Origin of the sequence: Streptococcus sp. 79 (assembly GCF_013277425.1) — a bacterium.
In the GTDB taxonomy this organism is placed as follows: domain Bacteria; phylum Bacillota; class Bacilli; order Lactobacillales; family Streptococcaceae; genus Streptococcus; species Streptococcus pseudopneumoniae.
In genome coordinates this window covers 113,972-157,452 of the sequence record NZ_VMMW01000003.1, presented here as the reverse complement: position 1 = coordinate 157,452, position 43,481 = coordinate 113,972, and the positions used below count along the sequence as shown (strand labels likewise).

The 43,481-nt window shown below is 40.4% G+C and carries 41 protein-coding genes (1 of these 41 cut by a window edge); 8 read left to right on the top strand and 33 right to left on the bottom strand.

The genetic code is table 11. From position 1 onward, the window contains the following. The first annotated feature begins 293 nt into the window (after window positions 1–293). Window positions 294–4,415, top strand: a complete 4,122-nt coding sequence (locus HT729_RS01955) for a pullulanase (RefSeq protein WP_240164409.1) — start codon at window positions 294–296, stop codon at window positions 4,413–4,415. 281 nt (window positions 4,416–4,696) lie between these two features. On the opposite strand, the gene HT729_RS01940 is transcribed toward HT729_RS01955, so the two are convergent. After that, window positions 4,697–5,746, bottom strand: coding sequence for an LLM class flavin-dependent oxidoreductase (locus HT729_RS01940; protein WP_000229791.1), 1,050 nt, complete (start codon window positions 5,744–5,746; stop codon window positions 4,697–4,699). 55 nt (window positions 5,747–5,801) lie between these two features. Here HT729_RS01940 and HT729_RS01935 point away from each other — a divergent pair, with 55 nt between their 5' ends. Continuing rightward, a complete protein-coding gene (locus HT729_RS01935) occupies window positions 5,802–5,924 on the top strand; it encodes a chlorohydrolase (protein WP_153300023.1) in 123 nt (40 codons plus the stop codon). 28 nt (window positions 5,925–5,952) lie between these two features. Here HT729_RS01935 and HT729_RS01930 read toward each other — a convergent pair whose 3' ends face one another. The 12 genes from HT729_RS01930 to ruvB all read right to left on the bottom strand — a co-directional run bounded on the left by HT729_RS01930 (window position 5,953) and on the right by ruvB (window position 21,760). Further along, window positions 5,953–7,089: a mannitol-1-phosphate 5-dehydrogenase gene (locus HT729_RS01930; protein WP_172931598.1), complete on the bottom strand. Its 1,137-nt coding sequence runs from the start codon at window positions 7,087–7,089 to the stop codon at window positions 5,953–5,955. Between the two features lie 61 nt (window positions 7,090–7,150). Continuing rightward, window positions 7,151–7,588, bottom strand: a complete 438-nt coding sequence (locus HT729_RS01925; RefSeq protein WP_000764149.1) for a PTS sugar transporter subunit IIA — start codon at window positions 7,586–7,588, stop codon at window positions 7,151–7,153. Window position 7,589: 1 nt separating this feature from the next. Then, entirely contained in the window at window positions 7,590–9,545 is a 1,956-nt protein-coding gene (locus tag HT729_RS01920) for a transcription antiterminator (RefSeq protein ID WP_001864364.1), read from the bottom strand. 23 nt (window positions 9,546–9,568) lie between these two features. Continuing rightward, a complete protein-coding gene (locus tag HT729_RS01915; RefSeq protein WP_050261316.1) occupies window positions 9,569–11,338 on the bottom strand; it encodes a PTS mannitol-specific transporter subunit IIBC in 1,770 nt (589 codons plus the stop codon). A gap of 444 nt (window positions 11,339–11,782) precedes the next feature. Then, window positions 11,783–13,591 carry a glutamine--fructose-6-phosphate transaminase (isomerizing) gene (gene glmS / locus HT729_RS01910; protein WP_172931597.1) on the bottom strand — a complete coding sequence of 603 codons (1,809 nt, stop codon included), beginning with the start codon at window positions 13,589–13,591 and terminating at the stop codon, window positions 11,783–11,785. A 191-nt stretch (window positions 13,592–13,782) separates the two neighbouring features. Further along, a complete protein-coding gene (gene bglA / locus HT729_RS01905; RefSeq protein ID WP_023939649.1) occupies window positions 13,783–15,162 on the bottom strand; it encodes a 6-phospho-beta-glucosidase in 1,380 nt (459 codons plus the stop codon). A 98-nt stretch (window positions 15,163–15,260) separates the two neighbouring features. Beyond that, the gene (locus tag HT729_RS01900; RefSeq protein ID WP_172931596.1) at window positions 15,261–17,114 is read right to left on the bottom strand and encodes a proline--tRNA ligase; all 1,854 of its coding nucleotides are present in this window, start codon (window positions 17,112–17,114) and stop codon (window positions 15,261–15,263) included. A 12-nt stretch (window positions 17,115–17,126) separates the two neighbouring features. Beyond that, a complete protein-coding gene (gene rseP, locus HT729_RS01895) occupies window positions 17,127–18,386 on the bottom strand; it encodes an RIP metalloprotease RseP (protein ID WP_000900660.1) in 1,260 nt (419 codons plus the stop codon). Window positions 18,387–18,407: 21 nt separating this feature from the next. Next, window positions 18,408–19,211, bottom strand: a complete 804-nt coding sequence (locus HT729_RS01890; RefSeq protein WP_000189857.1) for a phosphatidate cytidylyltransferase — start codon at window positions 19,209–19,211, stop codon at window positions 18,408–18,410. 8 nt (window positions 19,212–19,219) lie between these two features. Continuing rightward, window positions 19,220–19,978 carry an isoprenyl transferase gene (locus HT729_RS01885; RefSeq protein WP_000466720.1) on the bottom strand — a complete coding sequence of 253 codons (759 nt, stop codon included), beginning with the start codon at window positions 19,976–19,978 and terminating at the stop codon, window positions 19,220–19,222. A 230-nt stretch (window positions 19,979–20,208) separates the two neighbouring features. Beyond that, the gene (locus HT729_RS01880) at window positions 20,209–20,781 is read right to left on the bottom strand and encodes a nucleotidyltransferase family protein (protein ID WP_172931595.1); all 573 of its coding nucleotides are present in this window, start codon (window positions 20,779–20,781) and stop codon (window positions 20,209–20,211) included. Then, on the bottom strand, window positions 20,762–21,760 hold the full coding sequence (ruvB, locus tag HT729_RS01875) for a Holliday junction branch migration DNA helicase RuvB (RefSeq protein ID WP_080982500.1): 999 nt from the start codon (window positions 21,758–21,760) through the stop codon (window positions 20,762–20,764). Before ruvB ends, HT729_RS01880 begins: the two co-directional genes overlap by 20 nt. Before the next feature lie 131 nt (window positions 21,761–21,891). Between ruvB and HT729_RS01870 the strand changes: the two genes are divergently transcribed. Continuing rightward, complete coding sequence (locus tag HT729_RS01870; RefSeq protein WP_078352627.1) at window positions 21,892–21,984, top strand: type I toxin-antitoxin system Fst family toxin; 93 nt, start codon at window positions 21,892–21,894, stop codon at window positions 21,982–21,984. Window positions 21,985–22,375: 391 nt separating this feature from the next. On the opposite strand, the gene HT729_RS01865 is transcribed toward HT729_RS01870, so the two are convergent. The 4 genes from HT729_RS01865 to leuS are packed head-to-tail and all read right to left on the bottom strand — an operon-like array spanning window position 22,376 to window position 26,940. Further along, window positions 22,376–22,792, bottom strand: a complete 417-nt coding sequence (locus tag HT729_RS01865) for a GNAT family N-acetyltransferase (protein WP_023939659.1) — start codon at window positions 22,790–22,792, stop codon at window positions 22,376–22,378. A gap of 11 nt (window positions 22,793–22,803) precedes the next feature. Next, a complete protein-coding gene (locus HT729_RS01860; RefSeq protein WP_001144904.1) occupies window positions 22,804–23,499 on the bottom strand; it encodes a GNAT family protein in 696 nt (231 codons plus the stop codon). Between the two features lie 55 nt (window positions 23,500–23,554). Beyond that, entirely contained in the window at window positions 23,555–24,397 is an 843-nt protein-coding gene (locus HT729_RS01855) for a hypothetical protein (protein WP_001081167.1), read from the bottom strand. A gap of 41 nt (window positions 24,398–24,438) precedes the next feature. Then, the gene (gene leuS / locus HT729_RS01850) at window positions 24,439–26,940 is read right to left on the bottom strand and encodes a leucine--tRNA ligase (RefSeq protein WP_172931594.1); all 2,502 of its coding nucleotides are present in this window, start codon (window positions 26,938–26,940) and stop codon (window positions 24,439–24,441) included. A 147-nt stretch (window positions 26,941–27,087) separates the two neighbouring features. Here leuS and HT729_RS01845 point away from each other — a divergent pair, with 147 nt between their 5' ends. The 5 genes from HT729_RS01845 (at window position 27,088) to HT729_RS01825 (ending at window position 33,413) form a co-directional block, all read left to right on the top strand. Further along, window positions 27,088–28,737: a histidine kinase gene (locus tag HT729_RS01845; protein WP_172931593.1), complete on the top strand. Its 1,650-nt coding sequence runs from the start codon at window positions 27,088–27,090 to the stop codon at window positions 28,735–28,737. Further along, entirely contained in the window at window positions 28,730–29,503 is a 774-nt protein-coding gene (locus tag HT729_RS01840) for a response regulator (RefSeq protein WP_172931592.1), read from the top strand. Before HT729_RS01845 ends, HT729_RS01840 begins: the two co-directional genes overlap by 8 nt. A 111-nt stretch (window positions 29,504–29,614) precedes the next feature. Further along, a complete protein-coding gene (locus HT729_RS01835; RefSeq protein WP_172931591.1) occupies window positions 29,615–30,661 on the top strand; it encodes an ABC transporter substrate-binding protein in 1,047 nt (348 codons plus the stop codon). A gap of 12 nt (window positions 30,662–30,673) precedes the next feature. Further along, entirely contained in the window at window positions 30,674–31,765 is a 1,092-nt protein-coding gene (locus HT729_RS01830) for an ABC transporter ATP-binding protein (RefSeq protein WP_172931590.1), read from the top strand. After that, window positions 31,755–33,413 (top strand): iron ABC transporter permease, encoded by a 1,659-nt coding sequence (locus HT729_RS01825; protein WP_172931589.1) that lies wholly within the window; start codon window positions 31,755–31,757, stop codon window positions 33,411–33,413. Before HT729_RS01830 ends, HT729_RS01825 begins: the two co-directional genes overlap by 11 nt. Before the next feature lie 299 nt (window positions 33,414–33,712). Here HT729_RS01825 and HT729_RS01820 read toward each other — a convergent pair whose 3' ends face one another. The 16 genes from HT729_RS01820 to rplF form a co-directional block, all read right to left on the bottom strand. Then, entirely contained in the window at window positions 33,713–34,405 is a 693-nt protein-coding gene (locus tag HT729_RS01820; RefSeq protein WP_000241548.1) for a histidine phosphatase family protein, read from the bottom strand. A gap of 244 nt (window positions 34,406–34,649) precedes the next feature. Continuing rightward, a complete protein-coding gene (locus HT729_RS01815; RefSeq protein ID WP_119941692.1) occupies window positions 34,650–35,987 on the bottom strand; it encodes a PFL family protein in 1,338 nt (445 codons plus the stop codon). A 9-nt stretch (window positions 35,988–35,996) separates the two neighbouring features. Then, window positions 35,997–36,263, bottom strand: a complete 267-nt coding sequence (locus HT729_RS01810; RefSeq protein ID WP_119941690.1) for an ACT domain-containing protein — start codon at window positions 36,261–36,263, stop codon at window positions 35,997–35,999. Between the two features lie 264 nt (window positions 36,264–36,527). After that, entirely contained in the window at window positions 36,528–36,914 is a 387-nt protein-coding gene (gene rplQ / locus HT729_RS01805; protein ID WP_000331493.1) for a 50S ribosomal protein L17, read from the bottom strand. 11 nt (window positions 36,915–36,925) lie between these two features. After that, entirely contained in the window at window positions 36,926–37,861 is a 936-nt protein-coding gene (locus HT729_RS01800) for a DNA-directed RNA polymerase subunit alpha (RefSeq protein WP_000568988.1), read from the bottom strand. Between the two features lie 42 nt (window positions 37,862–37,903). Then, a complete protein-coding gene (rpsK, locus tag HT729_RS01795) occupies window positions 37,904–38,287 on the bottom strand; it encodes a 30S ribosomal protein S11 (protein WP_001118385.1) in 384 nt (127 codons plus the stop codon). Window positions 38,288–38,304: 17 nt separating this feature from the next. After that, the gene (rpsM, locus tag HT729_RS01790; RefSeq protein ID WP_000090781.1) at window positions 38,305–38,670 is read right to left on the bottom strand and encodes a 30S ribosomal protein S13; all 366 of its coding nucleotides are present in this window, start codon (window positions 38,668–38,670) and stop codon (window positions 38,305–38,307) included. A gap of 17 nt (window positions 38,671–38,687) precedes the next feature. After that, window positions 38,688–38,804: a 50S ribosomal protein L36 gene (rpmJ, locus tag HT729_RS01785; RefSeq protein ID WP_001808836.1), complete on the bottom strand. Its 117-nt coding sequence runs from the start codon at window positions 38,802–38,804 to the stop codon at window positions 38,688–38,690. A 24-nt stretch (window positions 38,805–38,828) separates the two neighbouring features. Beyond that, complete coding sequence (gene infA, locus HT729_RS01780; RefSeq protein WP_001029883.1) at window positions 38,829–39,047, bottom strand: translation initiation factor IF-1; 219 nt, start codon at window positions 39,045–39,047, stop codon at window positions 38,829–38,831. A gap of 116 nt (window positions 39,048–39,163) precedes the next feature. Further along, window positions 39,164–39,802, bottom strand: coding sequence for an adenylate kinase (locus tag HT729_RS01775; protein WP_049552540.1), 639 nt, complete (start codon window positions 39,800–39,802; stop codon window positions 39,164–39,166). A 264-nt stretch (window positions 39,803–40,066) separates the two neighbouring features. Then, complete coding sequence (secY, locus tag HT729_RS01770) at window positions 40,067–41,377, bottom strand: preprotein translocase subunit SecY (RefSeq protein ID WP_000465393.1); 1,311 nt, start codon at window positions 41,375–41,377, stop codon at window positions 40,067–40,069. Window positions 41,378–41,389: 12 nt separating this feature from the next. Further along, window positions 41,390–41,830 (bottom strand): 50S ribosomal protein L15, encoded by a 441-nt coding sequence (rplO, locus tag HT729_RS01765; protein WP_000766086.1) that lies wholly within the window; start codon window positions 41,828–41,830, stop codon window positions 41,390–41,392. Window positions 41,831–41,974: 144 nt separating this feature from the next. After that, window positions 41,975–42,157, bottom strand: coding sequence for a 50S ribosomal protein L30 (rpmD, locus tag HT729_RS01760; RefSeq protein ID WP_000057241.1), 183 nt, complete (start codon window positions 42,155–42,157; stop codon window positions 41,975–41,977). A gap of 13 nt (window positions 42,158–42,170) precedes the next feature. Next, on the bottom strand, window positions 42,171–42,665 hold the full coding sequence (gene rpsE / locus HT729_RS01755; protein ID WP_000874202.1) for a 30S ribosomal protein S5: 495 nt from the start codon (window positions 42,663–42,665) through the stop codon (window positions 42,171–42,173). A 17-nt stretch (window positions 42,666–42,682) separates the two neighbouring features. Next, window positions 42,683–43,039 carry a 50S ribosomal protein L18 gene (rplR, locus tag HT729_RS01750; protein ID WP_000624044.1) on the bottom strand — a complete coding sequence of 119 codons (357 nt, stop codon included), beginning with the start codon at window positions 43,037–43,039 and terminating at the stop codon, window positions 42,683–42,685. 83 nt (window positions 43,040–43,122) lie between these two features. Continuing rightward, on the bottom strand, window positions 43,123–43,481 hold the 3' portion of the coding sequence (gene rplF, locus HT729_RS01745) for a 50S ribosomal protein L6 (protein WP_000086622.1). Its footprint extends 178 nt past the window's final position; only the last 359 of its 537 coding nucleotides appear in the window; the start codon falls outside the window, past its right edge; its stop codon occupies window positions 43,123–43,125.

Here is a 43,481-nt window from a genome sequence, read left to right as displayed (position 1 = left end):
GGCTTGAAGCCATAATAATACGTCTTGTCTTATGTGACATTTTTATACTCTTCGAAAATCTCTTCAAACCACGTCAACGTCGCCTTGCCGTACTCAAGTACAGCCTGCGGCTAGTTTCCTAGTTTGCTCTTTGATTTTCATTGAGTATTATTTCCATTATTTATACTGATATATAAAATAATACGGAAAACTTCTCAAAAGTAAGAATTTCTTTGACAAACCAAAGAAAACGCTTGCATATTGTTTTACTACATGCTATACTGGTATAGAAATTTATTGATTGGAGAATCATCATGAGAAAAACACCAGCTCAAACTGAGAAAAAAATGGTCTACAGCATCCGTTCCCTCAAAAATGGAACTGGTTCTGTCCTTATCGGCGCAAGCCTTGTCTTGCTTGCCATGGCTACACCAACTATCTCAGCAGACGAAAGTACACCAACCACTAACGCAAATAATAGTGAAACTACTACTGCCCTTGCCCAGCCTCTTACTGATACAGCAACTAGCACTGGTAAGAAAGAAAGCGATTTTTCTTCACCTAATAATGCAAGCGCTTCCCTAGAGAAAGAAGAAAAACCTGCAACAGAGGCGACCACTCCTGTTGCAAGCCCAGCCGATCCAGCACCACAAACTGGACAAGATCGTTCAAGTGAGACAACTACTTCCACTAGTCCAGTAACGACTGAAACTAAGGCAGAAGAGCCCATCGAAGATAACTACTTCCGTATCCATGTCAAAAAACTTCCTGAAGAAAACAAGGATGCTCAAGGACTATGGACTTGGGACGATGTTGAAAAACCATCTGAAAATTGGCCAAACGGAGCCTTGTCCTTCAAGGATGCCAAAAAAGATGACTACGGCTATTACCTAGATGTCAAATTAAAGGGAGAAGAAGCCAAGAAAATTAGCTTCCTCATCAACAATACAGCTGGAAAAAATCTAACCGGCGATAAATCTATAGAAAAACTAGTTCCAAAAATGAACGAGGCTTGGTTAGACCAAGATTACAAGGTTTTCTCTTACGAGCCACAGCCTGCAGGAACTGTTCGCGTCAACTACTACCGCACAGATGGCAACTATGACAAGAAATCTCTCTGGTACTGGGGAGATGTGAAAAATCCAAGTAGCGCTCAATGGCCTGACGGAACAGACTTTACGGCTACAGGCAAATATGGCCGCTATATCGACATTCCTCTTAATGAAGCCGCAAGAGAATTTGGATTTTTATTACTAGACAGAAACAAACAAGGAGACGACGTGAAAATCCGTAAAGAAGATTATAAGTTCACAGATTTGAAAAATCATAGCCAAATTTTCCTAAAAGACGATGATGAATCGATTTACACAAATCCATACTATGTCCATGATATCCGTATGACAGGAGCCCAACACGTAGGCACTTCTAGCATTGAAAGTAGCTTTTCAACACTTGTCGGTGCTAAAAAAGAAGATATCCTCAAACACTCCAACATCACTAATCACCTAGGAAACAAGGTAACTATTACCGATGTTGCAATCGATGAAGCTGGTAAGAAAGTGACCTACAGCGGAGATTTCTCTGACACAAAACATCCTTATACTGTTAGCTACAATTCCGACCAATTCACTACCAAAACAAGCTGGCGCCTGAAAGATGAGACATACAGCTATGATGGCAAACTGGGAGCTGACCTAAAAGAAGAAGGAAAACAAGTTGATTTGACCCTTTGGTCACCAAGTGCTGATAAGGTTTCTGTTGTTGTCTACGACAAGAATGACCCTGACAAAGTAGTTGGAACTGTCGCTCTCGAAAAAGGGGAAAGAGGAACTTGGAAACAAACTCTAGACAGCACAAACAAACTCGGAATCACAGATTTCACTGGCTACTATTATCAATACCAAATCGAGCGTCAAGGTAAAACTGTTCTTGCACTCGATCCTTACGCTAAATCTCTTGCTGCTTGGAATAGCGACGATGCCAAGATTGACGATGCCCATAAAGTGGCTAAAGCCGCCTTTGTAGATCCAGCTAAACTCGGACCTCAAGACTTGACTTATGGTAAGATTCACAATTTCAAGACTCGTGAAGACGCCGTTATCTACGAAGCTCATGTGCGTGACTTCACTTCAGATCCTGCCATTGCAAAAGACTTGACCAAACCATTTGGGACTTTTGAAGCCTTCATTGAAAAACTAGACTATCTCAAAGACTTGGGTGTAACCCATATCCAGCTCCTTCCAGTCTTGTCTTACTACTTTGTCAATGAATTGAAAAACCATGAACGATTGTCTGACTACGCTTCAAGCAACAGCAACTACAACTGGGGATATGACCCTCAAAACTACTTCTCCTTGACTGGTATGTACTCAAGCGATCCTAAGAATCCAGAAAAACGAATCGCAGAATTTAAAAACCTCATCAACGAAATCCACAAACGTGGTATGGGAGCTATCCTAGATGTCGTTTATAACCACACAGCCAAAGTCGATCTCTTTGAAGATTTGGAACCAAACTACTACCACTTTATGGATGCCGATGGCACACCTCGAACTAGCTTTGGTGGTGGACGTTTGGGGACAACCCACCATATGACCAAACGGCTCCTAGTTGACTCTATCAAATATCTAGTTGATACCTACAAAGTGGATGGCTTCCGCTTCGATATGATGGGAGACCATGATGCGGCTTCTATCGAAGAAGCTTACAAGGCTGCACGCGCCCTCAATCCAAACCTCATCATGCTGGGTGAAGGTTGGAGAACCTATGCTGGTGATGAAAATATGCCTACTAAGGCTGCTGACCAAGATTGGATGAAACATACCGATACTGTTGCTGTCTTCTCAGATGACATCCGTAACAACCTCAAGTCTGGTTATCCAAACGAAGGTCAACCTGCCTTTATCACAGGTGGCAAGCGTGATGTCAACACTATCTTCAAAAATCTGATTGCTCAACCAACCAACTTTGAAGCAGACAGTCCTGGAGATGTCATCCAATACATCGCAGCCCATGATAACTTGACCCTCTTTGACATCATCGCTCAGTCTATCAAAAAAGACCCAAGCAAGGCTGAGAACTATGCTGAAATCCATCGTCGTTTGCGACTTGGAAATCTCATGGTCTTGACAGCTCAAGGAACTCCATTTATCCACTCCGGTCAGGAATATGGACGTACTAAACAATTCCGTGCCCCAGCCTACAAGACTCCAGTAGCGGAGGATAAGGTTCCAAACAAATCTCACTTGTTGCGTGATAAGGACGGCAACCCATTTGACTATCCTTACTTCATCCATGACTCTTACGATTCTAGCGATGCAGTCAACAAGTTTGACTGGACTAAGGCTACAGATGGCAAAGCTTATCCTGAAAATGTTAAGAGCCGTGACTATATGAAAGGGTTGATTGCCCTTCGTCAATCTACAGATGCCTTCCGACTTAAGAGTCTCCAAGATATCAAAGACCGTGTCCACCTCATCACTGTCCCAGGTCAAAATGGTGTAGAAAAAGAGGATGTAGTAATTGGCTACCAAATCACTGCTCCAAACGGTGATATCTACGCAGTCTTTGTCAATGCGGATGAAAAAGCTCGCGAATTTAACTTGGGAACTGCCTTCGCCCACCTCAGAAATGCTGAAGTTTTAGCAGATGAAAACCAAGCAGGACCAGTAGGAATTGCCAACCCTCAAGGACTTGAGTGGACTGAAAAAGGCTTGAAATTAAATGCCCTTACAGCTACTGTTCTTCGAGTCTCTCAAAATGGAACTAGCCATGAGTCATCTGCAGAAGAGAAACCAGACTCAAGCCCTTCCAAACCTGAACATCAAAATGAAGCTTCTCACCCTGCACATCAAGATCCAGCTCCACAAGCTAAACCTGATTCTACTAAACCATCTGCAACAGTAGCTGATGCAGAAAACAAACCTAGCCAAGCTACAACTGATTCACAAGCTTCACAACCACATAAGGACAATAATACTCAATCACTTCCATCTACTTCTACACAAGCTATTGTAACTTCCTACACCCCAGCTTATACAAATAAGAAACCGGAAACTCCAAATCAGACAACTAAAGCTAGTTGGAAACAAGAAAATGGCATCTGGTATTTCCATAAAGCAGACGGTTCTCTAGCTACTGGTTGGATAAAAGATGGAGATACTTGGTATTACCTAAAAGATGATGGCTCTATGGTTACTGGTTGGGTAAAAGATGGCAATGTTTGGTACTTCCTAAATAGTAACGGTTCTATGTCAACCGGTTGGGTTAAGGATGGAGATACTTGGTACTATCTTGAGCCATCAGGAGCTATGAAAGAAAATCAATGGTTTGAAGTTTCTGGCAAATGGTACTATGTTGATTCATCAGGTAAACTTGCAGTTAATACAAGAGTTGAAGGCTATTTGGTCAATGAAAACGGTGAATGGATTAGCTAAAACTGCTACTGTATAACCTTTGCATAGCTAGATATAGCTAGATATAACTAGATATAGCTAGATATAACTAGATATAACTAGATATAACTAAGCACAACGATAACAAACTCCTGTTTGCAGGAATTAGTCTCCTTGCCCTTCTAGGTCTCGGCTTCTTGCTAAAAAACAAAAAAGAGAACTAAACTAGCCCTCCTATAGAAAAATCCCCCAAGCATTATAGCTCGGGGGATTGATTTTTGTACAATATTTGTTGTCCTAATAAACTTGATTAGTATTTTTTATTAAGCCTCTTTCATGGCAAAGTAAGCCCGGACTTTGGGTGCTACTTGTGTTCCGAATAGTTCAATAGCTCTCAGAACCTGATCATGAGGCATAGAACCAAGAGGTAGGTGCAACATGAAGCGGTCCAAATCTAAATCCTCTATCATGCGAATCAATTTTTCGGCCACCTGATCTGGATTGCCCACAAACATGGCGCCATTTGATCCTACCTGCTCCAAATATTGCTTATAACGCAATTCTTGCCAGTGTGGACGGTCTTTGGAAATAGCATCCACTACTTGCTTGGTCGGATGGAAATAATCTTTCACAGCCTGCTCGCCATCTTCAGCAATCCAACCCCAAGAATGGACCCCAACCTTTAGTTCATGACTGGCATGGTCTGCTTCGCTCCCAATCTCACGATAAGCCTGAATCAACTTTTTAAAATAACGAGGGTTACCACCAATAATGGCATAGACAATCGGTAGGCCTGCCTGAGCAATCTTTACTGTTGATTCGACATGACCACCTGTCGCTATCCACAAGGGTAATTTGTCCTGAACTGGACGAGGATAAACTTCTTTACCAGCAATCGTTTGGGTCAATCGACCTTTCCAGTCTAGCTTTGTCTTTTCATTGACTAACTGGAGCAAGTCTAATTTCTCATCAAAAAGGGCTTCGTAGTCTTTCAAATCATAGCCAAACAGAGGAAATGATTCCGTGAAAGAACCCCTTCCAGCCATAATCTCCGCACGTCCATTTGACAAAGCATCGATAGTGGCATATTGTTGGAATAAGCGAATCGGATCCATGCTCGAGAGAATGCTGACTGCACTGGTCAAACGGATTTTCTTGGTATTGACTGCCCCAGCTGCCAGGACAATCTCTGGGGCTGATACTGCAAAATCCTCTCGATGGTGCTCACCAATCCCATACACATCCAAACCAACCTTGTCAGCCAGTTCAACCTCTGCTAGCAACTGGCGAATGCGTTCGTCATGACTGTAAGTTTGCCCAATCCCTTCAAGCTCCGTTGTTTCCCCAAATGTTGAAATTCCCAATTCTACCATTGTGATTCTCCCTATCTACTCTGTCCTTCAATTTGAAAAATTATTCTAATACTCAATGAAAATCAAAGAGCAAACTAGAAAGCTAGCCGCAGGCTGCTCAAAGCACTGCTTTGAGGTGGTAGATAGAACTGATGAAGTCAGCTCAAAATACTGTTTTGAGGTTGCAGATGGATGCTAACCTGATTTGAAGAGATTTTCGAAAAAGATTAAATATACTCTACAATTTGCTCAATCAATTCTGGGTCGTCTAAACCTGTAACTTGTATAACAACATCTTTGACTGATTGTTTAGCCAACAATTCACCTAATCGAATACTTTCTTCATCATTTACATCGCGATAGTCAAAGGCATAGCCAACTGTTTTAAGTAGGTTTTTATATGGCAAACTGAGTTCTTTCAATTCACGTATCGGCCGGATGAATCGTTCATTATAGCCTAATTTTCGGATTGGAGTACGAGCTACGCGACTAACCTCGTCCACTATGAAAGGATTTTCAAACCGTTCTATAATGACTTTGTGATAATTCTCCAATTCTTTTTTATCAAAGTTCCATTTGGCAATCAAGAGACTCCGAATTTCAGTTAATACAGATTCAATCCGAGATTTGATATTAGGATTTTGAAGAGCTTCCAAAATTGTCTTGGCACCATAATGCGCACCAATGTAAGCTGAAGTTGCATGTCCAGAATTGACTGAAAAAAGTTTTCGCTCAATAAAGGGTTCTAAATCTTCTTCATAATGCACATCTTTTAGACGTAAATCTGGATTTTTAAGACGCTTGGTTTCCACGACCCATTCATTAAAGGGTTCGACCACAACAAAAAGGGAATCTTCGTGACTTTGTGCTGGAACAATCCTGTCTACTGCAGCATTTGGAAAACCTATGTAGTTATCAGCAAATGTCAAACCTTCCGGACTTAAATATTTCTTGACTTCTTGATAAAGAAATTGAGACCCGCCAATCATATTTTCACAGGCCATAACATCCAATGCCTGTGTATTTCCTGCAACTCGGCGAGCTTCGATTCCTTTGGCTAGAAGTTCAGCGATAAAAGGGAGTATATTAGGTCCGATTGCAGTAGTAATAATATCCGTCTTTTGAATCGCTTCAATGACTTGCTCAGGATGTTCTTTGCTATTAATGCCAGCCACATTAGTTACTTCTATACGAGACTGTCCTTTCTGTGCAATTTCAATTTCATACTTGCCCTTTTCATTTAGAGCATGAATTATCTGATTATTGACATCCACAAAATCAATATGGAAACCATTTTTAAATAGAATTTCACCTATAAAACCACGACCGATATTACCGGCACCAAAATGAACAGAATGTTTCATTCAATTTCTCCTTTTCCTATTTGAGGGACATATATACTAGATGACAAATGACGAAATTCAATTATTCAACAGCATCAAATAAGCGCAATACTTCCTCTTTTGACTGAGCATCTGCTAGTTTAAGAACATTATCTACATCTGCACAGAAGATAGAAATTTTCTGAATAATTTCTAAGTGTTCATTACCAATACCAGCAATACCAAAAAGAACCGTTGCCACTTGAGGGTTAGATACATTCCCAAAATCAACCCCTCTAGGGACTTGAACGACTGTAATACCAGACTTGAGGACATCATTTTTTGCTGCATCTGTTCCATGCGGTATGGCGATAAAGTTACCCATGTAAACAGATAGCTCTTTATCTCGCTCAATCATGGCTTCAATATAGTCTTCATTAACATATCCACCCTCATAAAGAACTTGCCCACAATAACAGATAGCTTCCTCCTTGTTAGAAAATTGTTTATTAAGCTTAATCAAATGTTTTTCAAGTTTCATATTAGTTCTCCAATTTCTTAATTTTTTCGTTAAAAATAGTATTTAGCATCTGATAAATAATGGATTGATTTCCCGTCTTGTAAATCTCTGTATAAAGATGATTTTCAATAATCGACTGACTAATAGCTGTCATTAAATCTCTCGCTTCCTCGCTAGCTTCTTTAGACATTAGCATTAGCAGACACCTTTTGACCTCTTCTTCCTCTCGTTTCATTGACAATGCGGAGATAGGTAGTTTGAGTTCAAACATAGTAAAACTATTTGTTGTTACTTTGCTAGACTGACTATGTAAAAGCACCAGACCAGTATTAGGAATAGCCATAGGACTATTCTGGAAGTGAGATAACAATTTTCTTGTTAGGTAATCTCTGTCACTCACATTCTTCTGATATTGGATGATTTGTTCTACCGTGTGCTCAAATGATTGATTATTCTCCAATTGAACCAACTCGAATTGACTCAAAAGCTGACTACTAGATATTAAATAATCTTGCAAGTCATAACTTTTCTCTGGAGCGATAGCATCACGCGCGACAATTGTACGATGTGCCTGTACATACTGAAGTCGTTCCTGTAATTCAAGCAGTTCTTTGACGGTTGGAAAACTAGAAATTACATCGATTTCCTGATTAGTCAGCGGCTTGGTAGATAAAATATAATCATACTGACTGAGATCAATACTGTGGTAATCTACTAGAGACTGAATATCTATCAACTCTACAAAAGGAGCAACACTCTTAATTTTACTGACTAATAAATCTCTAGTGACCCGACGTTCATCCGTTAAAAGCAAAACACGGACTGGATAAATCTCTGGACTACGGCCTAAGCTAGAGATAAAATGTAGGGCAATCATGCCATACTCATACTCTGTATGAAGATATTTCGGAAAAATATCATTTACTAAAAGACTGATGACTGTATAAAGAAATTTATTCCTTTCAACTAAAATCTGGACAGATTCTGGCAAATTTTCACCCTGAAAAAGGATAGGGACGCCTAAACTGAGCCGAATATGATGGAAAAGAAAATTGAATAAAACCTTGTCCTTAAAAAAGTCAATCTTGGTATACATGGAAACCGTATCAATCAGATTTGAAATATTGTAGAAAAATTCACCATCAAATTTCTCCGTAAAGAGCGGATTGTCCTGACGTTTAATGATTAATTCATCCAAGATGCTCGCAAAATAGATAATTTCCTGAATACTATAAAATTGTGCAGTCTGCTTAGAGTAAGCTTGAAAAATTTTTTGAGAAATTTCCAAAGCCTGCTTACTAGTATTAGGTGAATTTTCAATGTTTTGCTCCTGACCTATAAGAGATAACAAGATCGCAAAAAACATCTTCATCCTAGCATCCATATCTGGAAAACCTGACAGTTGCTTATTAACAATCTGACTGGCCAGCCTAGTTCTATCTGCTTCTAAAATATCAAAGCTCCCAAAATTACCGGTTGAAAAATCTGCTACTGAGATACAGTTTGTCAGTAAAATAGCCAAAAATCTTCTCTTACCAACTGAATCACCAGAAATACGATAACCTTTTTGTCGTTCAATTTTCAGATCAAAGTCTAAAAGACGCTTATCAATATCTGAAATATCCTGAATAATAGTTACATTACTGACTTTCATGCATTCTTGCAATGCTTCATTGGTGACAAAACCACTCTCAGTCAGAAGGCGATAGGTAATCAACTCTTGTCTTTCTTGGGGACTATACTCAACTAACACTTCAAGTTCTGTCGGCAAATCATCCAACTCTCCAGTCAAAATATAGTATTTCCCATGCTTCGTTATTTCGATTCCATATTGCTCCATGCTATCTGTCAAATCTGATAAAGTTCGATAAATTGTTCTAGATGAAACCTGTAAGATTTCAGTCATGTCTTGCATTGAAAGCTTCCCTACATGTAGGAAAGCCTTCAATAATTGTTCTTCTCGTTTGGTTAATAGCATTCGTAATTTAGAAACCTCTAGTTCTATTTGTACATTCTAACAGCCATTTTGTCATATTCTGGTGTTGTTACTAAACTATCCACAATAAGAAATTGAGAATTCGGTGCTGTTTGCTGCACTTCTGCCTGTAAAGAAATAGTTGTTACAATCATTATGTTTTTAGAATTAAATTCACCTAATTCTGAAATTTTGGCAGTAGAAACTGGAATACGAATATTCTTGTTTCTAAAGATAGCCCGAATCGTTTCACAGCCCATAGTTGCAGATCCCTGTGCTTTACCATAAGCAACTACTACAGCATCAATATGGTTAAGGTCAATTTCCTGACTATCTACTGATGCTGAAGTTGATATATCTCCTTCAATTTCTGCTATTGGAGAAGCTCCTGTTAATGAAGCTACAATTTCATCATAACGAGGGGACGCTAAGAAATTATCAACAGAAACATGAATAGCACTTGGACTCTTGTCTTTAGCTCTTGGTGTCAGTTCTTCCTGAGTAACAATTAATGTTTTTGGTGTATCAAGCAAATTTGAGATTGCCTGATTAGATACTGGAATCTCTAGACCTGCTTTTTTAACCTTATCTCGAAGAATACTAGCTCCCATAGCAGAGCTTCCCATACCAGCATCGCAGGCGAAAATGATTTTTTCCACTGAGTCTGTCGAAACAACTGCATCAACAGAAGTTGATACTAACTGACCTTTAGACTGAGCCTTAGCTGCTTGGGTAGCCGCCTGAGCAGCTTCGAGCGAATCCTCAGTTGACTTGTCTGCATGAAGAATAAGGGCTGCTACAAGGAAAGAAACAACTGCTGCCACTAAAACACCTAGAAGAACATTTAGATGGGGCCAAACGCCTTTTGGCGCCGTAGCCATAATCGCAATAATAGAACCTGGTGAAGCTGGAGATTTAAGACCAGCGTCTAAGAGTTGAAAAGTAAAAGTTCCAGAGATACCTCCTGCCATAGCAGCTAAAAATAGAGTAGGCTTCATCATAACATAAGGAAAGTAAATTTCATGAATCCCTCCGAAGAAATGAATAACCATTGCCCCCCAAGAAGAAGATTTAGCAGAACCTTTACCGAATACAGCATAAGCTAATAGAATTCCCAGGCCTGGTCCAGGATTAGCTTCCAATAGGAAGAGAATTGACTTACCAGCTTGAGCTACCTGTTCTACTCCCAGAGGAGTAAAAATGCCATGATTGAGGGCATTATTGAGGAAAAGGACTTTAGCCGGTTCGATGATAATATTAGCCATAGGAAGGAGGCGAGCATTGACAATAGCCTCAACACCATTCCCAACAGCTCCAGTAAGAGTCGATACGACTGGACCGATTGCGTAGAAAGCTAAAAGCAATAATGCAAAACCAACGAGACCAGCTGAGAAGTTATTAACTAACATTTCAAATCCGGGACGAATTTTTTCCTGGAACTTCTCATCAAATTTCTTGATAGTCCATCCTCCCAGTGGGCCCATTACCATAGCTCCGATAAACATAGGAACACTAGAACCTGTGATTGCACCAACAGTAGCAATAGCTCCTACAACGGCACCACGTTGACCATGGATCATATATCCACCTGTGTAACCAATCAGGATTGGCAATAAATACGTTAACATAGGACCAACAACAGTAGCTAACTGTTCATTTGGCAGATAGCCATCAGCGATAAAGAGGGCAGTCAACACTCCCCAAGCAATAAATGCTCCAATATTGGGCATAACCATATTTGAAAGCGATGTCCCTAGTTTTTGAACTCTGACTTTCAATGATACTTTTTCTTCCATTAGGATCATCCTCCTTTTCTTAAAACTAGTATATACAAAGTTAAAAACCTTTAAAACTAAAGTTTTGTCACAGATTTTGTGCCAAAACTTTACTTTTGACGAGGCTGGGCAAAAAGGCTTAAAAATGATAAAACGCATCATATCAGGTGTACAAAACCTTAATATGATGCGTTTTATCATGGAAAGATTTACTGAATTTTCTCTTCAAATTGAGTTTTTGCCCAGCTTCCTCTTTTTATAGTAGTTTGAAATAAGATACGAACAAATCAATTGGAAAATTCAAATTAATTTCTAGAAATATTTTAGTATTCCTGTGTACTGTTCTAAATTCAATCTGCTATAATTATTGAAAAGTAAACCCTTATCATCATTTGTAACATAAAAAATAGGCTGTAAAACCTTATAGGATAAACCTATGGCTTTACGCCCGTATATTCATAGATTCTATTCTACCGTTACTGACTTGGCAAGGTTACGTGGTTTGTCCACATCGAGGCCACGGTGGAGGGTTGCAAAGTAAGCGACCAATTGTGTTGGTACGACCATTGAAATTGGTGAGAGGTAAGGGTGTACAGTCGTAAGGACGATATCGTCTGTCTCTTTAGCAACATTTTCTTCTGCGATAGTGAGGACTTTTGCACCACGGGCTGCCACCTCTTGGATATTTCCACGAGTGTGGTTGGCAAGGACTGGATCTGACAAGAGGGCCAAAACAGGTGTTCCTTCTTCAATCAAGGCAATAGTTCCGTGCTTAAGTTCTCCTGCCGCAAAGCCTTCACACTGGATGTAAGAAATCTCTTTAAGTTTGAGACTTGCTTCCATGGCTACGTAGTAATCTTGACCACGTCCGATGTAAAAGGCGTTACGAGTTGTTTCAAGTAGCTCACGAACCTTGACTTCAATGGTTTCTTTCTCTGAAAGAGTTGATTCGATAGACTGAGCTACGATTGACAACTCATGAACTAAATCAAAGGCTTGCGCTTTGGCATTGCCATTTGCTTCTCCGACTGCTTTTGCAAGGAAGGCAAGGGCTGCAATTTGCGCTGTATAGGCCTTGGTTGAGGCTACGGCAATTTCAGGACCTGCGTGAAGGAGCATGGTATGGTTAGCTTCACGTGAAAGGGTTGAACCTGGGACATTTGTCACTGTCAAGCTTGGGATTCCCATTTCATTAGCCTTGACCAAAACCTGACGGCTATCCGCTGTTTCACCAGACTGGCTGATAAAGATGAAAAGTGGTTTCTTGCTGAGAAGTGGCATACCGTAGCCCCACTCAGATGAGATTCCAAGTTCAACTGGCGTATCTGTCAATTCTTCCAACATTTTCTTAGAAGCAAATCCTGCGTGGTAAGATGTTCCAGCTGCAAGGATGTAGATACGGTCTGCGTCTTGAACAGCCTTGATAATAGCTGGGGCTACGACAACTTGACCAGCCTCATCTGTGTAGGCTTGGATAAGTTTCCGCATAACCGTTGGTTGCTCGTCAATTTCCTTGAGCATGTAGTAAGGATAAGTTCCCTTACCGATATCAGACAAGTCAAGTTCAGCAGTGTAGCTAGCACGCTCACGACTGTTGCCATCATAGTCTTGAACTTCCACACTATCCGCCTTGACGATTACCAACTCTTGGTCATGAATTTCCATGTATTGGTTGGTTTCACGAATCATAGCCATAGCATCTGAGCAGACCATGTTATAGCCTTCCCCAAGCCCAATCAAAAGTGGAGATTTGTTTTTCGCTACATAGATGACTTCAGGATCTTGTGAGTCAACCAAGGCAAAGGCATAAGAACCACGGATGATGTGAAGAGCTTTTTTGAAGGCTTCAAGAACTGACAAGCCATCTTCTTCCGCAAATTTTCCAATCAAGTGAACGGCTATTTCCGTATCTGTTTGCCCCTTAAAGTGGTGACCTGCAAGGTATTCTTCCTTGATTTCAAGGTAGTTCTCAATCACCCCATTGTGCACCAAGACAAAACGTTCAGTCTCAGAGCGGTGTGGATGAGCATTGTCTTCCATTGGTTTCCCGTGAGTAGCCCAACGAGTATGTCCGATCCCAGTTGTTCCCTCAACACCAGCTGTCTTGGCAGACAATTCTGCAATACGACCTACAGCCTTGACTAGATGGCTTTCAGCACCACCTAGGACAAAAATCCCCGCAGAATCATAGCCACGGTATTCGAGCTTTTCAAGCCCTTGAATCAAAATATCAGTTGCATTTGTGTTTCCAACAACACCAACAATTCCACACATAGTATATACGACACAGACCAGCTGTGCTTTCTCCTTAAAATTGGTATAGTCTAATTCCTCTTTTATAGAATCAGCAAAAACAGTATATACTTGTTTCTTTCACTTGTCAAGAGTAAAAATTGGTATAGTTCAAATTAAACTCCTATAAGTAAAAAACTCTGACCAATTTGGATAATCAGTCAGAGTCCTTTTTAAAATCCATTATTATCGCTTAATTCCTTGAACCAGTACCCTGATTTTTTCAGACGACGTTCTTGCGTTTCCAAGTCTAATTCGACCAAACCATAGCGATTTTTATAGCTGTTAAGCCATGACCAACAATCGATAAAGGTCCAAATTAAGTAGCCCTTACAATTGGCTCCGTCTTCAATGGCACGGTGAAGTTCACGAAGATGAGCTTTTACAAAGTCAATACGGTAATCATCTTGAATCATTCCATTCTCACGGAATTTTTCCTCTCCTTCAACACCCATACCATTCTCTGTCAACATCCACTCAATATTGCCATAATTTTCCTTGATATTTTGGGCGATGTCATAAATCCCTTGCTCATAAATCTCCCAGCCACGATGAGGATTGATTTTACGTCCAGGCATTACATAAGGCTCATAAAAATGTTCTGGCAAAAGAGGACTCTCTGGATGCTTAGCAAATCGAGGTGCCATAACACGCAAAGGTTGATAGTAGTTGACACCAAGGAAGTCTACCGTATTGTCACGAATGACTTCCAACTCCTCCTCTGTAGCATCAGGCAAGAGACCGTATTCATGTAAGATTTCTACCAACTCCTGTGGATAAGTCCCCAAAACAGACGGATCTAAGAAAGATTGGGCCTGAAAAAGGTCCGCAATACGAGCTGCCTTGACATCAGCAGGATGCTGGCTACGTGGATAAGCCGGTGTCAAGTTGAGGACAATCCCAATCTTGGAATCTGGCAAAAGTTCATGACAAGCCTTAACCGCCCGACTGCTGGCCAATTGTGTATGATATGCTACTTTAACGGCTGCCTCTGCATCCACCTTATGTGGATAATGGGCATCGTAAAAATAGCCAAATTCTACTGGAACGATGGGCTCGTTAAAGGTAATCCATTGATCCACTAGATCTCCATAAGTCTCAAAACAAAAACGAGCATAGTTTTCATAGGCTGAGACAGTCGCCTTATTTTCCCAACCATCACCAGCTTCTTGAAGAGCAAAAGGTAAATCAAAGTGGTAGAGATTGACTAAAAGACGAATCCCCTTAGCCTTAATAGCCTCAAAAACCTTACGATAGAAATCCACACCTTGAGGATTGACTTTTCCACATCCTTGTGGAAAAATCCGTGACCACTGAATAGAAATCCGAAAGGCCGTGTGACCAGTTTCTAACAGTAGCTCAATATCCTGTTCCCAGTTTTCATAAAAGCTTGATGTTTTATCTGGACCAATTCCATTATAGTAGCGATTTGGCTCCACTTGGAACCAGTAATCCCAGAGATTATCTCCCTTACCGTCACCAGCTATACGTCCTTCTGTCTGCGGCCCAGAAGTAGAGGATCCCCAGACAAAATCCTTTGGAAATCTTAGCATACATTTACCTCTTTATCTAGTCATTTTTCCCATTATACAGAAAAAACAAGGTAAAAACTAGTTACATTTTTTCCTTGTTTTTCTTCTGATTATAGTTTTTATTTCTTGCTGAGGATTTCAAGCGTTTCGAGCACGTTATCTGCATGAACTTCGATAGTGTCACCAGTCGCTTTAATCTTCACTTCTACGATGCCATCGGCCGCTTTCTTCCCAACAGTGATACGGATTGGCAACCCAATCAAGTCGCTGTCGCTAAATTTAACTCCGACACGTTCATTACGGTCGTCTGTCAAGACTTCGTAACCAGCTCCCATCAAGCTTGCTTCAAGCTTTTCTGTCAAGACTTGCGCTTCTTCGTCCTTGACATTGACAGTGATCAAGTGCACATCAAATGGGGCCAATTCTTTAGGGAAATTGATTCCCCAGGCGTAACGGTATTCACCTTTTGGTGTTTTGTTAACAAAGAGGCGAGCGTGTTGCTCCATCACTGCTGAAAGGAGACGGCTGACACCGATACCGTAACATCCCATGATGATTGGCACAGCACGACCATTTTCATCCAAAACATCTGCTCCCATGCTTGCTGAATAGCGAGTGCCAAGTTTAAAGATGTGACCAATTTCGATACCACGCGCAAAGTTAAGGACTCCTTGCCCGTCTGGTGAAATTTCACCCTCACGAACTTCACGGATATCCACATATTCTGCAGTAAAATCACGACCTGGGTTCACACCAGTCAAGTGGTAGCCATCTTCGTTAGCACCGACAACTGCATTGCGAACATCTTGCACCTTACGATCCGCAATAATTTTAATATTCTCTGGCAAACCAACTGGTCCAAGTGAACCAAATCCTGCTTGAACAACATTCGCCACTTCTTCTTCGCTAGCAACGTCAAAGAAATCTGCTCCCAAGTGGTTTTTCAACTTGACTTCGTTGAGTTGGTCATTTCCAACTAGAAGGGCTGCAACAAGCTCACCATCTGCAATGTAGAAGAGGGTTTTAATCGTTTGTTCTTCTGGAACATTGAGGAAAGCTGCAACTTCATCAATTGATTTAACATCTGGCGTTGCAACGCGAGTAACTTCTTCTTCAGCGACAACACGGTTGCTTGGTTTGTACTCGTTTGTTGCCATTTCTAAGTTAGCTGCATAGCTAGACTCACTTGAGTAAGCAATGGTATCTTCACCAGAGACTATCCATTTGAGCAATTCTGCCTTGATTTCTTCTTGCACTTCTGCAGGAATTTCGTCAAATGAGGCAACTGACTTGTCCAAGACAACCCAGCGGTCAAGGTCTGTACGAGCAGATGTAATGGCCATAAATTCTTGGCTATCCTTACCACCCATGGCTCCACCGTCACCAATAATAGCCTTGAAGTCTAAACCACTACGAGTGAAAATACGCTCATAGGCTGCTTTGTACTCATCATAAACACTATCCAAACTATCATAGTTAGCGTGGAAACTATAAGCATCCTTCATGATAAACTCACGTGTACGAAGAAGTCCATTACGTGGGCGTTTTTCATCACGATACTTGGGCTGAATTTGATAAAGGTTGAGTGGCAATTGCTTGTAAGATTTAACAGAATCACGGACAATAGCTGTAAAGGTTTCTTCGTGAGTTGGACCTAAAATAAAGTCTGATTTTTCACGGTTTTTTAGTTTGTAAAGGTCTTCACCATAGGTTTCGTAACGACCTGATTCACGCCACAATTCTGCACTAAGAAGGGCTGGAGCCAGCATCTCAACAGCACCAATCTTTTCGAATTCTTGGCGCATGATGTTTTTAGCTTTTTCAATCACACGATTGGCAAGTGGTAGATAAGAATAAACACCTGCTGAAACTTGGCGAACATAACCAGCACGCAACATAAGAGCATGGCTGATAACTTGAGCATCGCTTGGCATTTCGCGAAGCGTTGGGATAGGCATTTTACTTTGTTTCATAATATTCCTCGATTATCTAAAAAAGAGTCGCATAATGTCATTCCAAGTCACAGCAATCATCAAGACAACCATGATGACCACTCCGGCCAAGGTGACATAAGTTTCAATTTCTTGTTTCAATGGTTTGCGGCGGATGGCTTCTAGGATATTGAGCACAATCTTACCACCATCCAAGGCTGGAATCGGAATAAGATTAAAAATCCCAATATTGATGGAAATCATTGCCAAGAAGTACAAGATATTTTCAATTCCATTTTTAGCAGCATCACTACTTGCCTTAAAGATAGCAACAGGTCCACCCAACTTGTTCAAATCTGGTTGGAAAATCAGATTTTTCAGAGCTGAGAGAATTCGGAGAGCTGAGTCAGCAGCAGTTGTAAAACCACCTACAAACATGGATAGAAAATCTGACTTAACCCCCGGTTGAACACCTAGAAGGTAACGACCTTGACTATCTTCGGGTGTAACAGTGACTTGTTTGTCACTCCCCTTTTCAGAAATAGTCACATCCAAAGTCGGTGCCGTCTTATCTTTGGTTTCTGTTTCCACAGCTTGGATCAAGCTTTCCCAGTTGCTAACCTCATGTGAGCCAATCTTGGTAATTTGTGCCGTTTCTGGTACTCCTACCTTGGCCAAGGCACCTTGGGGCATGATATGGAACTGATTGGTATCAACATCTCTGACACCACCCTGCATAAAGATTAAAACCCAAAAAACAACGACACCTAAGATAAAATTGTTCATAGGACCTGCAAAATTGGTAATCAGTTTGCCCCAGATAGTCGCATTTTGATATTGAACATCTAAAGGTGCAATCCGAACCTCAGTACCATCTGCTTCCACAACCGTTGCATCGTGATCCACTGCAAATGTTTTTTCTTCTTCCAGAACCAATCCTTTGATAAAGAGCTTGTCTTCAAAATCAAACTGGGTCACCTGCATAGGGAGGGCTGTTTGATCCAATTTTTTACCTGAGAGATTGATGCGTTTAACCTTACCATCATCAGCAAGTGTCAAACTAACAGGCGTTCCTGTCTTGATTTCAGTTGTATCATCACCCCAACCGGCCATGCGGACATAGCCACCCAGAGGCAAGATTCGAATGGTATAGGCCGTTCCATCCTTGCCAATGTGAGCAAAAATTTTAGGTCCCATACCGATGGCAAATTCACGTACTAAAATCCCTGATTTCTTGGCAAAGTAGAAGTGCCCGAACTCGTGCACCACTACAATAATCCCGAAAACCAGAATAAAGGTTAAAATTCCGAGCATAGCGTTTCCTCCGTCTTTTGATTAAAAGAGTCCAAATAAGTGCATGATTGGAAATACAAGCAACATACTATCGAAACGATCCAAAACACCACCATGTCCAGGGATAAATTTCCCAGAATCCTTAACACCAAAATGACGTTTGATCGAACTTTCTAGTAAATCACCAAATTGTCCAGCAATGCTAAAGAAAATAGCAAAGACTGACATCTTGTAAATTCCATATGGAAGAGCAACTGTACTGTCAACTATCATAAAGATAATGGTTACTAAAATTGCTCCTAAAATACCACCCAAGGCACCCTCAAGGGTTTTATTAGGCGATACCCTTGGTGCTAACTTTCGTTTCCCATAGTTCATCCCAACAAGATAGGCACCACTGTCTGTCGCCCAGACGATACACAAGGCTAAGAGAGCCTTGTCCAAACCTGCAACACGAGCATCTAGTAAAGCATTAAATCCAAAGCCCACGTAGAAGCTCATAGCAAGAGGGAAAACCGCATCCTCAATCGTATAAGACTTGCTAAAAACGGTCGTTCCTAACATGATTGAAATCAAAACACTATAGGCAACCACATTCCCATCAACTGGCAAAAAAGTCAGGTAATTCTCCAAGGGAATGGTCAATGCAAAGGTTGCAAAGAGGGTCAAGAGGCCCTCCATCGTCATGGTCTCTAGACCTCTCATCTTCAAAAGTTCATGCATGGCTAGCATGGCTATGATTCCGATTGCTATCTGAAGCAAGAGGCCCCCAATCATTAAAATTGGTAGGAAAATAGCCAGGGCAATCCCTGCAAACAAGGTTCTTTTCTGTAAATCCTGGGTCATATTTCCTCCTAAACTCCTCCAAATCGGCGATGACGACGATTATAGGCAAGAATAGCTTCCTGCAAGGCCACTTCGTCAAAATCAGGCCATAAGGTGTCCGTAAAATAAAGCTCACTATAGGCTCCCTGCCATGGAAGGAAATTGCTCAAACGTAATTCTCCACTAGTACGGATAATCAAGTCTGGGTCTCGTAAGTCCTTAGGCAAATGCTGGGTAAAGAGATAGTTGCCAATCAATTCCTCTGTGATGTCACCTGGGTTGATTTTGGCATCTAAAACATCCTGGGAAATCAACTTAAGCGCCTGTGTAATCTCAGCACGTCCACCATAGTTAAGAGCAAAATTAAGAATCAATCCTGTGTTGTTCTTAGTCAATTCCTCAGCCTTGGTTAAAGCTTCAAAGGTTTGCTTAGGCAGGCGGTCTGTCTCCCCAATCATTTGAATCTTAACATTATTCGCATGTAGTTCCGGAACATAATTATCATAAAACTCTACTGGTAAGTTCATGATAAACTTGACTTCCTGATCTGGACGGGTCCAGTTTTCCGTAGAAAAAGCATAGACCGTAATAACCTTGACGCCCAGTTTGTTGGCTGCCTTGGTCACGGTTTGCAATGCTTCCATGCCCGCCTTATGTCCAAAAACTCGCGGTTGCATACGTTTTTTAGCCCAACGGCCATTGCCATCCATGATGATGCCGATATGAGCAGGAACCTGTGTCGGAACCTCTACTTCCACAGCCTTATCTTTCTTAAAAAATCCAAACATGATCTTATTCCTATTCAAAAATCTATCGTTTCATTATACCATATTTCCCCATTTTCTTCTATCACTAAGCTATTTATTCTCAGGCACCAAGCCCATTTTTCAAAAAAATAAGCCGCCTGATTGGGCGACTTTATTTTTATAGGGAGATTATTATGAAAAAGTTTTAGGAGTTTAAGTTAAGGTCTTCTTAACTTATGAACTTAGTGTACACTCCCTAGCTTAAAGTTTCCTTAAGTATTTTTAAAAATCAAATTTTTCCATTTCTCCTGCCAATTTTTCTTGGATAAACGTGTTTGATAGAGTTCCATTCGTTCTTGATTCTCTAAAAAATGAGGAGTTGGACGAACTTGAAAATTCAAAATATCCTCCAGACCGTATGGAGTAAAGAGTTCCAAAGCAGATTCTTCATTCAAGCGCAGTCCAACAGCCGTACATCGTTCTGGATACTTACTCATAGCATCACGGGAACTGGTATAGGGAGCAGTATGAGGGCTGTGCTGGTGCATATAGACTTGATTTTTCAATTCCCACTGGTACTGAGGAAAGTCCTCTCGCAGTTTTTTCTCCAGTAATAAGGTTTCCTCATAAGAAATATCCGGATCAAAGAAAATCACATCTACATCTGTTTCAAAGTCAAAAAGTGATTTGTCTGACAAGAGATTCCAGATGAAATTTCTGACAGAACCTGCTGCCAACCAGGAATCTGTCAACTCCAGGTTTTGGATGATAGTCAGAATAGCCATCATATCTGGATTTTTTCTAAAAGCCTCTAGAATTTCTTGCTTATTTTTCATTGTACTCATACCCCAAATGCTCATATGCCTTAGCAGTCGCCATCCGTCCAGACCGTGTCCGCATGATAAAACCTTTTTGAATCAAGTAAGGCTCATACATGTCTTCTACAGTCTCACGCTCCTCGGCAATATTGACAGAAAGAGTTCCTAATCCGACAGGGCCACCACCGTACATCTCAATCATGGTGCGAAGGATTTTTTGATCCACATAGTCCAAACCTTCGTGGTCAACATCCAGCATAGTCAAAGCCTTATCGGTAATAAGATCATCGATAACCCCATTCCCCATTATCTGGGCAAAATCGCGCACGCGCTTGAGGAGACGATTGGCAATACGAGGGGTCCCACGACTACGTAGGGCCAACTCAGATGCTGCCTCATGAGTGATTTCCATCTCAAAAATATCTGCCGTCCGCTCGACAATTTCTGTCAAGTCAGCATGGGCATAATACTCCATATGGCCTGTAATCCCAAAACGTGCCCGTAGTGGATTTGAGAGCATACCAGCCCGAGTCGTCGCACCAATCAAGGTAAAAGGTGGTAACTCCAAATGAACACTACGACTACCCTCACCAGCCCCAATCATAATATCTATGTAGAAGTCCTCCATAGCACTATAAAGCACCTCTTCCACTGACATTGGCAAGCGATGAATCTCATCAATAAAAAGGACATCCCCAGGCTCTAAATCATTCAAAATTGCTACCAGATCACCGGCTTTTTCAATGACAGGCCCAGACGTTTGCTTGAGATTGACACCTAGTTCGTTGGCAATAACAAAAGCCATGGTCGTTTTTCCCAAGCCTGGAGGGCCAAATAAGAGCACATGATCCAGCGCTTCATCCCGCATTTTGGCAGCTTCGATAAAGATTTGGAGCTGGTCCTTGACCTTATCCTGTCCGATATATTCACGTAAATACTGAGGACGGAGCGTGCGTTCTACTAACTCCTCATCCCCCATTATCTCATTATCTAAAATTCTACTCATGGCTCTATTATATCAAAAAACCAAGCCACAAACAAAAAAGCCACTGGATTGTGACTCCCGAGTCTAGCACTTATGTGGTATAATATTGTTCGGCACTTCTACACCGCCTACGAAAGGAGGTGAGATAGCCCATGATGGAATTAGTACTCAAAACTATCATCGAACCAATTGTGGTCGGTGTCGTTCTTCGTATAGTCGATAAATGGCTAAACAAGGACAAATAGTGTCAAAAAAGACCTCAAGCTTATTTGGTCGTGAGCTTGGGGTCTTTTCTAGCCTATGATATAGAACTAGTACTCAATTCCTTTTTATTATCCCATAGTTCACGAATTTTGTCAAAGGTTTATATCCTCATCCATTCAGCTTCTCCAACTTTAGAATCTGTCCAATAAAGTTTATAAGATTTAGAGAAAGCTATTGAAAAATGATATTTAGAAAACTTCCGAAAAGCCTGAAATAGAGCAAAAAAACTCCACCAGTTCCGGTGGAGTTAAGGGAGATTATGATGAAAAAGAAAAGTTTAGGATTTTATTAAATAAAGTTAGGAGGTCTTTATTTAATGACTATATAATACTAGACTAGCCTTAAATTTTGCTTAAGCAAAAACAAGTTTTATTATTTTTCTCTGTTGATCCAAGTCATCCCTATACAATTATAGGTGGATAAGATTTCAAAGCCCATAGAACGATAAAATCCCACGTTTTTTTCTGTCTCTTCTGTCACCAGCTGGACTTGATAAGCATCTTTGTAATCTTTTAAGGCCTCTTTCATTAGGGCACTACCAATCCCTTGACGCTGATAGATTGGTAAAACAATCAAATCCTGTACAAAAACTGATGAGAATCCATCTCCAACCAAACGAATCAAGCCCACCACAGCATCACCATCAAGTGCCAGATAAATTACTAATGAATGCGATAAGGCATGCTCCAGCATCTCTGGTTGATGGGTATAATTTGTCCAACCGACAGCCTGATAGAGATGCAAAACATCCTCTAGCTTGACAATTTCTTGCTTTTTAATAGTAATCATCTCAACACCTCTTAAAGTTCTCTCAAGCTCTTGTACTGCTGTCCATTTTTATCAAAATTTTCAGGACGCAGCCATGTTTCCAAACGATCTTTGACTTGAGGCCAGTCCATATCAATCATAGACAACCAATCCGTATCTCTCGTACGCCCCTTATAAACCACCGCCTGGCGGAAGGTTCCTTCATAGACAAATCCCAAACGCTCCGCAACTCGTCTGGATGGCAGATTTAAGGCATCGCATTTCCACTCGTAGCGACGATAGTTTAGCTCCTCAAAAATATAGCGAGCTAGGAGATACTGAGCCTCAGTTCCTATCCGTGTACCCCTTAGCTCTGGAGAAAAAGTGACTGCTCCGACTTCTATTACTCGGTTATTCTGGTCAATGCGCATGAGAGAAAAAGTTCCCAAAGCCTTACCAGTCGCCTTGTCTATGATTGCATAGTAAAAACGGTCCTTACGAGCCAACATCTGATTTAAAAGGCTAACCAGCTCCCCCATATCTGCTACTGGCTCCTGAAAAAGATAGGTCCACATCTCCCGAGGAGTATCCGGGCCATAAACAGCTAGCAAATCCTCCGCATGTTTTTCTACCGAGAGAGCCTCTATCCTAGCATAACGCCCTTCTAAGAAATCAATAGAAGGCAGTGCACCGGGTGTATAACCTTCCATTGACTCACCAATCATCTGACCATATTCATTTACTGGCATAGCTTTCTCCTTGTTTCACTTTTCAAACTTTTTACTCAACTCTATTTGAATTGTCCTATCTGCTAATTTCAAGTTTTTTATCAATTTCATTTAACAATTTTTCTGCATCTTCTTTATTTAAAACATTTTCTCGTGCTACATAGTTTCTACAAATATTCAGGGCCGCAATTTGGTCTGCTTTATCCAAAGATTCAAACATAATTCTCACTGAGTTACTAGCAATAACTCCTCGTTTATCATCCGAATTTTGAAGAAAGTTAAGTAGAACACTTAAATTGTTCTGACGACACGATTCGTACAAATCAATATATTCACCGTATTTTTTCGATTCAGAATCAGTAAGTTTATCTACAACTTTTACCTGCGAATAAAAATAGATTATTTCCCTATTTTGAATAATATAATTTATTTTTCTGATATATTTTAATCCCTCTATTAAGAGCCAAATAAAATAGATTATCAGAATACCAAACAGTGGTAGCCACATGATACCAACACTGGATTGAATACGAGGATAAGTTTCATTAAAAGAAACTATTAAATTTTTGGCTCCAAAATAATGAATAATGGATAACAAATTTGTCACTATTAATAGAGTTGCAAAAGATTTTGTAAATAAAAATTGATACACTTCAGACTGTGTCCTTATAATTTCATTTGGAGATATTCCAAAAATATTGCTTGATTTATCATTTGAAAAACTAAAGAAAGTAATAAAAACTGCAAAGAGAGTGTCTAAAGTGAGTGTCAAATTTAAACTTTCCTTGTCCCAAAGACAATTTTTAAAATAATATGCACCCACTATTGACATTACTAATACTATAACTGACACTACAATAATAGAAATCTTAAATAATAAAATTTCACACTTCCTGCTATCGTTCACTAATCTATTCATTCTGACCTATTCTAAAGTTCATACTCTAGAGTTACTTCTTTTTATTTCACAACAATGTTAACCAATTTATTCGGTACACTAATCACTTTCACGATGTCCTTACCGTCAATTTCTGCTTTGACTTTTTCATCCGCTAGAGCAATTTCTTGCAATTCTTCGCGTGATAGGTCTTTAGCAACCATGACTTTAGCACGGACTTTTCCTTTGATTTGAACAACGATTTCGATTTCGTCTTCAACCAATTTGCTTTCGTCCCATGTTGGCCAAGCCTCGTAAGAGATAGATTCACCTGTTGCTGCAACAGTTTGCCAGAGTTCTTCTGCCAAGTGAGGTGCAAATGGTGCAATCAACTGAACGAAGCCTTTGGCGTAGTCTACATAAAGTTTTTCTTCCTTGTTAGCCGCGTTGACAAAGACCATAAGTTGGGCAATGGCTGTGTTGAATTTGAGGGATTCGATTTGCTCTGTGACAGATTTGACTGTTTCATTGTAGACCTTATCAAGAGCGCCATTGTTTTCTGCAACAATTTCCTTGCTTGTAATCAAACGGTAAACACGGTCAAGGAACTTACGGCCTCCTTCCAGACCTTCTTCTGACCAAGCAATCGAAGCATCAAGTGGTCCCATAAACATTTCATAGACACGAAGGGTATCGGCACCGTATTGCTCCACCACGTCGTCTGGGTTAACAACGTTCTTAAGCGATTTAGACATCTTGGCTGGCGCTTGCTCTAACTCCTCTCCTGTTTCCACATGGAAGAAAGAACCGTCACGTTTTTCAACCTTATCGGTTGCCACAAGAGCCCCACGGTGGTCACGGTAGCTTGTTCCCAAAATCATCCCTTGGTTAAAGAGTTTTTGGAATGGCTCTTTTGTTGGAACAACACCAAGGTCATAGAGGAATTTGTGCCAGAAACGAGCGTAAAGCAAATGAAGAACGGCATGCTCTGCACCACCCACGTAGATATCTACTGGCAACCATTGTTTGAGAAGATCCTCATCGGCCAATTTCTCAGTATTGTGTGGGTCAATATAGCGGAGGTAGTACCAGCTTGAACCTGCCCACTGTGGCATAGTATTGGTTTCACGACGACCTTTGACGCCATCCTCACGAGTCACTTCAAGCCAGTCTGTCAAGTTAGCTAGTGGACTTTCACCAGTACCTGAAGGACGGATGTCCTTGGTTACTGGCAAGACGAGTGGCAATTCATTTTCAGGAACAGCTGTTGAAGTTCCGTCTTCCCAATGAATGATTGGAATTGGTTCACCCCAGTAACGTTGGCGGCTAAAGAGCCAGTCGCGGAGACGGTAAGTAACCTTCTCTTGTCCACAGCCTTTTTCTTCCAACCAAGCCACAATCTTAGCAATTGCGTCTTCTTTATTCAATCCATCTAGGAAGTCTGAATTGACATGAAGACCATCCTCTGTGTAGGCAGCTTCTGCTACGTTTCCACCTTCAAGGACTTCTACGATTGGAAGGTCAAATTGTTTGGCAAATTCCCAGTCACGTTGATCGTGGGCAGGTACAGCCATGACAGCACCTGTCCCATAACTCGCAAGGACATAGTCCGCAATCCAGATTGGAATTTCCTTACCATTGACAGGGTTGATGGCATAAGCACCAGTCCAAACACCAGTTTTTTCTTTGGCAAGGTCTGTACGAGCCAAGTCAGACTTGAGGCTAGCTTGGTGTTTATAGTCTGCTACTGCTTCTGCTTGCTCTGTACTTGTGATAGCATCTACTAATTCATGCTCAGGAGCCAAAACAGTGAAAGTCGCACCGAAAAGAGTATCAGGACGAGTGGTAAAGACTGTGAATTCCTTGTCTGTTCCTTTTACTTTGAAAGTTACATTGGCACCAGTTGATTTACCAATCCAGTTGCGTTGCATATCCTTGATAGACTCTGACCAATCTAGTTCATCTAAGTCATTGAGCAAGCGCTCTGCGTAAGCCGTGATTTTGAGCATCCATTGGCGCATCGGTTTGCGGACAACTGGATAGCCTCCACGCTCAGAAGTTCCGTCAGGAAGCACTTCTTCATTGGCAATGGCAGTTCCCAATTCCTCAACCCAGTTTACTGGCACTTCAGCTTCATAGGCCAAGCCTTTTTCGTAAAGCTTGGTGAAAATCCATTGAGTCCACTTGTAGTAGTTTGGATCTGTTGTGTTGACTTCACGATCCCAGTCATAAGAAAATCCAAGCGCATTGATTTGACGTTTGAAGTTGGCAATGTTTTCCGCTGTAAATTCTGCTGGGTCATTACCAGTATCCATAGCATATTGCTCTGCAGGCAAACCAAAAGCATCCCAACCCATTGGGTGAAGGACATTGTAGCCTTGCGCACGTTTGTAGCGGCTGAGGATATCGGTTGCAGTATAACCTTCTGGGTGTCCTACGTGCAGACCCGCTCCAGATGGATAAGGGAACATATCAAGAGCATAAAACTTCGGTTTTGATGCATCTGTACCTGTCTCAAATGTATGATGTTCTGCCCAGTAGCCCTGCCACTTAGGCTCAATTTCTTTATGATTATAAAAACTCATGGTCTCTCTCCAATTTTGTGATGTTACTATTATACCATTTTTGAGGGAATTTGGTCTCGTTCTATTCTATACTTTTCTATTTTACCTTGCTCTAAAATTTTTAAACTGCTATACTTATAACAGAAAACCCTTCCAAGGAGGTAGCGGATGTCTCATTCCTTTAAAAAATCTCTCCAAAAAGAAATTCTCCATAGAAGCTCTATCGCAGCCTTTGTGACCTCACTCTTACTACTCATTTTACTTTTTGGTTTTTCCTATTTTTTACAAAAGCAACAACTCTCCAAAGATACGAGACAGATTGTCAAACAGGTTCAAGAAATGAAAGAAGCAAATAATGAGCTCCTGACTACTATGAACCATAAAATGATTCCTGAATTTTTGGACGGCAAACACACAGAGCGAGAAGTCTTTAGCTTATTTTACGAGACAAAAGCTAAATTAAAACTTAGTTCTGACCTCATTATCCTAAGCGATACAGGTGAGTTACTATTTAGTACCAATCGAAATCATCAAGAAGGTATTTTATCACCCTACTATCTAAAACTGCTCATTCAAAATCCTTCTCAAGAAAAAGTGACAGAAAAAATTGCACTCTCTTCAGACAAGCAACATTACACACTCTTTATCAAACCACTACTTCAAAACCAACGAGTTAAGGCCTATACTATTGCTTTCGTAAATGAGAATGATTTTATCTCAAGTTTCCCAATGATCAATTCCAAATACATTATTACCGATGGCTTTGGAAATATGTTTTCTAACAATACAAACCAGTTCACTCGCTCCACTCTTGAAAAATTGGATGAAAAACTCCTACACTCTCGCACCCACTGGTATTCGAACGAACCACTTATTGTTCAAAAAGAAAAAGTCGGTGCTATTTTTTCAATCTATACTTTTCAATCCTTCTTTCCCATTCCTAGCTTACTTGGTCTAGCCTCCATTCTCACCTTATGTATATTCTTCCTCTACTTCTGGCAAGCAAGGCGAATTGCTCATAAAATTGCCACACACAATGCTGTTCCTATTGAAAGTTTGGTTTACCAACTTCAAGAAATTCCTAAACAAGCAGAAAAAAGGCTTTCTCTACAAACAGGTGATGAGTTTGAGTTTATGGCAGAAAAAATCAACAATATGTTGTACGAATTAGATCAACTTCATCAAAAAATGTTGACCATCGAAAAAGAAAAGTGGATTTTTGAAAGAAAAATGCTGGAAGCTCAGTTCAATCCTCATTTTCTCTACAATACGCTTGAGACAATTAAAATTACTTCTTTAATGGATGCATCTCTCACACAAGACCTGATTCAAAATCTCACGCGCATTCTTCGCTACAGTATCACCGATTTAGAAAAAGAAACAACCATTTGCCAAGATTTAAAGATTATAGAGGATTACCTTATTATTCATAAGATTCGTTTCGAGCACTTTTCCTATGATATTGTCTGCCCAGAAACTGTCGATAATCAGCCTATACCTAAACTTTTCTTGCTTCCTCTCGTAGAAAATGCTATAAAATATGGGATGCAATACCGTATTGATCTTCATATAGATATCCAAATTACCTTAAAAGCAGATTCTCTGACTTTTTTAGTCAAGGATAATGCCGGAGGGCTCACAAAACAAGAGCGACTCGCTATTTTAGACTCTTTAAAAAGCCCTCATACCCAGCATGGCATCGTGAACAGCTACAAACGATTGAGCAATTTCTTTTCTGATGTCCAGCTAGATCTAGGAGTCAATCGCCAAGAAGAAACTTGGGTCAAATTTATAACGAAAGGACTAACTCATGTTTAAGCTCATTATCGTAGAAGACGAACACCTCATCCGAAAATGGCTAGAGATTGCCGTAGACTACTCTGCCTTGGGTATCCAAGTCGTAGGAACTGCCAGTCACGGTCAAGAGGGAATGAGACTCATCCAAGAAAAAGAACCTCATATTGTCTTAACAGACATCACAATGCCAATTATGGATGCTTTTATGATGTTCGAAGCCACTCATACCCTTCCCTATGAAAAAGTTATCTTATCAGGTTATAACGATTTTCAAAATGCCAAAAAAGCCATGCAATATGGAGCAGTTGATTTCTTATCCAAGCCAATTGATACCAAGGAATTGACAGAATGTCTTCAAAACATTGTTTTGCGATTACAAGGTAGCACCTATCAAGAAACTCCTTTTTTAGAAGAATATCAAACTTTACTCACCTCTATCCAACAGGTTGATACACAAAACCAAATCATTCAACAAATTATTTCCTTTGTCCACAAGCATTATGCAGAGCATTTTACGATTGCGACTATTGCTGAAGCTTTAAACTATAGCGAAAGCTACCTATATAAAGTGATCAAAGAAGACTTCCCCATGACGCTAAATGAATATATCTTACAATATCGCCTGAAACAAGCTATAGATAAGATGGCTGAATCTCCCAACTCCCCTCTAAGCGACATCTCTGATCAAGTTGGATTTTCAGACTATAAATATTTTGCCAAAGTATTTAAAAAGTATCTCCATATTTCCCCAAAGGAATTGAAATCACTCGGAAGAATAGTAAAATAAGCTATTCTTCTTTTTGTAGAGAATTTTACTCTAATAGAATAGAATTGTCGGTTTTAAAAACGCTTACACTGTTTTAAAATAAACTTAAATAACACAACGGAGGTATCCATCATGAAAAAGAAATGGATGTATTATGCTGCTTGCGGACTAGCTCTTTTTGGTCTTGCTGCTTGTTCTTCTAATGAATCTGCCGATGGCGGTTCATCTGATAAAGGAGACGGCGGTTCGCTAGTCGTTTATTCACCAAACTCAGAGGGCTTAATCGGAGCAACTATTCCTGCCTTTGAAGAAAAATATGGTATCAAAGTAGAACTGATTCAAGCTGGTACTGGAGAACTTTTCAAAAAACTAGAGTCAGAAAAAGAAGCTCCTGTAGCCGATGTCATCTTTGGTGGTTCTTATACACAATATGCTACCCACGGAGAACTCTTTGAAAACTATACTTCAAAAGAAAATGATAATGTTATCAAAGAATATCAAAACACAACTGGCTACTCTACTCCTTATACACTAGATGGTAGTGTTTTAATCGTCAATCCTGATTTAACGAAAGGCATGAACATCGAAGGATATAGCGACCTTCTCAAACCTGAACTAAAAGGAAAAATCGCAACTGCTGACCCAGCAAACTCTTCTAGCGCCTTTGCTCAATTAACAAATATGCTACAAGCTCAAGGTGGTTACAAAGACGATAAAGCTTGGTCTTATGTAAAAGATCTCTTCACACTTATTGATGGGAAAATCGGTTCAAGCTCATCTGGTGTCTATAAAGCAGTCGCTGATGGAGAAATGGCTGTTGGTCTCTCTTATGAAGATCCAGCAGTTAAACTCTTAAATGACGGAGCTAACATTAAGGTAGTCTATCCAAAAGAAGGAACCATCTTCCTACCCGCTAGTGCTGCTATCGTTAAAAAAGCAAAAAATATGGAAAATGCCAAGAAATTTATCGATTTTATTATCTCTCAAGAAGTACAAGATACACTTGGTACAACCACTACTAACCGTCCTGTTCGTAAAAATGCCAAAACAAGCGAAAACATGAAACCAATTGACAAAATCAAAACACTCACTGAAGATTATGATTATGTCATCAAGAATAAATCAGATATTGTTAAGAAATACAACGAAGTCTTTACAGATATCCAATCTAAACAGTAAAAGAGGTTCACTATGAGTGAGATCAAAATTATTAACGCCAAAAAAATCTACCACGATGTCCCTGTTATTGAGAATTTGAACATTACAATTCCAAAAGGAAGTCTCTTTACCCTTCTTGGACCTTCAGGATGTGGGAAAACGACCCTTCTTCGTATGATTGCAGGTTTCAACAGTATCGAAGGTGGAGAATTTTACTTCGATGATACAAAAATCAATAATATGGAACCCAGCAAACGCAATATTGGCATGGTTTTCCAAAACTACGCTATTTTCCCACATTTGACTGTCCGAGATAATGTCGCTTTTGGTCTCAAGCAAAAGAAGGTTCCAAAAGAAGAATTGATCCAACAGACCAACAAGTATCTTGAACTAATGCAAATTGCTCAATATGCGGATCGGAAGCCCGATAAACTCAGTGGTGGACAACAACAACGTGTCGCCTTGGCACGTGCCTTAGCGGTTAATCCAAGTGTTCTCCTCATGGACGAGCCACTTAGTAATCTGGATGCCAAACTTCGCTTGGATATGCGTCAAGCCATTCGAGAAATCCAACACGAAGTAGGAATTACAACCGTTTATGTGACCCACGACCAAGAAGAAGCTATGGCTATTTCAGATCAAATTGCTGTTATGAAAGATGGGGTGATTCAACAAATCGGCCGACCAAAAGAACTCTATCATAAACCAGCTAATGAGTTTGTAGCAACCTTTATCGGACGCACAAATATCATCCCTGCCAATCTCGAAAAACGAAGCGTCGGCGCTTATATCGTCTTTTCAGATGGCTATGCCCTTCGAATGCCAGCCCTTGATCAGGCTGAGGAACAAGCTATTCATGTAAGCATTCGTCCTGAAGAATTTATCAAAGATGAATCTGGAGATATTGAAGGAACTATTAGCGATAGCGTCTATCTTGGACTAAATACTGAATACTTCATCGAGACAGGCTTTGCCTCAAAAATTCAAGTTAGCGAAGAATCAACTTTTGAAGAAGATCTACAAAAAGGCGATCGTATTCGTCTACGAATCAATACTCAAAAATTAAACGTCTTTTCTGCAGATGGTTCTCAAAACCTGATAAAAGGAGTCAACCATGGAACGTAAAAAACTAAATATTTGGACAGCCTCCTCTTTCTTCATCTTTCTTACCTATCTTGTCTTTCTCGTGTATCCTATCGTTACTGTGCTCAAGCAAGCACTCATACATGAAGGACAATTCTCACTAGCTAATTTTGTCACTTTCTTTAGTAAAGCCTACTATTCTGAGACACTAGTCAATAGTTTCAAGGTTTCCATTACCGCTACTGTCACTTCCTTAGTCGTAGGAACCCTATTAGCTTACCTCTTTTCCATGTATGACTTCAAGGGAAAGAAATTTCTACAAATATTGATTATCATTGCTTCCATGTCAGCTCCTTTCGTAGGAGCCTACTCCTGGATTCTCTTGCTGGGACGAAATGGGGTCATTACTAAATTCCTGACAAATACCCTTCATCTTCCAGCTATCGATATTTATGGATTCAAAGGAATTGTACTTGTCTTTACACTTCAACTATTTCCACTGGTATTTCTATACGTTGCTGGAACAATGAAAAGTATTGACAATTCTCTACTTGAAGCCGCTGAAAGCATGGGGTCCTTCGGATTTAAGCGTATCGTAACGGTTGTTTTACCTCTCCTAGTTCCAACCTTATTAGCGGCTGCCCTGCTTGTATTCATGAGAGCATTCTCAGACTTTGGAACGCCGATGTTAATTGGTGAAGGATATCGGACTTTCCCTGTCCTGATTTATACACAATTTATTAGCGAGGTTGGAGGAAATTCTGCTTTTGCATCTGCTCTAGCAATTATGGCGATTATCATTGCCTTGACAATTTTCCTTATCCAAAAACACATTGCAAACCGCTACAGTTTCAGCATGAATTCGCTCCATCCAATTGAGCCTAAAAAAACTACAAAAGGAAAAATGGCTGCCATTTATGCAACAGTCTACGGAATTATCTTTATCTCTGTTTTACCTCAAATTTACTTGATTTATACCTCTTTCCTAAAAACATCAGGTATGGTATTTGTCAAAGGTTATTCTCTAAACAGTTACAAGGTAGCTTTCAATCGTATGGGATCTGCTATTTTCAATACCATTCGTATCCCTTTGATTGCCTTAGTCCTAGTTGTCCTATTCGCAACATTTATCTCCTACCTAGCCGTTAGAAAACGGAATTTGTTTACAAACTTAATTGACAGCCTCAGTATGGTTCCTTATATTGTACCAGGAACCGTTCTAGGGATTGCCTTCATTTCTTCCTTCAATACTGGCCTATTTGGAAGTGGATTTCTTATGATTACAGGAACTGCTTTCATCTTGATTATGTCCCTATCTGTCAGAAGATTGCCTTATACTATTCGCTCATCTGTTGCTAGCTTGCAACAAATAGCACCAAGTATTGAAGAAGCTGCTGAAAGTTTAGGAAGTAGCCGTCTCAATACCTTTGCCAAGATTACAACTCCAATGATGCTATCTGGTATTATTTCTGGAGCTATCCTATCTTGGGTCACAATGATTTCAGAACTCTCTACTTCTATCCTCCTCTACAATGTCAAAACAAGAACAATGACTGTAGCCATTTATACAGAGGTTCTCAGAGGGAATTACGGTGTAGCCGCAGCCTTGTCAACTATCCTGACTGTTCTAACAGTAGGTTCTTTGCTCTTGTTTATGAAAATCTCTAAAAGCAATAGCATTACACTTTAGTTTTCCCCATCAAAAACAGCCGAAAGGATTACCCTCGGCTGTTTTTTCTTATCTTGATATTCTTATCAAATTCCTAGCTCATGGCAAGCAAGTCTAGACTGAGTATACTAAATGAAAATCAAAGAGTAAACTAGGAAACTAGCCTCAGGTTACTCAAAGCACTGCTTTGAGGTTGTAGATAAGACTGACGAAGTCAGCTCAAAACACTGTTTTGAGGTTGTGGATAGAACTGACGAAGTCAGTAACCATATCTACGACAAGACTACGTTGACGCGGTTTGAAGAGATTTTCGAAGAGCATTAAATAGAGGCTTCCTCCATCTTCTCCCGTCCTAGTTCTCGGTAACTACGATCGCCGACAACTTCTACGCTAAACTGGCCGTCCTCATATTCAAGAATCGTCACGCTACCATTATCGAGACCATGTGGATGCATACCATTGATCAGATAAACAATGGTTCCAATGGTCATTCCGTGGCTGACGACAAGGGCATTGCCCCCACCTTGCTCTTCCATTTCTTTGGCAATCGCTTCAAAGCCTTCTTTGATGCGGCCACTGAGTTTTTCCCAACCTTCAGCCCAACCAGCTGTATCAACCTCTACCAAGCCCTCAGCCAGTTCAGCATAAGACAATTGGTGAACGTGATCCACATTAAAGATACGAGGAATAATGCCCATGAAAAGATCGCCATCGTAAGCTCCGTCAAAGCTACCAAAACACCATTCTCTGATACGCTTGTCCATGCGATAAGGGATTTTTCCCTGCAAGCCAAGTTCATCAAGGATAATTCCCATTGTCTGAATAGTGCGACCAGAATCACTCGAATAAGCACGCTCAAACTGCAGACCAGATTCTCGCAAACCGATTCCTAACTCTTGAATCCCTCGTTCACCTTCAGCTGTTAAGGGAGTATCGCTCCAACCTTGCGCGCGACCAATCGTGTTAAACATGGTCTTGCCATGACGTACCAAATACAATCGTACTTTTACCATTTTCCGTCCTCCGTTTGCTTCTATTATATCATGGATGATAAAACAAAAGCCACCCAGACAGGCGACTTTTGCAGGAGATTATTATGAAAAAGTTTAGGAGTTCTATTAAATAAAGATATTAGATGAAAATCAAATTCAAACTAAATCAGTATTATCTGTTTCAAATAATATTAGGAGGTCTTTATTTAATGATTATAGTATACACATCCAACCTTAAATAGAGCTTAAAATTTCTCCTATTTTCTTAATTTTTAAAACTATGAATTGGTGCTGGGATTTGTCCTCCACGAGAGATGAAATCAACAGACGAAGCTCCATTGACTTTCATAACAGGTGCAGTTCCTAATAGGCCACCAAACTCAATCATATCGCCTTCTTTTCCTTTTGGAATGATACGAACAGCTGTTGTTTTCATGTTAATGACACCAATGGCAGCCTCATCCGCAATCATAGCCGCAATGGTTTCAACAGGTGTATCTTCTGGGATGGCAATCATATCCAAACCAACAGAACAGATAGCCGTCATAGCTTCTAGTTTTTCCAAATTAAGAGAGCCATTTTGCACTGCAGCAATCATTCCCTCATCCTCGGAAACAGGAATAAAGGCACCAGACAAACCACCAACTTGGTTGCAGGCCATCACTCCACCCTTTTTAACTTGGTCATTCAAGAGAGCCAAGGCAGCCGTCGTTCCATGCGTACCAACTGTTTCTAGCCCCATTTCTTCAAGGACACGTGCAACAGAATCTCCAACCGCAGGAGTTGGCGCCAAACTCAAGTCCACAATACCAAACTCCACACCCAGTCTCTCACTGGCCATTTGACCAACCAATTGACCGATCCGAGTGATTTTAAAGGCAGTCTTCTTGACCGTTTCTGCTACTACGTCAAAGCTCTCTCCACGAACTTTTTCCAGGGCACGTTTCACCACACCAGGACCAGAAACTCCGACATTGATGATAACATCTGCCTCCCCAACACCATGGAAGGCACCCGCCATAAATGGATTGTCCTCAACAGCATTAGCGAATACAACCAACTTAGCTGCCCCCATATCAGATAGAGTTGCCGTTTCCTTGATAACACGTCCCATATCTGCGACAGCCGTCATATTGATACCAGACTTGGTTGAGCCGATATTGACTGACGAGCATACCTTGTCCGTTTCAGCCAAAGCACGAGGAATAGAATTGATGAGAATCTCATCTCCCTTTTGATAACCTTTTTGTACCAAGGCAGAGAAACCACCAATAAAGTCCACTCCAATCTCTTTCGCAGCCTTATCAAGCGCTTTTGCCAGAACCACGTAGTCCGTCGCATCTGTCGCTGCTCCAATTAGAGAAATAGGTGTCACCGATACACGCTTATTAACGATAGGAATTCCCAACTCAGCCGCAATTTCATCGCCAACAGCCACTAAATTAGCTGCCTTGGTCCTAATCTTTTGATAAATTTTCTCCGCAGCACGATTGATATCTGGATCAATACAGTCCAAAAGGGAAATCCCCATGGTAATAGTTCTGATATCGAAGTTTTGCTCCTCAATCATGGCAATAGTTTCAGTAACTTGTCTAATATCCATGATAACCTCCTAGATATTATACATAGCTTCGAAAATCGCTGCACTCTGAATATTAATTTTCACATTCAAAGTTTGCCCAAAAGCTTCAAATTCATTACGAAGATAAGTGAAATCTTGCTTTTCATCACTAGAGACGACAGCCATCATCGTGAAATATTCATCCAAGACAGTTTGAGAGATATCGTCTATGTTCAAACCCATTTCTGCAATTTTACCAGAAACACCTGCAACAATTCCAGATTTATCTTTACCAACAACAGTTATAATCGCTTTCATAAGCAAACTCCAATTCTTCTTAAAATAGGAAACCTGAACATTAAACAGGATTCTTTTCAAATAGTATAGCATAATTCCAACTAAAATACTCAAAAACGCCTGCTTACGAAGTTGTTCTTAAGCAAAAAACAATTTCGTAAACAAGCGTCTACTATCCCAACTTATGATGAGTGTTCCCGCTAGGACCGAAATCCTAGCGGTAGACCAGAGCTAGACTAAGAGCACAAGACTCCATCATCATAACACTCAACAAAATTGATGATTTTATACTAATTCGATGATCGCCATTGGCGCTGCATCACCACGACGTGGTTCAGTTTTAAGGATACGAGTGTATCCACCGTTACGTTCAGCATAACGAGGTGCGATTTCTGAGAACAATTTTTGAAGTGCTGTAGTAGAAGTGTACTTATCAGTTGCTTCATCATAGTTTTCAGATGCGATTTCATTACGTACGAAAGCAGCTGCTTGACGACGTGCATGCAAATCACCACGTTTACCTAGAGTAATCATTTTTTCAACAGTTTTACGGATTTCTTTAGCACGAGCTTCAGTTGTCACGATTGATTCATTGATCAAAAGGTCAGTTGTCAAATCGCGAAGCATTGCTTTACGTTGTGAGCTAGTGCGTCCTAGTTTACGGTAAGCCATGTATTCCTCCTTTATTTATCTTTTAATCCAAGACCCAAATCAATGAGTTTGAGTTTCACTTCTTCCAAACTCTTGCGTCCAAGATTTCGTACTTTCATCATCTCTGCTTCAGATTTTTCTGTCAAATCATGCACAGTATTGATACCGGCACGTTTCAAACAGTTGTATGAACGCACAGACAAGTCCAGTTCCTCAATCGTACGATCCAAAATACGGTCGTCAGATTCAGTATCAGCTTCTTTCATCACTTCAGTTGACTTAGCAATTTCAGTAAGATTTGTAAACAAATCAAGATGTTCTGTCAAAATACGTGCTGAAAGCCCTAAAGCATCTTCTGGAATAATTGTTCCATTTGTCAAGATTTCAAGGGTTAATTTATCAAATCCATCATTGCTACCTACACGAGCAGGTTCCACTTGATAGTTGACTTTTGTAACTGGTGTATAAATAGAATCTACAGCAAGTGTTCCAACTGGTGCATTATCCTTTTTATTTTCATCAGCAGGTACATATCCACGACCACTGTTAACAGTCATAGTCGCTTTTAGAGAAGAACCTTCACCGATTGTAAAGAGATAATGATCTGGATTTACAATTTCAATATCGCTATCTGTCAAAATGTCACCAGCTGTTACTTCAGCAGGACCTTCAACATCTAGTTCGATGATTTTTTCGTCTTCAACGTACGATTTCACTGCAATTCCTTTAATGTTCAGAATGATTTGCATCACGTCTTCACGAACACCTGGAACTGTGTCAAACTCATGTAACACACCATCAATATTGATAGATGTCACAGCTGCTCCTGGTAGAGAAGCTAGAAGTACACGACGAAGAGAGTTACCAAGAGTTGTACCGTAGCCACGTTCAAGTGGTTCGATTACAAACTTGCCATAATCTTTATTTTCATCAATTTTTGTTATATTTGGTTTTTCAAACTCGATCATTTAGTTACTCCCTCTTAAACGAAAAGCAGTGTAATGCGATGATTATACACGGCGACGTTTTGGAGGACGAGCACCATTGTGTGGCACTGGAGTCACATCACGAATTGCTGTTACTTCAAGACCAGCGGCAGCAAGCGCACGAATAGCTGACTCACGACCAGAACCTGGACCTTTTACAGTAACTTCAACTGATTTAAGACCGTGTTCTTGTGCAGATTTAGCAGCAGCTTCAGAAGCCATTTGGGCAGCGAATGGTGTAGATTTACGAGAACCTTTGAAACCAAGAGCACCAGCTGATGACCAAGCAATTGCATTACCATGCACATCAGTAATCATAACAATAGTGTTATTAAATGTAGCGTGAATATGAGCAATACCAGATTCGATATTCTTTTTCACACGACGTTTACGTGTTGGTTTAGCCAAGACTTTTACCTCCTATATTATTTTTTCTTACCAGCAATCGCAACAGCTTTACCTTTACGAGTGCGAGCGTTGTTTTTAGTGTTTTGTCCACGGACAGGAAGTCCACGACGGTGACGGATACCACGGTATGAACCGATTTCCATCAAACGTTTGATGTTCAAGTTTACTTCACGACGAAGGTCACCTTCAACTTTGATTGCATCCACTTCACGACGGATAGCATCTTCTTGATCTGATGTAAGATCACGTACACGAACATCTTCTGAGATTCCAGCAGCAGCCAAAATTTTCTTAGATGTTGCAAGTCCGATACCATAAACATAAGTCAATGAGATTACTACGCGTTTGTCATTTGGAATATCAACTCCAGCAATACGAGCCATGTTTTCTCCTTTCTATCTTATCCTTGACGTTGTTTGTGTTTTGGATTTGCTGGGCAAATTACCATAACACGACCATTACGACGAATAACTTTACAGTATTCGCAAATTGGTTTGACCGATGGTCTTACTTTCATTTCTTATCCCTCCAAGTTTTTCGATTATTTAAAGCGGTAAGTGATACGTCCACGTGTCAAGTCATATGGACTCATTTCGACAGTAACACGATCTCCCGCTAAAATACGAATATAGTTTTTACGAATTTTACCAGAAACTGTTGCTAAAATCTGATGTCCATTTTCAAGTTCAACCGTAAACATTGCATTCGGCATTGTATCAACTACTTTGCCTTCAACTTCAATCACATCGTCTTTTGCCACGCAAAAGCACCTCCATAAATTTCGATTCGATGCCTCTAGACACAGAGACAACAATTATAAGTCAGACTATCTCAGTATAACATTTGTAGCGGATTTTTGCAAGTGTGAAAAACGCTTTATTTCAAATTTGTCAATACTTTTTCAATATCTGAGAAGACATCATTGATATCTTGATTACCTTCGATGTCATGAACCAAACCTTTGGCACGGTAGTGAGCAATGATTGGTTCTCCTTGAGCAATATTAACGTCCAAACGACGTTTGACTGTCTCAGGCTTATCATCTTCACGTTGGTAGTAATCTTCTTCTTTATAGTCAACTGGTGGGTTAAAAACCTTGTGGAAAGTTTCTCCAGTTACGCGGTGGATGATACGACCACTCAAACGTTCCAAGAGGCTATCTGGATTTACTTTAATGTTGATGACGCCTTCTAGTTCAATACCAAGTTCAGCCAATGTTTTGTCCAAGGCATGAGCTTGTTCGATTGTACGTGGGTAACCATCCAACAAGAATCCTGTTTCTTTAATATCATCTTGTGAAAGACGTTCTTTTACGATTCCATTTGTAACTTCATCAGGAACCAATTCACCCTTGTCAATGTATGACTTAGCAAGAACACCCATTTCAGTTTGATTTGCCATAGCAGCACGGAACATATCACCTGTTGAGATATGTGCAACATGGAATTGTTCTACGATTTTTGCTGCTTGAGTTCCCTTACCTGCACCAGGTAAGCCCATAATCAAAAGATTCATGATCTGATCTCCTTATTTTATTTTTAAATAGAAGCAAAAAGTCTTTTCACCCCTATTTAAAAACAAAATAGAAGAGGGGAGACCAAACTCTTACAAATGTTAGAGTTTAAACCTCCACTCCCTCAGTATTTACTAATTCATACTCAATGAAAATCAAAGAGCAAACTAGGAAGCTAGCCGCAGGTTGCTCAAAGCACTGCTTTGAGGTTGCAGATAAAGCTGACGTGGTTTGAAGAGATTTTCGAAGAGTATCAGTAAATACTTTTATTCTGTTCTATCCATGAAACCAACATACTTACGTTTCAATAGGTAACCTTCCAATTGTTTGATTCCTTCGATACCTGTAGAGATAATGATCAAGAGACTTGTTCCACCAAAGGCAACAACATCAGAAAGACCAAATACATCTTTAGCTGCAATCGGCAAAATGGAAATCACACCAAGGAAGAGGGAACCAACAGTTGCAAGACGACGAAGAAGTTTAGACATATATTCTTCTGTACCTTTACCAGGACGAACTCCGTGAATATAGGCACCGCTCTTTTGTAGGTTCTCTGCCGCTTTTTCAGGATTAATCTGTACAAACGTATAGAAGAATGTAAAGAGAATAATCAACAAAGCATACATGGCAATACCAGTTGGAGAAGTGGTTGCCAACATCTCTTGTGCTACCCTTACCCAAGCCCAATCATGACCTGTGGCGCTCAAAAACTGAAGAATCGCCGCAGGCGCTGCAGTAATGGAACTGGCAAAGATAACAGGGATAACTCCAGCAGGGTTTACCTTCAATGGAAGGTAAGAGCTAGATGGAGCACCTTGTGCAACCTTAGTATATTGGATTGGAATTTTGTATTCTGCTTGTTGAACATAAGTTGTAAAGTAAATGATCAACAATACAGTAATAATCAAAATGATTACGAAAATGATAGATGAAGTGATCCGGCTACTTGGGACGTTCACAAAGTAGTCCACATAGATGCCCTGAATCATCTCTGGAATTGAGGCAACAATCCCGGCAAAGATAATCATAGAAACACCATTTCCGTATCCCTTATCTGTAATTTGCTCTCCCAACCAAGTGACAATCATACTACCAGCTGTTAAGATGATACCAATCGTCAGAAAAACTTGGGGAGTTAAAGCAGTTTTAATCAATTGAGCTCCAGCCAAGGTATTAAAACCAGCTGTAATCCCGATAGATTGCACAAAGGCTAGACCAAGGGCAATATAACGAGTAGCTTGGTTCAATTTTCTTCGACCTACTTCCCCTTGTTTTCCCCACTCTACAAATTTCGGTAAAATATCCATTTGTAAGAGTTGGACAACGATAGAAGCAGTAATATAGGGACTAACTCCTAGGGCAAAAATCGAAAAGTTTTTTAGGGCATTCCCCGACACCAAGCTCAACATGTTTAAGAAGGATAATCCACTTAAAGCATTCAAGCTATTGGCATTCACACCAGGAACTGTAATGCTAGTTCCGATACGAAAGACCAAAACGATAAAAATTGTAAATAAAATTTTTGATCGAACCTGCTTGACTTTAAGAGCTTCTCTTAATAATTTAAAAAACATAGGTCACCTCTCTTAGATGACTTCTACTGAACCACCTTTAGCAGTGATAGCTTCTTCAGCTGATTTAGAGAATTTAGCTGCTTTCACAGTCAATTTCTTAATCAACTCACCGTTACCAAGAATTTTAATACCTGACTTTTCAGCTTTAACAATTCCTGCTTCGATAAGAACAACTGGAGTTACTTCAGCACCATCTTCAAAGACGTTCAATTGGTCAAGGTTCACAATTGCGTATTCTTTAGCGTTGATGTTAGTGAATCCACGTTTTGGAAGACGACGGAACAATGGAGTTTGTCCACCTTCAAAACCAAGGCGAACTCCGCCACCGCTACGAGCTTTTTGACCTTTTTGACCACGACCAGATGTTTTACCGTTACCTGATGAAGTACCACGACCAACGCGGTTACGTACTTTACGAGAACCTTCTGCAGGTTTCAATTCATGAAGTTTCATTTTTATTTTCTCCTCTTTTGTAAAATGCTAGCGCCGATAAGGGAGAAAAGGTTGTCTCCCCCATCAACTCGCCTATACGACGTCATCATAGATGACTATATCTAGTTTTAGGGGATGGTATAGTGCACATCCCCTAAAAATTCATTAGTTTACTTCTTCAACTGTTACCAAGTGAGATACTGCAGTGATCATACCACGGATAGCAGCGTTATCTTCTTTAATAACAGAGCTGTTCAATTTGCCAAGTCCAAGTGCTACAACAGTTTTACGTTGTGATGGAATGCGTCCGATTGGAGACTTAGTCAAAGTAATTTTAATTTGAGCCATTTTATCCCCTTTCTTATGCCAAATCAGAAACTGAAATACCACGAAGGGCAGCAACTTCTTCAGCGCGTTTCAATTGTTTCAAACCTTCAACAGTTGCACGAACAATGTTGATTGGAGTGTTAGAACCAAGTGATTTAGATGTAATATCTGCCACACCTGCCAATTCCACAACGGCACGAACTGCACCACCAGCGGCAACTCCAGAACCTTCTACAGCAGGTTTCAACAATACTTTAGCTCCACCGAATTCTGAAAGAACTTCGTGTGGGATTGTTGTTCCAACCATAGGAACTTCGATCAAGTTTTTCTTAGCATCATCTACTGCTTTACGGATTGCTTCTGGAACTTCTTGAGCTTTACCAGTACCAAATCCTACGCGACCGTTGTGGTCACCAACAACAACAAGAGCTGCGAAACGAAGACGACGTCCACCTTTAACAACTTTTGTAACACGATTGACAGCAACTACGCGTTCTTCTAATTCAACTGCATTGTCTTTAAATGCCATTTTCTAGTGTCCTCCTATTAGAATTTCAATCCGTTTTCACGAGCTGCATCAGCCAAAGCTTTCACACGTCCGTGATATAGATATCCACCGCGGTCGAACACCACTTCTGAAATACCTTTAGCGTTTGCACGTTCTGCAACGAGTTTACCGACAGCAACAGCTTGTTCAGTTTTAGTTCCTTTTGAAACTTCTTTATCAAGAGTTGAAGCACTTGCGAGCGTTACACCCGCTACGTCATCAATCACTTGAGCGTAGATGCCTGTATTAGAACGGAATACGTTCAAACGTGGGCGATCAGCAGTTCCAGAGAGTTTTCCGCGAACACGACGGTGGCGTTTTTGGCGGAGTTTGTTTTTATCTGGTTTTGAAATCACAGTTTTCACCTCTTTAGTTTTAAATCGTGTGCTATGCACAAAGTTGGAAAATAGGTTGGTGGTTGAGAATCAACCACTCAACATTATTTACCTGTTTTACCTTCTTTACGGCGAACGAATTCACCAACGTAACGGATACCTTTACCTTTATATGGTTCTGGTGAACGAAGGCTACGTACGTAAGCAGCTGTTTGACCAACTACTTCTTTTGAAATTCCGCTAACAACGATTGTTGTTGGGTTTGGAAGTTCAAAAGTAATTCCTTCTGGAGCTTCAACTTCGTCTGGATGAGATTTACCAACAGCCAAAACAAGTTTAGATCCTTGAAGTTGTGCACGGTAACCAACCCCGCGCATTTCAAGTTCTTTCTTGAATCCTTCTGATACACCAACAACCATGTTGTTCAAAAGGGCACGAGTAGTTCCGTGGATAGTTTTCATTT

Coding starts and splice junctions, on each gene's coding strand:
- HT729_RS01855 (WP_001081167.1), bottom strand. CDS start 24,397: ATGAATAGATTAGTGAACGATAGCAGGAAGTGTGAAATTTTATTATTT.
- rpsM (WP_000090781.1), bottom strand. CDS start 38,670: ATGGCTCGTATTGCTGGAGTTGATATTCCAAATGACAAACGCGTAGTA.
- leuS (WP_172931594.1), bottom strand. CDS start 26,940: ATGAGTTTTTATAATCATAAAGAAATTGAGCCTAAGTGGCAGGGCTAC.
- HT729_RS01920 (WP_001864364.1), bottom strand. CDS start 9,545: ATGCTATTAACCAAACGAGAAGAACAATTATTGAAGGCTTTCCTACAT.
- bglA (WP_023939649.1), bottom strand. CDS start 15,162: ATGCTAAGATTTCCAAAGGATTTTGTCTGGGGATCCTCTACTTCTGGG.
- ruvB (WP_080982500.1), bottom strand. CDS start 21,760: ATGAGTAGAATTTTAGATAATGAGATAATGGGGGATGAGGAGTTAGTA.
- HT729_RS01915 (WP_050261316.1), bottom strand. CDS start 11,338: ATGGAAGAAAAAGTATCATTGAAAGTCAGAGTTCAAAAACTAGGGACA.
- HT729_RS01900 (WP_172931596.1), bottom strand. CDS start 17,114: ATGAAACAAAGTAAAATGCCTATCCCAACGCTTCGCGAAATGCCAAGC.
- HT729_RS01820 (WP_000241548.1), bottom strand. CDS start 34,405: ATGGTAAAAGTACGATTGTATTTGGTACGTCATGGCAAGACCATGTTT.
- HT729_RS01865 (WP_023939659.1), bottom strand. CDS start 22,792: ATGATTACTATTAAAAAGCAAGAAATTGTCAAGCTAGAGGATGTTTTG.
- HT729_RS01830 (WP_172931590.1), top strand. CDS start 30,674: ATGAGTGAGATCAAAATTATTAACGCCAAAAAAATCTACCACGATGTC.
- HT729_RS01835 (WP_172931591.1), top strand. CDS start 29,615: ATGAAAAAGAAATGGATGTATTATGCTGCTTGCGGACTAGCTCTTTTT.
- glmS (WP_172931597.1), bottom strand. CDS start 13,591: ATGTGTGGAATTGTTGGTGTTGTTGGAAACACAAATGCAACTGATATT.
- rplO (WP_000766086.1), bottom strand. CDS start 41,830: ATGAAACTTCATGAATTGAAACCTGCAGAAGGTTCTCGTAAAGTACGT.
- HT729_RS01860 (WP_001144904.1), bottom strand. CDS start 23,499: ATGCCAGTAAATGAATATGGTCAGATGATTGGTGAGTCAATGGAAGGT.
- HT729_RS01890 (WP_000189857.1), bottom strand. CDS start 19,211: ATGACCCAGGATTTACAGAAAAGAACCTTGTTTGCAGGGATTGCCCTG.
- secY (WP_000465393.1), bottom strand. CDS start 41,377: ATGTTTTTTAAATTATTAAGAGAAGCTCTTAAAGTCAAGCAGGTTCGA.
- HT729_RS01845 (WP_172931593.1), top strand. CDS start 27,088: ATGTCTCATTCCTTTAAAAAATCTCTCCAAAAAGAAATTCTCCATAGA.
- rplQ (WP_000331493.1), bottom strand. CDS start 36,914: ATGGCTTACCGTAAACTAGGACGCACTAGCTCACAACGTAAAGCAATG.
- rpsE (WP_000874202.1), bottom strand. CDS start 42,665: ATGGCATTTAAAGACAATGCAGTTGAATTAGAAGAACGCGTAGTTGCT.
- HT729_RS01925 (WP_000764149.1), bottom strand. CDS start 7,588: ATGAAACTTGAAAAACATTTGATTAAGCTTAATAAACAATTTTCTAAC.
- rseP (WP_000900660.1), bottom strand. CDS start 18,386: ATGCTCGGAATTTTAACCTTTATTCTGGTTTTCGGGATTATTGTAGTG.
- HT729_RS01870 (WP_078352627.1), top strand. CDS start 21,892: ATGATGGAATTAGTACTCAAAACTATCATCGAACCAATTGTGGTCGGT.
- HT729_RS01840 (WP_172931592.1), top strand. CDS start 28,730: ATGTTTAAGCTCATTATCGTAGAAGACGAACACCTCATCCGAAAATGG.
- HT729_RS01930 (WP_172931598.1), bottom strand. CDS start 7,089: ATGAAACATTCTGTTCATTTTGGTGCCGGTAATATCGGTCGTGGTTTT.
- HT729_RS01800 (WP_000568988.1), bottom strand. CDS start 37,861: ATGATCGAGTTTGAAAAACCAAATATAACAAAAATTGATGAAAATAAA.
- HT729_RS01880 (WP_172931595.1), bottom strand. CDS start 20,781: ATGAGTACAATGAAAAATAAGCAAGAAATTCTAGAGGCTTTTAGAAAA.
- rpmD (WP_000057241.1), bottom strand. CDS start 42,157: ATGGCTCAAATTAAAATTACTTTGACTAAGTCTCCAATCGGACGCATT.
- HT729_RS01935 (WP_153300023.1), top strand. CDS start 5,802: ATGAAAATCAAAGAGCAAACTAGAAAGCTAGCCGCAGGCTGCTCAAAG.
- HT729_RS01955 (WP_240164409.1), top strand. CDS start 294: ATGAGAAAAACACCAGCTCAAACTGAGAAAAAAATGGTCTACAGCATC.
- HT729_RS01940 (WP_000229791.1), bottom strand. CDS start 5,746: ATGGTAGAATTGGGAATTTCAACATTTGGGGAAACAACGGAGCTTGAA.
- HT729_RS01815 (WP_119941692.1), bottom strand. CDS start 35,987: ATGGATATTAGACAAGTTACTGAAACTATTGCCATGATTGAGGAGCAA.
- rpmJ (WP_001808836.1), bottom strand. CDS start 38,804: ATGAAAGTAAGACCATCGGTCAAACCAATTTGCGAATACTGTAAAGTT.
- HT729_RS01775 (WP_049552540.1), bottom strand. CDS start 39,802: ATGAATCTTTTGATTATGGGCTTACCTGGTGCAGGTAAGGGAACTCAA.
- HT729_RS01810 (WP_119941690.1), bottom strand. CDS start 36,263: ATGAAAGCGATTATAACTGTTGTTGGTAAAGATAAATCTGGAATTGTT.
- HT729_RS01885 (WP_000466720.1), bottom strand. CDS start 19,978: ATGTTTGGATTTTTTAAGAAAGATAAGGCTGTGGAAGTAGAGGTTCCG.
- HT729_RS01825 (WP_172931589.1), top strand. CDS start 31,755: ATGGAACGTAAAAAACTAAATATTTGGACAGCCTCCTCTTTCTTCATC.